58 protein-coding genes, 2 tRNA genes, 1 other RNA gene and 2 pseudogenes (2 of these 63 only partly in view) are annotated in these 57,671 nt (G+C 33.5%); 40 read left to right on the top strand and 23 right to left on the bottom strand.

Annotated elements, in window-relative coordinates:
- From GAPWK_RS07235 to GAPWK_RS14890, 11 genes are all read right to left on the bottom strand, one after another.
- A protein-coding gene (locus GAPWK_RS07235) for a polysaccharide biosynthesis/export family protein (RefSeq protein ID WP_025315579.1) crosses the window boundary here: on the bottom strand, window positions 1–721 show its 5' portion. The gene continues 422 nt to the left of window position 1, outside the view; 721 of the gene's 1,143 nt are visible here — the first part of the coding sequence; the start codon lies at window positions 719–721; its stop codon lies beyond the left edge, outside the window.
- Window positions 722–799: 78 nt separating this feature from the next.
- Window positions 800–895, bottom strand: an RNA gene (gene ffs, locus GAPWK_RS14590) — signal recognition particle sRNA small type.
- 155 nt (window positions 896–1,050) lie between these two features.
- Window positions 1,051–1,344: an integration host factor subunit alpha gene (locus GAPWK_RS07230; RefSeq protein WP_025315578.1), complete on the bottom strand. Its 294-nt coding sequence runs from the start codon at window positions 1,342–1,344 to the stop codon at window positions 1,051–1,053.
- Between the two features lie 5 nt (window positions 1,345–1,349).
- Window positions 1,350–3,737: a phenylalanine--tRNA ligase subunit beta gene (gene pheT / locus GAPWK_RS07225; protein ID WP_025315577.1), complete on the bottom strand. Its 2,388-nt coding sequence runs from the start codon at window positions 3,735–3,737 to the stop codon at window positions 1,350–1,352.
- 16 nt (window positions 3,738–3,753) lie between these two features.
- A complete protein-coding gene (pheS, locus tag GAPWK_RS07220) occupies window positions 3,754–4,737 on the bottom strand; it encodes a phenylalanine--tRNA ligase subunit alpha (protein WP_025315576.1) in 984 nt (327 codons plus the stop codon).
- A 210-nt stretch (window positions 4,738–4,947) separates the two neighbouring features.
- Window positions 4,948–5,301, bottom strand: a complete 354-nt coding sequence (gene rplT, locus GAPWK_RS07215; RefSeq protein ID WP_024496189.1) for a 50S ribosomal protein L20 — start codon at window positions 5,299–5,301, stop codon at window positions 4,948–4,950.
- Window positions 5,302–5,333: 32 nt separating this feature from the next.
- Window positions 5,334–5,531: a 50S ribosomal protein L35 gene (gene rpmI / locus GAPWK_RS07210; RefSeq protein ID WP_025315575.1), complete on the bottom strand. Its 198-nt coding sequence runs from the start codon at window positions 5,529–5,531 to the stop codon at window positions 5,334–5,336.
- A gap of 84 nt (window positions 5,532–5,615) precedes the next feature.
- Complete coding sequence (gene infC, locus GAPWK_RS07205) at window positions 5,616–6,155, bottom strand: translation initiation factor IF-3 (RefSeq protein ID WP_025315574.1); 540 nt, start codon at window positions 6,153–6,155, stop codon at window positions 5,616–5,618.
- Between the two features lie 27 nt (window positions 6,156–6,182).
- Window positions 6,183–8,108: a threonine--tRNA ligase gene (thrS, locus tag GAPWK_RS07200; RefSeq protein WP_025315573.1), complete on the bottom strand. Its 1,926-nt coding sequence runs from the start codon at window positions 8,106–8,108 to the stop codon at window positions 6,183–6,185.
- Window positions 8,109–8,395: 287 nt separating this feature from the next.
- Window positions 8,396–9,283 carry a carbohydrate kinase family protein gene (locus GAPWK_RS07195; protein ID WP_025315572.1) on the bottom strand — a complete coding sequence of 296 codons (888 nt, stop codon included), beginning with the start codon at window positions 9,281–9,283 and terminating at the stop codon, window positions 8,396–8,398.
- Window positions 9,284–9,347: 64 nt separating this feature from the next.
- A complete protein-coding gene (locus tag GAPWK_RS14890) occupies window positions 9,348–9,527 on the bottom strand; it encodes a hypothetical protein (RefSeq protein ID WP_038517333.1) in 180 nt (59 codons plus the stop codon).
- Window positions 9,528–9,697: 170 nt separating this feature from the next.
- On the opposite strand from GAPWK_RS14890, the gene GAPWK_RS07185 reads away from it, so the two are divergent.
- A complete protein-coding gene (locus GAPWK_RS07185; RefSeq protein ID WP_025315570.1) occupies window positions 9,698–9,913 on the top strand; it encodes a hypothetical protein in 216 nt (71 codons plus the stop codon).
- 159 nt (window positions 9,914–10,072) lie between these two features.
- Here the strand turns inward: GAPWK_RS07185 and recO are convergent, their stop codons facing one another.
- Window positions 10,073–10,765: a DNA repair protein RecO gene (gene recO / locus GAPWK_RS07180; RefSeq protein WP_025315569.1), complete on the bottom strand. Its 693-nt coding sequence runs from the start codon at window positions 10,763–10,765 to the stop codon at window positions 10,073–10,075.
- 153 nt (window positions 10,766–10,918) lie between these two features.
- Between recO and GAPWK_RS07175 the strand changes: the two genes are divergently transcribed.
- From GAPWK_RS07175 to GAPWK_RS07155, 5 genes are all read left to right on the top strand, one after another.
- Window positions 10,919–12,547, top strand: coding sequence for a Na+/H+ antiporter (locus tag GAPWK_RS07175; RefSeq protein WP_025315568.1), 1,629 nt, complete (start codon window positions 10,919–10,921; stop codon window positions 12,545–12,547).
- Complete coding sequence (ubiT, locus tag GAPWK_RS07170) at window positions 12,548–13,054, top strand: ubiquinone anaerobic biosynthesis accessory factor UbiT (RefSeq protein ID WP_038517330.1); 507 nt, start codon at window positions 12,548–12,550, stop codon at window positions 13,052–13,054.
- A 657-nt stretch (window positions 13,055–13,711) separates the two neighbouring features.
- Window positions 13,712–14,428: a pentapeptide repeat-containing protein gene (locus tag GAPWK_RS07165; protein ID WP_025315567.1), complete on the top strand. Its 717-nt coding sequence runs from the start codon at window positions 13,712–13,714 to the stop codon at window positions 14,426–14,428.
- A 716-nt stretch (window positions 14,429–15,144) separates the two neighbouring features.
- On the top strand, window positions 15,145–15,954 hold the full coding sequence (locus GAPWK_RS07160; RefSeq protein WP_025315566.1) for a pentapeptide repeat-containing protein: 810 nt from the start codon (window positions 15,145–15,147) through the stop codon (window positions 15,952–15,954).
- Between the two features lie 719 nt (window positions 15,955–16,673).
- Window positions 16,674–17,393, top strand: coding sequence for a pentapeptide repeat-containing protein (locus tag GAPWK_RS07155; protein WP_025315565.1), 720 nt, complete (start codon window positions 16,674–16,676; stop codon window positions 17,391–17,393).
- Between the two features lie 19 nt (window positions 17,394–17,412).
- Here GAPWK_RS07155 and GAPWK_RS15675 read toward each other — a convergent pair.
- Window positions 17,413–17,520 (bottom strand): annotated as a pseudogene (locus GAPWK_RS15675) (Arm DNA-binding domain-containing protein); the annotation flags it as partial.
- A gap of 221 nt (window positions 17,521–17,741) precedes the next feature.
- Here GAPWK_RS15675 and sbcB point away from each other — a divergent pair.
- The 12 genes from sbcB (at window position 17,742) to GAPWK_RS07095 (ending at window position 27,148) form a co-directional block, all read left to right on the top strand.
- The gene (sbcB, locus tag GAPWK_RS07150; protein WP_025315564.1) at window positions 17,742–19,175 is read left to right on the top strand and encodes an exodeoxyribonuclease I; all 1,434 of its coding nucleotides are present in this window, start codon (window positions 17,742–17,744) and stop codon (window positions 19,173–19,175) included.
- 103 nt (window positions 19,176–19,278) lie between these two features.
- The gene (locus tag GAPWK_RS07145) at window positions 19,279–19,737 is read left to right on the top strand and encodes a CidA/LrgA family protein (protein ID WP_025315563.1); all 459 of its coding nucleotides are present in this window, start codon (window positions 19,279–19,281) and stop codon (window positions 19,735–19,737) included.
- Window positions 19,734–20,423, top strand: a complete 690-nt coding sequence (locus GAPWK_RS07140; RefSeq protein ID WP_025315562.1) for a CidB/LrgB family autolysis modulator — start codon at window positions 19,734–19,736, stop codon at window positions 20,421–20,423. The genes GAPWK_RS07145 and GAPWK_RS07140 overlap by 4 nt, the downstream gene beginning before the upstream one ends.
- 1 nt (window position 20,424) lies before the next feature.
- Entirely contained in the window at window positions 20,425–21,072 is a 648-nt protein-coding gene (locus GAPWK_RS07135; RefSeq protein ID WP_025315561.1) for an ElyC/SanA/YdcF family protein, read from the top strand.
- A gap of 137 nt (window positions 21,073–21,209) precedes the next feature.
- Window positions 21,210–21,938 carry an arginine ABC transporter ATP-binding protein ArtP gene (gene artP / locus GAPWK_RS07130; protein WP_025315560.1) on the top strand — a complete coding sequence of 243 codons (729 nt, stop codon included), beginning with the start codon at window positions 21,210–21,212 and terminating at the stop codon, window positions 21,936–21,938.
- A gap of 21 nt (window positions 21,939–21,959) precedes the next feature.
- Complete coding sequence (locus GAPWK_RS07125; RefSeq protein WP_025315559.1) at window positions 21,960–22,694, top strand: transporter substrate-binding domain-containing protein; 735 nt, start codon at window positions 21,960–21,962, stop codon at window positions 22,692–22,694.
- Between the two features lie 133 nt (window positions 22,695–22,827).
- On the top strand, window positions 22,828–23,559 hold the full coding sequence (gene artQ, locus GAPWK_RS07120; RefSeq protein ID WP_025315558.1) for an arginine ABC transporter permease ArtQ: 732 nt from the start codon (window positions 22,828–22,830) through the stop codon (window positions 23,557–23,559).
- 9 nt (window positions 23,560–23,568) lie between these two features.
- A complete protein-coding gene (gene artM / locus GAPWK_RS07115) occupies window positions 23,569–24,246 on the top strand; it encodes an arginine ABC transporter permease ArtM (RefSeq protein WP_038517326.1) in 678 nt (225 codons plus the stop codon).
- A 1-nt stretch (window position 24,247) separates the two neighbouring features.
- The gene (uvrC, locus tag GAPWK_RS07110) at window positions 24,248–26,083 is read left to right on the top strand and encodes an excinuclease ABC subunit UvrC (RefSeq protein ID WP_025315556.1); all 1,836 of its coding nucleotides are present in this window, start codon (window positions 24,248–24,250) and stop codon (window positions 26,081–26,083) included.
- Between the two features lie 107 nt (window positions 26,084–26,190).
- Window positions 26,191–26,745 (top strand): CDP-diacylglycerol--glycerol-3-phosphate 3-phosphatidyltransferase, encoded by a 555-nt coding sequence (gene pgsA / locus GAPWK_RS07105; RefSeq protein ID WP_025315555.1) that lies wholly within the window; start codon window positions 26,191–26,193, stop codon window positions 26,743–26,745.
- A gap of 222 nt (window positions 26,746–26,967) precedes the next feature.
- Window positions 26,968–27,055: transfer RNA gene (locus tag GAPWK_RS07100), tRNA-Leu, on the top strand.
- Between the two features lie 17 nt (window positions 27,056–27,072).
- Window positions 27,073–27,148, top strand: a tRNA-Gly gene (locus GAPWK_RS07095).
- 353 nt (window positions 27,149–27,501) lie between these two features.
- Here the strand turns inward: GAPWK_RS07095 and GAPWK_RS07090 are convergent.
- Window positions 27,502–28,583 (bottom strand): IS3 family transposase gene (locus tag GAPWK_RS07090; protein WP_407919851.1). Its coding sequence is split into 2 segments (ribosomal slippage): window positions 27,502–28,328 and window positions 28,328–28,583, totalling 1,083 coding nucleotides; the frame shifts between segments, so codons are not numbered across the junction.
- 429 nt (window positions 28,584–29,012) lie between these two features.
- Here GAPWK_RS07090 and GAPWK_RS07075 point away from each other — a divergent pair.
- Window positions 29,013–30,088, top strand: a protein-coding gene (locus GAPWK_RS07075; protein WP_148296400.1) for an IS3 family transposase whose coding sequence is annotated in 2 segments (ribosomal slippage) — window positions 29,013–29,259 and window positions 29,259–30,088 — 1,077 coding nt in all. Because the reading frame shifts where the segments join, the coding sequence is not laid out codon by codon here.
- A gap of 624 nt (window positions 30,089–30,712) precedes the next feature.
- On the opposite strand, the pseudogene GAPWK_RS15585 reads toward GAPWK_RS07075, so the two are convergent.
- Window positions 30,713–31,706, bottom strand: a pseudogene (locus GAPWK_RS15585) (SDR family oxidoreductase).
- Window positions 31,707–31,911: 205 nt separating this feature from the next.
- Here GAPWK_RS15585 and GAPWK_RS07060 point away from each other — a divergent pair.
- On the top strand, window positions 31,912–32,517 hold the full coding sequence (locus GAPWK_RS07060) for a TetR/AcrR family transcriptional regulator (RefSeq protein ID WP_025315550.1): 606 nt from the start codon (window positions 31,912–31,914) through the stop codon (window positions 32,515–32,517).
- Between the two features lie 424 nt (window positions 32,518–32,941).
- On the opposite strand, the gene GAPWK_RS07055 is transcribed toward GAPWK_RS07060, so the two are convergent.
- The 6 genes from GAPWK_RS07055 to GAPWK_RS07035 all read right to left on the bottom strand — a co-directional run bounded on the left by GAPWK_RS07055 (window position 32,942) and on the right by GAPWK_RS07035 (window position 41,196).
- Entirely contained in the window at window positions 32,942–34,699 is a 1,758-nt protein-coding gene (locus GAPWK_RS07055) for an ABC transporter ATP-binding protein (protein WP_025315549.1), read from the bottom strand.
- Window positions 34,699–36,450 (bottom strand): ABC transporter ATP-binding protein, encoded by a 1,752-nt coding sequence (locus GAPWK_RS07050; RefSeq protein WP_025315548.1) that lies wholly within the window; start codon window positions 36,448–36,450, stop codon window positions 34,699–34,701. Before GAPWK_RS07050 ends, GAPWK_RS07055 begins: the two co-directional genes overlap by 1 nt.
- Window positions 36,451–36,619: 169 nt before the next feature.
- Window positions 36,620–37,090, bottom strand: a complete 471-nt coding sequence (locus tag GAPWK_RS07045) for a condensation domain-containing protein (protein ID WP_025315547.1) — start codon at window positions 37,088–37,090, stop codon at window positions 36,620–36,622.
- 50 nt (window positions 37,091–37,140) lie between these two features.
- Window positions 37,141–38,319 (bottom strand): TonB-dependent receptor, encoded by a 1,179-nt coding sequence (locus GAPWK_RS15110; protein ID WP_202961703.1) that lies wholly within the window; start codon window positions 38,317–38,319, stop codon window positions 37,141–37,143.
- Window positions 38,234–39,130, bottom strand: a complete 897-nt coding sequence (locus GAPWK_RS15105) for a TonB-dependent receptor plug domain-containing protein (RefSeq protein WP_202961702.1) — start codon at window positions 39,128–39,130, stop codon at window positions 38,234–38,236. Before GAPWK_RS15105 ends, GAPWK_RS15110 begins: the two co-directional genes overlap by 86 nt.
- A 701-nt stretch (window positions 39,131–39,831) precedes the next feature.
- Window positions 39,832–41,196, bottom strand: coding sequence for an MFS transporter (locus GAPWK_RS07035; protein ID WP_025315546.1), 1,365 nt, complete (start codon window positions 41,194–41,196; stop codon window positions 39,832–39,834).
- 317 nt (window positions 41,197–41,513) lie between these two features.
- Between GAPWK_RS07035 and GAPWK_RS07030 the strand changes: the two genes are divergently transcribed.
- Window positions 41,514–42,335, top strand: a complete 822-nt coding sequence (locus tag GAPWK_RS07030) for an AraC family transcriptional regulator (RefSeq protein ID WP_025315545.1) — start codon at window positions 41,514–41,516, stop codon at window positions 42,333–42,335.
- Window positions 42,336–43,322: 987 nt separating this feature from the next.
- On the top strand, window positions 43,323–44,252 hold the full coding sequence (locus GAPWK_RS07025) for a hypothetical protein (protein ID WP_025315544.1): 930 nt from the start codon (window positions 43,323–43,325) through the stop codon (window positions 44,250–44,252).
- Window positions 44,253–44,890: 638 nt separating this feature from the next.
- On the opposite strand, the gene GAPWK_RS07020 is transcribed toward GAPWK_RS07025, so the two are convergent.
- Both GAPWK_RS07020 and GAPWK_RS14230 read right to left on the bottom strand, forming a co-directional pair.
- A complete protein-coding gene (locus GAPWK_RS07020; protein WP_025315543.1) occupies window positions 44,891–45,892 on the bottom strand; it encodes a phage integrase in 1,002 nt (333 codons plus the stop codon).
- 24 nt (window positions 45,893–45,916) lie between these two features.
- On the bottom strand, window positions 45,917–46,273 hold the full coding sequence (locus GAPWK_RS14230) for a helix-turn-helix domain-containing protein (RefSeq protein ID WP_025315542.1): 357 nt from the start codon (window positions 46,271–46,273) through the stop codon (window positions 45,917–45,919).
- A gap of 142 nt (window positions 46,274–46,415) precedes the next feature.
- Here GAPWK_RS14230 and GAPWK_RS07010 point away from each other — a divergent pair, with 142 nt between their 5' ends.
- From GAPWK_RS07010 to GAPWK_RS15575, 18 genes are all read left to right on the top strand, one after another.
- Window positions 46,416–46,655 (top strand): MerR family transcriptional regulator, encoded by a 240-nt coding sequence (locus GAPWK_RS07010; protein ID WP_025315541.1) that lies wholly within the window; start codon window positions 46,416–46,418, stop codon window positions 46,653–46,655.
- 1 nt (window position 46,656) lies between these two features.
- On the top strand, window positions 46,657–46,806 hold the full coding sequence (locus GAPWK_RS14885; protein WP_158413586.1) for a hypothetical protein: 150 nt from the start codon (window positions 46,657–46,659) through the stop codon (window positions 46,804–46,806).
- An 81-nt stretch (window positions 46,807–46,887) separates the two neighbouring features.
- Window positions 46,888–47,193, top strand: a complete 306-nt coding sequence (locus tag GAPWK_RS07005; RefSeq protein ID WP_025315540.1) for a hypothetical protein — start codon at window positions 46,888–46,890, stop codon at window positions 47,191–47,193.
- Between the two features lie 18 nt (window positions 47,194–47,211).
- Entirely contained in the window at window positions 47,212–47,427 is a 216-nt protein-coding gene (locus GAPWK_RS07000) for a DUF2732 family protein (protein ID WP_025315539.1), read from the top strand.
- Window positions 47,427–47,633 (top strand): TraR/DksA family transcriptional regulator, encoded by a 207-nt coding sequence (locus GAPWK_RS06995; RefSeq protein WP_025315538.1) that lies wholly within the window; start codon window positions 47,427–47,429, stop codon window positions 47,631–47,633. Before GAPWK_RS07000 ends, GAPWK_RS06995 begins: the two co-directional genes overlap by 1 nt.
- A 16-nt stretch (window positions 47,634–47,649) precedes the next feature.
- Window positions 47,650–49,803, top strand: a complete 2,154-nt coding sequence (locus GAPWK_RS06990; protein ID WP_025315537.1) for a replication endonuclease — start codon at window positions 47,650–47,652, stop codon at window positions 49,801–49,803.
- A 219-nt stretch (window positions 49,804–50,022) separates the two neighbouring features.
- Window positions 50,023–50,205: a hypothetical protein gene (locus tag GAPWK_RS06985; protein ID WP_025315536.1), complete on the top strand. Its 183-nt coding sequence runs from the start codon at window positions 50,023–50,025 to the stop codon at window positions 50,203–50,205.
- A gap of 488 nt (window positions 50,206–50,693) precedes the next feature.
- Window positions 50,694–51,134, top strand: coding sequence for a D-Ala-D-Ala carboxypeptidase family metallohydrolase (locus tag GAPWK_RS06980; protein ID WP_025315535.1), 441 nt, complete (start codon window positions 50,694–50,696; stop codon window positions 51,132–51,134).
- Window positions 51,131–51,478: a hypothetical protein gene (locus GAPWK_RS06975; protein WP_025315534.1), complete on the top strand. Its 348-nt coding sequence runs from the start codon at window positions 51,131–51,133 to the stop codon at window positions 51,476–51,478. Before GAPWK_RS06980 ends, GAPWK_RS06975 begins: the two co-directional genes overlap by 4 nt.
- The gene (gene lysC / locus GAPWK_RS15670; RefSeq protein ID WP_425319716.1) at window positions 51,375–51,617 is read left to right on the top strand and encodes an Rz1-like lysis system protein LysC; all 243 of its coding nucleotides are present in this window, start codon (window positions 51,375–51,377) and stop codon (window positions 51,615–51,617) included. The genes GAPWK_RS06975 and lysC overlap by 104 nt, the downstream gene beginning before the upstream one ends.
- Window positions 51,618–51,883: 266 nt before the next feature.
- Window positions 51,884–52,087 (top strand): tail protein X, encoded by a 204-nt coding sequence (locus tag GAPWK_RS06970; protein ID WP_025315533.1) that lies wholly within the window; start codon window positions 51,884–51,886, stop codon window positions 52,085–52,087.
- Between the two features lie 4 nt (window positions 52,088–52,091).
- Window positions 52,092–52,466, top strand: a complete 375-nt coding sequence (locus tag GAPWK_RS06965; RefSeq protein WP_025315532.1) for a putative holin — start codon at window positions 52,092–52,094, stop codon at window positions 52,464–52,466.
- Window positions 52,466–52,753, top strand: coding sequence for a phage holin family protein (locus tag GAPWK_RS06960; RefSeq protein ID WP_025315531.1), 288 nt, complete (start codon window positions 52,466–52,468; stop codon window positions 52,751–52,753). Before GAPWK_RS06965 ends, GAPWK_RS06960 begins: the two co-directional genes overlap by 1 nt.
- Before the next feature lie 489 nt (window positions 52,754–53,242).
- Window positions 53,243–53,452: a hypothetical protein gene (locus tag GAPWK_RS06955; protein WP_025315530.1), complete on the top strand. Its 210-nt coding sequence runs from the start codon at window positions 53,243–53,245 to the stop codon at window positions 53,450–53,452.
- A gap of 22 nt (window positions 53,453–53,474) precedes the next feature.
- Window positions 53,475–54,914 (top strand): phage tail protein, encoded by a 1,440-nt coding sequence (locus GAPWK_RS06950; RefSeq protein WP_025315529.1) that lies wholly within the window; start codon window positions 53,475–53,477, stop codon window positions 54,912–54,914.
- Between the two features lie 14 nt (window positions 54,915–54,928).
- A complete protein-coding gene (locus GAPWK_RS06945; protein ID WP_038517322.1) occupies window positions 54,929–55,534 on the top strand; it encodes a tail fiber assembly protein in 606 nt (201 codons plus the stop codon).
- A 457-nt stretch (window positions 55,535–55,991) separates the two neighbouring features.
- Complete coding sequence (locus GAPWK_RS15580; protein ID WP_025315527.1) at window positions 55,992–57,401, top strand: phage tail protein; 1,410 nt, start codon at window positions 55,992–55,994, stop codon at window positions 57,399–57,401.
- A 128-nt stretch (window positions 57,402–57,529) separates the two neighbouring features.
- Window positions 57,530–57,671, top strand: the 5' portion of a protein-coding gene (locus GAPWK_RS15575; protein WP_080692531.1) for a tail fiber assembly protein. It continues 350 nt past the right edge of the window; only the first 142 of its 492 coding nucleotides appear in the window; the start codon lies at window positions 57,530–57,532; the stop codon falls past the right edge of the window.

The following is a 57,671-nucleotide window of genomic DNA, read 5'->3' as shown; positions in this document are numbered from 1 at the left end:
ATTTAGGATTTGATAGAACTAAACTTAATGGGATTTGGCTATTCTTTTTATTACGTGTAAGTTGAACTAATGTATCTTTAATATCATACATATTATTGCCTAACACGGCAACAGCATCTAATAATTGTTCGCCTTTAGCTGTTAGTGGCATTTTTCCACTAAATTTATCCCCAATAATTGTTACTGTTGAAGATCTCTTTTCTAAAACTGTAACAATTATTTGTGGTCTATTCGCTATACCTGAAAGTTTTTCGACTATCTCATTTTGTACTTGTTCAGCGGTTTTATCATCAACAATTAGATTTCCAACAAACGGTAATGAAATAAGTCCTTTTGAATCAACCGTCACGACTGGTAAATCAGTCAATCCAGTTTTTGGTGCTCCAGTATCACTTGTAGCTGTAAATAATATTGCAGGTGGAGTTTCAATAATTGAAATTTTTAGACTATCTCCTTTCCCAATTCTATCAACTTTTTGAATCTGATTATTAGTTGTTTCATTAATAAATCTTAAAGGATTTTTGGAAGAGTTAGCTTCTTTAGTGAAATCGATTGAATTATTTAAATCAACTAAATTAACTTTGCTATAAATTTCATCCTGTTTGGAATTATTTTTATTTATATTTATTATTGAAGAAAAGCTTGGTCCAGAATGTGGTAAAACCGAACAACCACTTAAAATCATGGCTAGTGTTATTGGAAGAAGGGATGGTAATTTCAAAATAAATTTCCTTATACAGCATTTCTTATTTTTCTTATAAAACAAAAACTTTAATCTAAAAATATTTTGTGGTGGAGACCCTATCAGCCACATCTCACACACATATTTTTTACTTTGGCTGCTTCCTTCCGGACCTGACCTGATGAGCAAAAAAATGTTGCAAGAGGACCCATAGAGCCTCCATAGGAAAGGGTGTATTATGCTTTAATTATAAAATTATTTCAAATATTATTTTATTATACAACATCTAATCGACCTTTCTTTAACCTCAAAGATAAAGAAAGGTCGATTTTAATAAGAGTATAGAAAATTTAATTCTACATCATAAATTATAGAGCTAAATTATTTTCTATTCGTTCTCTAAATTTAATACCTGGCCTAAATGTAACAACTCGACGAGCAGAGATATCCACACTTTCACCAGTTTTAGGATTACGACCTGGGCGTGAATTTTTATCACGTATAGCAAAATTACCAAATCCAGATAATTTCACTGGTTCCCCTTTTTCTAAAGCCACTCGAATCTCTTCAAAAAAAAGTTCAACAAGGACTTTAGCTTCTTGACGATCAATATTAAATTTTTCGGCAAGACGATCTGCAATATCAGCTTTAGTTAATGTCATAGTTATTATTCTCTTAATAGGGCTTTAAAACGATTTTGTAAAGCAGTAACACACTTGCTTACAATGTTTGTTATATCTTCTTCTTCAAGTGTACGTGATTTGTCTTGTAAAATCAAACTGATGGCAAGGCTTTTTTGATCTTCATTAATGTTATCTCCTTGATAGACATCAAATAGATTAACTTTAATAAGTTGCTCTCCTCCAGCTTGTTTACACACTGAAATAATTTCTGCTGCTGGAATTGTATTTGAAACAATAATCGCTATATCTCGTTTATTTGACGGATATTTTGAAAGGTCTTGGGCAACAGGTACCTTTTTAAAGTTAATTTTAGCTAAATTTATTTCAAAAACAAGCGTTTTACTATTTAAAGATAATTTTTTTTCGATTTCTGGATGTAAAACACCAAAATAACCGATAACCTCATCATTTAAATTGATTACTGCACTTTGTCCAGGGTGTAAAGCTGATAATTCAGATCTATTAAACTGGACTTGTTCATCACAACCTAGCAATGAAAAAATTGCTTCAAGGTCTCCTTTTAGATCATAAAAATCAACACTCTTTTTCGGTAATTGCCAATGGTCTTCGTATAAGTTACCCGTTATAATCCCAGAAAGCATGAATTCTTGACGTACACCAAACTCACATTTTTCATCTGGTATAAAACGTAAACCCGTTTCAAATAATCGTAAACGAGATTGTTGTCGATTCTGATTATAGAGTACCGCATCTAATAATCCTGACCATAATGATAAGCGCATTACAGACATTTCACTGGAAATTGGATTTGGTAGAGTGATTGCCGGTTCATTTGGATGAAGAATATGCTGAACTTTAGGATCAACAAAACTATATGTCACTGCTTCTTGATAACCTCGATCAACCAATAAATCTTTTATTCGGCGTAATGATATAATACTTTCTGGTTTTGGTTGCATTACCGATTCAATTTTCATATTTGCATTCGGAATATTGTTATATCCGTAAATGCGGGCAACTTCTTCAACCAAATCTTCTTCAATTTGTAAATCAAAACGCCAGCTAGGTGATTTGATTATCCAATTGTCGTCTTGATATTCTACTTCACAACCAAGTCGAACTAAAATGTCTGTAATTTTTTGTGTCTCAATTGTATAACCTATAATTCGATCAATTTTGTTACGGCGTAACTTTATAGTTGCTTGTGAGGGTAATTCATTTTGATTTGTAACTTCAATAACTGGTCCAACCTCCCCACCACAAATATCGACTAATAATTGCGTTGCCCTTTCCATTGCTACAAACTGTAATGCAGGGTCGACACCACGTTCATAGCGATGAGAAGCCTCAGTATGTAGACCATATTCTCGAGCTTTACCTGTTATTGCTAATGGAGCAAAAAAAGCTGCCTCAAGAAAAATATCTTTAGTTGATTGTGTTACACTTGATTTTTCACCACCCATAATACCTGCAATTGCCAAGACTTTTTTATGATCAGCAATAACCAATGTATTATCATTCAATTTTACTTCATTACCATTAAGCAATGTCATCTCTTCGTCTTGGTGAGCATAACGAACAATAATACCTTTTTCAATTTGATCTAAATCGAACGCATGCATTGGATGGCCAAGTTCAAGTAATACGTAATTAGTTATATCGACAACTGCATCAACTGAACGAATGCCTCCACGACGCAACTTTTCTTTCATCCATAATGGTGTCGTCGCATTGATATTGATATTTTTAATCACTCTTCCTAAGTAGCGAGGAGCTGCTTTTGGAGCATCTATTTGGATTGATAAGGTGTCAGAAATTGTTGCTGGTACATTTGCTATTTTAATTTCTTTCATTGGAATATTATTAACGGCTGAGATATCTCTAGCAACACCAACAATACCAAAACAATCAGCACGATTAGGTGTAACACTTATATCAATCATAACATCGTTAAGATTTAAATATTCTCGAATGTCTTTTCCCAAAGGTGCATTATCAGGTAATTCAATAATACCATTATGATCATCAGTAATACCTAATTCTGAATAAGAGCATAGCATCCCTTCTGAAGGCTCACCGCGAAGTTTTGCTGATTTAATTTTAAAATCACCAGGTAAAACTGCCCCAACAGTAGCGCAAGCAACCATTAAACCTTGTCGGCAATTTGGTGCACCACACACAATATCAAGTAATTCATCTTTACCTATGTCCACTTTAGTTACACGAAGTTTGTCTGCATTAGGATGTTGTTTACACTCAACAACTTTTCCTATCACAACACCAGTAAAATCTCCTGCAACCTTTTCCACATTATCAACTTCTAAACCAGCCATTGTTAATTGGTCGGCTAGCATTTCGCTACTAATTTCTGGATTGATCCATTCACGTAGCCAACTTTCACTAAATTTCATGTTTTGATCTCCAGAATTAATTAAATTGCTTTAAAAAACGTAAGTCGTTTTCAAAGAAAGAACGCAAATCAGTGACACCGTAACGTAACATTGTCAATCTTTCTATTCCCATACCAAAGGCAAAACCGCTATAAATTTCAGGATCAATACCAACATTACGTAATACATTAGGGTGAACCATTCCACATCCCAATACTTCTAGCCATTTACCATTTTTAGCTTTAATGTCAACTTCTGCTGAAGGCTCTGTAAATGGAAAGTAGCCAGGCCTAAATCTTATTTCCATATTATCTTCAAAAAAGCAATGAAGAAAATCATGTAATAAACCTTTCAAATGGCTGAAGCTAATGTCTTTATCAACTAATAATCCTTCCATTTGATGGAACATCGGAGTATGAGTCTGATCATAGTCATTACGGTAAGTTCTTCCAGGAGCGATGATTCTGATTGGCGGTTTTTGATTTTCCATAGTTCGAATTTGAACAGTTGAAGTTTGGGTACGTAATAAACGTTTCGCATCAAACCAGAATGTATCATGATCCGCACGAGCAGGATGGTGAGCAGGAATATTCAGTGCATCAAAGTTATGATAATCATCTTCTATTTCTGGTCCAGTTTCAACCGAAAAGCCTAGTTCTCCAAAAAAATCAACTAAACGATTGATTGTTTTTGTCACTGGATGTAACCCACCTAACTCAAGAGATTTACCTGGTAAGGTAATATCAATCGTCTCATTTGCTAGTTTTGCATCTAGGACTTGACGCTCTAAAAGATTGCGTTTTTGATTTAATATTTCAACAACTTCTTGTTTTGCATCATTGATTTTTTGACCGACTGCTGGGCGTTCTTCGGCAGGAACATCACGTAAAGAAGCCATCTGCAATGTAAAGTAGCCTTTCTTACCAAAATATTCCACTCTGATCTGTTCGATCGTATTAATGTCGTTAGCATTTTCAATAGCGGATTTGGCATTACTTACCAGTTCAACTAATTGAGACATAAAATTCTCCTGCTTATTGTTCATTACATAAAAAAAGCCTCTCCTGAGGCTTTTATAATTATTTTTCGTTTTTTCATTGCCTCACGAATGAAAATTTTTAATGAAGCTAAAAAAGAAACGAAAAACAACTAATTTCATAATTACTTTACTCTTAAATAATATTGTCAATAAAATGATAAAAGCCGAGATAACTCGGCTCTTATAAAGCTATTATAATGCAGCTTTTGCCTTTTCAACTAATGCAGCAAATGCATTTTTGTCAAATACAGCAATATCAGCAAGGATCTTACGATCGATTTCAATTGAAGCTTTCTTTAATCCATTGATAAAACGACTATAAGAAAGACCACATTGACGAGCAGCAGCATTAATACGGACAATCCATAATTGACGGAATTGACGTTTACGCTGACGACGGTCACGGTAAGCATATTGTCCAGCTTTGATTACTGCTTGGAAAGCAACACGATAAACACGTGAACGAGCTCCATAATAACCTTTTGCTTGTTTTAAAATTTTCTTGTGACGTGCACGAGCAATAACACCACGTTTAACACGAGCCATAAACTATATCCTCTAATTAATTAACCAATAAATTAAGCGTATGGAACACACGCAGTAACTAAACCTAAATCGCCTTTTGACACAGTAGTCAAACCACGTAAATGACGTTTACGCTTAGTTGATTTTTTGGTTAGGATATGACTCTTGTTAGCTTGTTTATGCTTAAAGCCACCAGAAGCTGTTTTTTTAAAGCGCTTTGCTGCGCCTCTTACAGTTTTAATTTTAGGCATTTTATAAATTTCCACTTCGCATTGTTAATAAACATAAAATAATGGTGTAATTTTCAGAAAACTAAAGATTAACTTGCAAAACCATTACTTCTTCTTCGGCGCTAACACCATTATCATTTGACGACCTTCAATCTTAGTTGGATAAGATTCAATAACCGCCAAATCAGCTAAGTCTTCTTTAATGCGATCAAGCATCTCAGTACCTAACTGTTGGTGAGCCATTTCACGTCCACGAAAACGCAACGTGACTTTAGCTTTATCGCCATCTTCTAGAAAGCGAATCAGGCTGCGGAGTTTTACCTGATAGTCGCCTTCATCTGTACCAGGTCGGAATTTAATTTCCTTAACCTGAACAACCTTTTGCTTCTTCTTCTGTTCTTTTGTTGCTTTACTCTTTTCATAGAGGAACTTGCCATAATCCATAATTCGACAAACAGGTGGCTCTGCATTAGGGCTTATTTCGACTAAATCTAAAGTTGCTTCTTCCGCTTGTTTTAAAGCTTCTTCTAAGCTTACTATACCGAGCTGTTCACCATCGACGCCGGTTAACCTCACCTCGCGAGCAGTAATCTCATCATTGATCTTATGCGCGCGTGTTGACTGAATACGTTTACTGACTTTAATATCTCATTCCTCCAAATTAATTTATCATTAATTCATTTGTTCTAATGAACGACTATGAATTTCGTTAAGCAACAATTCTATAACATGTTTCACTTCAAAGCTACCAAGATCTTTACCTTGACGAGTTCGAACTGAAATTGTTCCTGATTGCATTTCTTTGTCTCCACAAACAAACATATACGGAACACGTTTTAGAGTATGCTCTCGAATTTTAAACCCAATTTTCTCATTTCTCAAGTCTGCTTTTGCTCTAATTCCAACTTTTTGCAATTGCTCGGTTAATTGTTTGGCATATTCAGCTTGATTATCGGTAATATTTATTACTGCAACTTGCAAAGGAGCAAGCCATGTAGGGAAGAATCCAGCACAATCTTCGGTTAAAATTCCCATAAAGCGTTCCATTGAACCTAAAATTGCTCTATGGATCATAACCGGTGTATGGCGTTCGTTATCTTCACCTACATAAGTCGCATCTAAACGTTCAGGCAACATGAAATCGAGTTGTACTGTACCACATTGCCATGCTCGTCCTAAACAATCATGTAAAGTAAATTCAATTTTTGGTCCATAAAATGCGCCTTCGCCTGGTAAATATTCGAATTCAATACCATTTTCAGTTAAACATTCAGCTAAATCTTTTTCAGCTAAATCCCATGTTTCATCTTTACCAATACGTTTTTCTGGGCGAGTTGATAATTTAACGGTAATATCTGTAAAACCAAATGTGCTGTAAGTATCATAAACCATTTTAATACAGCTGTTTACTTCACCTCGAATTTGTTCTTCAGTGCAGAATATATGCGCATCATCTTGAGTAAAGCCTCGAACACGCATTAAACCATGTAATGAACCTGACGGTTCGTTACGATGACAACTACCAAATTCAGCCATACGTAAAGGCAAATCACGATAAGATTTTAGACCTTGATTAAAAATTTGTACATGACCTGGGCAGTTCATTGGTTTAATACAATATTCACGATTTTCAGACGAAGTAACAAACATTAACTCTTTATAGTTACCCCAATGACCTGTTTTTTCCCATAATACGCGATCCATCATAAATGGACCTTTTACTTCTTGATAATTGTATTCTTTTAATTTAGTACGAACAAAAACTTCTAGTTCACGAAATATAATCCAACCATCATTATGCCAAAATACCATACCGGGTGCTTCTTCTTGCATATGATAAAGATCAAGTTGTTTACCAATTTTACGGTGATCACGTTTAGCGGCTTCTTCTAAAAATTGTAAATAACTATCAAGTTGTTTTTTATCCGCCCAAGCTGTGCCATAAATACGTTGTAACATTTTATTATCACTATTACCACGCCAATAAGCACCAGCAATTTTTTGTAATTTGAAATGATGACAAAAACGCATATTAGGGACATGCGGTCCTCGGCACATATCAATATATTCTTCATGATGATAGAGTGCCGGTGTTGAATCTTTAGGAATATTTTCGTCTAAAATAGCAATTTTATACGGTTCACGACGTTCCCAAAATACTTCTCTTGCACGTTCCCAGCTAACAACTTCTTTTTTTACTTCATAATCTTTTTTTGCTAATTCGTGCATGCGTTTTTCTAAAGCATCAAGATCTTCCTGAGTTAAAGAATGATCTAAATCAATATCATAGTAGAAACCATTGTCAATAGTTGGACCAATTGCCATTTGCGTATCAGGCCATAATTGTTTAATAGCATGACCTAATAAATGAGCACAAGAATGGCGAATAATTTCTAAACCATCTTCATCTTTGGCAGTAATGATAGCTAATGTTGCATCCTCTTCAATTACATCACAAGCATCTTTACGTTGACCATTTACACGCCCAGCAATACAAGCCTTAGCAAGCCCTGCTCCAATACTTTGAGCAACTTCTAGAACAGTAACTGGTTTATCAAATTGACGTTGACTTCCGTCAGGAAGAGTAATAATTGGCATAATAAATCCTTATAACAGTGGTGCGCCACACGAAAGCGCACATGCGTACATAAATAAGCAGAGTATACTATCACTTATTATAAGGTTTTTAAATAGGATTAAACTTGATTTAAAATTAGATTTTTATCGAATTAATCATCTATGATGATTTCATGAACTTAAAAAGCTCAAAATCAATTTATTAATGGTATTTATGAATATTAGATAAGAATTATGTAACACTATAATATTATAAGTTAAATTACCTAGCTTTAGTTTTTTAACTAATCAGCTAGGCTTATAAAAAATTATAATTCTGCTAAATATATTTCAGGTATAACTGGCATTGAACCATTTTGGGTACAGACGTAAGAAGCGATACGATTTGCTTTAATATTAATTTCCTGTAATGCTTTACCTTTCAAATATAACACACTACTAATTGCCATAAATGAATCACCAGCACCAACAGTATCAATCGCTGTGATTTTTTCTGCTGGACAATAATCTTGCTCACTTTTGGTAAATAGATGACTGCCATCACTACCACAAGTATAAATTAATAACTCTAGTTGATGATGTTGGTTAAGATAATCGAAAAGTTCTTTTGGATCAGATTTGATTTTTAATAAGTCTGCAATAATTGGTAGTTCTTCATCATTTAACTTTAAGATATTGGCATGTTCAATACAAAAAAGTAGAGTTGAATGGTTATAATGATTTTGACGCAAATTAATATCAACAATAATTTTGGTTCGTGGTGAACAATGAGTAATAATTTTTTTTAGTAAGTCATGATTCTGTTGATTGCGTTGAATTAAACTACCAAAATAAATTGCATCTAAATTATCTTGCTTGATAAGGTCTAATAGCTGCTCTGTTAACTGAATATCATCCCAAGCAACAGGATTAACTATATCATAATTCGGTTTTCCGTCTGAATCTAATTTGACTAATACAGTACCTGTTGGATAATTCTTTGATATTTGAAGATGTTGTGGAATTTGCAGTTTTTCAATCAGATTACTTAAATCTTTACCATTTTCATCATCACCAATGGCAGAAACTAATATAGCGTTTGCCCCCGCAGATTTAGCATGATAACAAAAATTGGCGGCAGCCCCACCAATTTTTTTCCCATTAGGTAAACAATCCCATAAAAACTCACCTATTGCGACTACTTTTATGTCATTCATTCTCAATTATTCCTTGTTTGACATCAATGTTTTTTCCATACTGTCGGCTTACTTTTGCCAATCATCAAATTGACCATATGCTGTATATAGTCGATCCTGTTGGAAATTCAGGGTATTCATTTTCACCATTGGTTCCACAATTCATCCAACCTGAATCTTTACGTTGAACAATTTGATAACATCCAACAATATAACTCGTATACCAAACCATAGAATACCCTGATTCTGGATTAATTTCAGCCATTTTATTTGTAGCGATCGGAAATTGAGAATTATCGGTTATAAACAAGCGCTATTTGATGCGGGAATTACCAATGATTGGATAATTTAGATTCCATAAGTAAATGAAAAGTCATAAATCATTTGTTTAAATTAAATATCAAATACGTTGTTTGTGGTAACGACTTTACGGCAATGCAATTAATTTTGTTAAATCAGAGAGTCAATCCAAAACAAAAATTATTTACAATCAACCTTGATGATACCGATTGTGCATACCTCCTTTCAACACTTCTTTCGACCTATAAGCAACCTTTGGTTAGTATCGCCCTAATTGTGGTTGAAACTTTAATTCAACGAATTCATAACCCAACATTATCAATTCCTACTATCTATGTTAATGGAGAGTGAGTCGTTCGAGCGTCAAGTGAAACTTGATTTAATTTTTGACAATATTTAATGGAGATACAAGTAAAAAATATAATGATAAGTACATTTATTTGAAGTGACATTGTCACTATGTTGAGTGATATAATTGCCTATTTTTTACAATAAATTAGATTAAAATGTCTAAATTTTTAAAAATAACTCCCTACTCTTAAAAGGTTTTGAACCGATATAATTCTTTAAAGCCATTCGAGTAAAGCGTTTAGCTGCTTTTAGTGTATCAGGAGTGCTAAAATCACGCTTTCCCAAAGCCAATACTTGTTCACCTGTGAAACTGGTACTATTTCTTAATAAACTACTGATAAATCCCTTTTCGGATTGATATTGATAATACATTGATTCAACAATATCATCTCCTGTCGCACTACAATGAAAAAAATCAACGAAATACCCCATATTTTCTAATAATGATAGCTCAAAAGTACGCAGTACATTCTCAGCAGGAGCTTGCTGTGCTAGTTGTTGTAAACTTTTTAAATAATCATCAAAAAGTGTTGGCATCTCAGTATCTGCAATTAGTACTCGATGTAATAATTCATTTAAATAAAAAGCGCTATATAATGAAACCGAAACTAATGGTAAAGTGAGAGATATAGCTTCAACTTGACGCAATATTTTTATATTACCTTTACCTGAATATTGTACTATTAAAGGAGTAAAAGGTTGTAAAAGGCCTTTTAAAGAGGATTTTTTTCGTCGAGCGCCTTTAGCTAAAACGGTTATTTTGCCACCATGCTCAATAAATAGATCAACTAATAAGCTACTTTCAGTCTGAGTACGCGTATGCAAAACAAATGCTCTATGCCAATTTTCCATGCAAAACCTTTAATTAGATTATTGTTTTTTTGATTAATATTATTTTATGAACAAAAATTAAGTAATTTTATGAAATTTAACCTGAAATTAAGATAAAAATCCGATATAATCAAATAATAACAATAGGATTATAGGATAAATAAAAGACAAGCTATGGAACTTTTTTCAATAATTTTACTTCTTGTATTAATTGTATCACTTTCTGGTGTCGTTGTTAAAATGTTACCAATCCAAATACCATTACCTCTAATGCAAATATTGTTAGGTTGCATTTTGGCTGCATTTGGTGTTTATGTAAAATTCGATCCAGAACTATTTCTTGTATTATTTATTCCACCATTACTGTTTGCTGATGGTCGAAAAACATCTGTTAAAGACTTTGTATATAATTTCAGAGAGATTGTTGGATTAGCACTTGTATTGGTGGTTATCTCAATCATCGCTTTAGGTTACATTCTTCACTGGATGTTACCAAACGTTCAACTAGCAGCAGCTTTAGCTCTTGCAGCCGTCTTATCACCTACCGATGCTGTTGCCTTAAGTGGAATTGTTGGTAAAGGCCGTATAGAAAAAGAAAAGATGGAAATCATTGAAGGTGAAGCCTTAATGAATGATGCTTCAGGTCTAGTTTCTTTGAAGTTTGCAATCGCAATCGCAACTGGGTTACTAGAATTTGATTTATTGCAAATCAGTATATCTTTCTTTGTCGTAGCTGTTGGCGGTTTAGCTGTTGGAGTTTTATTTACTTGGTTATATGCTAGAATTTTACGCAAAATAAATCAACTTACTAATAATGACCCAGCAATTCAAATTGTATTATTATTCTTACTTCCATTTGCGGCTTATATCATTGCTGAAGAATGCCATTGCTCAGGTATTTTAGCAGCTGTAAGTGCAGGTATGACCGTTAATCATTCAGGAATGATGCGTAATGCGCCGTTGACAACACGTTTACAATCAGATAGTGCATGGTCAATGTTAACTTTTGTATTCAACGGATTTGTTTTTGTTCTGTTAGGCATACAATTACCTAGTATTTTAAATAATACTTTTGCTGAAAACCAAACTGATGCATCAATTGAATTATGGCAGTTATGCTTGATTGTTTTATTTGTTTTTATCGTATTAATGGGAACAAGATTTGCTTGGTTATGGGCTATGAAACACATGCCAACCATGCCTTTTGGAACAAAACGACCTCTAGCATTTAGAGCATATACAAATCGTGATCTATTAATTTCAACTTTTGCTGGTGTCCGTGGAGCAATAACATTAGCTGGTGTATTATCTATTCCAATGACTATTGCTGGACGATATCAACTTGTCTTTATCGCTACAGGAATTATCTTAATTTCATTGATTGTTGCAGTAGTTATATTACCTATTTTATTACGAGGTAGTGTAATTTTAGATAATTCAAAACAAGATAATGAAATTTTAACAGTGAAAGGACAAATGGCGGAAGAAGCTATTATTAGTCTAGAAAAAATGCAAAACAACTTACTACAAGAAACTTCTGAAGCAGGTTTGGATCAAGAAATAATTCACGAAGTTGGCTCGCGTGTTATCGGTTCATTAAGACGCAGAACAGGTCTTAAAGATTTAGAACAAAAAGCCCTTGAAGCTGAAAATCTAGAAAGACGTATGCGTTTGGTTGCAATTGGTGCAGAACGTACCGCACTATTACAAATGAAAATTCGTAATGAAGTAAGTGAAGAGACTTTTGAGCATCTAAACACTGATTTAGATATTTATGAGAAAATGATCTCTGGAGATGTGTAAATGATAGAAAGCCAGCACAATTTATTAGGAAAAATACATTCAACGTTTGTTGATAAAGCACCTCAAGTATTGGGAGTTACTTTACGATGTATTCCTTTTAATTTAAAAAAACAAGTTATTGAACAATTGTTACAATTACAATTTAAACATTCACTTGAAGATGGTGATCTTGATTTTTTGGAAAATCGCTGGCTTAAAATTGAAGTTACAGATCTACAATTAATATGGTTTGTTAGCCTAATAGAAAATAAATTAGTTGTCAGTCGTGAAGAAATTGCTGATGTAAGCTTCATTGGCAATGCTAATGATCTGATAATGATTGCAACTAGACGGCAAGACCCCGATACACTCTTTTTTCAACGTCGCTTAATTGTTGAAGGAGATACTGAGCTCGGTCTATATGTTAAAAACTTAATGGATTCAATTGAATTAGAATCTATGCCTAAACCTCTCAGAATAACTCTTGAAAAGTTAGCAGATTTAATTGAGAGTGCGCCAAAAGAGTAAAAATTGTCTATTATTCATAATTAAATAAAAAGGGAATGATATTAATCCATTCCCTTTTATTTTTACTTAAATTAAATATTCGTTTTAAATAAATTATTATTTATTATATCTTGCATATTTTTATCTGTTTCATTATTCAAGTGATCTTTTAAATAATCAATTTTTAATGTTAATCCTAATTAAGTTATAAAACATAAATCACAATAAACAAAATCTTTATTTTCGATTATAACCTACTAAAGCTAAATTAGAGTAGTAAATATCGAATATAGGTTAAACTATGGTTAACTTCAATAGAGAAATGGATTATGAAAATAAAGTTATTAATGCCATTTGAGACGATCCTCATTGGAAAAATGTGCTCTATGACAAACAACTAGAAAGTTCCAAACCATCTATAATTATTACACCATAGCAATCTATTGAAGAGATATTGCTTAGCAAAACAAAAGTTAGAGTAATACAAAAAAAGAATGTTACTTAAATCCTTTTCCTTTCATTAGCTTTTTATTGGACTAACACAGTGAATTAACTAGAATAGAAACGTGTATATTAGAATTTTCAATTGAGTCTATAAAACAACATGGATATTTAGAATATTACATTTATAATTTTATCACTAAACTAACTGATGACTTTATAAAACATGGTGGGTTGATGAACAGTAATGAAATGAATGAAATATTGGAACAACATGAAATTTGGATCTTTTCTCGCGGCAAAAACGGAGAAAAAGCAGACCTGAAAAATGCCAAATTGGGAGATGCAGAGTTAAGTGGTGTCAACCTTAGAAGTGCCAACCTTCGAGGTGCTGACTTAGGTGGTGTTGACCTTAGAGGTGCTGACCTAAATGATGCCGACCTAAGAGGAGCTAACCTTAGAGGCTCCAATCTTAGAGGTGCAGATCTGAGAGGAGCCAACCTTAGAGGAGCAAACCTAAGAGAAGCTAACTTGAGAGGTACAGATTTGAAAAGTGCATCTCTGAAAGGAGCCGATCTGAAAGGTTCAGACCTGAAAGGAGCAGATCTGGATTATACAGACCTGAGTAGTGCAGACCTAAGTAATGCAGACTTGAGAGGTGTTGATCTGAATAATGCAGATCTACAAGATATTAACCTGACTAGTACTGATTTACCTGAATCAACTTTCATTATATTTGGTGAAAAATATTTTATTTCAATATGTGGTGATAATGTCAGAGTAGGTTGTGAGGTTCATTCAGCTAGTGAATGGCGTCAATTTAGCAAACAAGACATTATTGATATGGGCGATGACTGGCTTAAATTTCACCCTCGCCTATTAGATATTATTGATTTTTATTGTGGTAAAGGTGAGCGCCCAGAATGGTTAAAGGCGCAAAACGATGATTTATGAACAATTCCAAGAACGACTATAATCCAGATTAGAGGAATTTAGTAGACCCGCTCAATATTTACAGGTTAAAAAAATATATGTTACTAAGATACGGGTTGGCGATAGGTATGTTGTGGTAGATAGTAAAAACAGTTCAGTTAAACAGCTAAATGAAGAAATACGCCACCTCCTAGTGAATTTCTTTACTAGCATTTAGTTATGGAAAAATTTTTAAAACTTTTAGATAAAAAATTTCTAACTATATATTTAAAAATAAAAGATTTATATTTTTTCAACGGTTCATAAGCTTGAAATTAAATTCTAAAAGTATTTTTATTCCTGAAAATACAGAATTTCAATATGAATTAAATTTAAGGGCGCTATCAAAATGAAATTCATTAACTAAAGATAGCCGTAATTCTAAATTTCTAGACAACTATAGCATTAACATTGGATGTAACATATTATTAATATGGAAGATGTTCTGTTATTTTCAATTGTTAGCCAAATTTTTGCTCGTTCTCTATATGATATTTCCATTTTCATCCCAATGTTTTTGGGACTCAATTTCATTAATTTACATCATTCTATAATCTGTAGGCTGATACACCACTTTATAGCTGATGTTACATGCAGTTGTATAGTCCTAAGTTGACAAAAAAACTGAACATTTAAAAAATTACATTTATAATATAATCATTGAACTAACTAATGAATAACTAAAACGTGGTGGGTTGATGAACAGTAATGAAATGAATGAAATATTGAAAAAACATAAAATTTGGCTTACCTCTAATGGCAAGAATGGATGTCAAATAGAACTTGATGATGACCTGAGTTATAGCAAAATAGTAGCTGCCGACCTAAGATGTGCTAACTTAAATAGTAGCAACCTAACACATGCTAAATTGAGTTATACCAACCTAAAAGGTGCTGACCTGAGTTTTTGCAATCTAGAATGGGCTGAACTGTGTTGTACCAATCTAGAACGTATAAACCTAGGTTTTTGCAAGCTGGAAAATGCTGATCTAAGATGTGCCAATCTCATTGACGCACATCTGTATCGTTCAATCTTGCAATCCGCAAACCTGAGAGGTGCGAACCTAAGAGATGCATTCTTGCAATCCGCAGACCTGAGAGGTGCGGACTTAAGCGATACAGATTTGAGAGGCGCAGACCTAAGTAATGCAGACTTGAGAGGTACAGACCTAAGTTATGCAGACTTGAGAGGTGTCAATCTGAGAGATGTAGATCTGAGCTGTCCAAACCTTAATCGTACTATATTACCTGAATCAACATTCATTATATTAGGTGAAAAATATATTATTTCAATATATGGTGATTATGTCAGAGCTAGTAGTTGTGCTAATACACATTATCAGAATCATTTAGCTAGTGAATGGCGTCAATTTAGCAAACAAGACATTCTTGATATGGACGGTGAGGACTCGCTTAAATTTTACCCTCGCCTATTAGATATTATTGATTTTTATTGTGGTAAAGGTGAGCGCCCAGAATGGTTAAAGGCGCAAAACAATGATTTATGAACAATTTCAAGAACGATTGTAATCCAGATTAGTGGAATTTAGTAGACCCGCTCAATATTTACAGGTTAAAAAAAATATATGTTACTAAAATACGGGTTGGCGATAGGTATGTTGTGGTAGATAGTCAAAACAGTTCAGTTAAACAGCTAAATGAAGAAATACGCCACCTCCTAGTGGATTTTTTTGCTAGCATTTAGTTATGGAAAAATTTTAAAAACTTTTAAATAAAAAATTTCTAACTATATAGTTAAAAATAAAAGATTTATATTTTTTCAACGGTTCATAAGCTCGAAATTAGATTCTGAAAGTATTTTTATTCCTGAAAATACAGAATTTCAATATGAATTAAATTTAAGGGCGCTATCAAAATGGAATTCATTAACTAAAGATAGCCGTAATTCTAAATTTCTAGCCAACTATAGCATTAACATTGGATGTAACATATTTTTAATATGGAAGATGTTCTGTAATTTTCAATTGCTAGCCAAATTTTTGCTCGTTCTCTATATGATATTTCCATTTTTATCCCAATGTTTTTAGGACTCAATTTCATTAATTCACATCATTCTATAATCTGTAGGCTAATACACCACTTTATAGCTGATGTTACATGCAGTTGTATAGTCCTAAGTTGACAAAAAAATCTGAACATTAAAAAAATTACATTTATAATATAATCATTGAACTAACTAATGAATAACTAAAACGTGGTGGATTTGATGGATATTTGTAAAATAAATAAAATATTTAAAAGGCATAAAATTTGGCTTACCTCTAATGGCAAGAATGGAGGTCAAATAGAACTTGATGCTGACCTGAGTTATAGCAAAATAGTAGCTGCCGACCTAAGATGTGCTAGCTTAAATGATAGCAACCTAACACATGCTAAACTGAGTTATACCAACCTAAAAGGTGCTGAACTGTGTTTTTGCAATCTGAAAAATGCTGATCTAAGATATGCCAACCTGAGTCACGCAAATCTGTACCGTGCAGTCTTGCAATCCGCAAACCTGAGAGGTGCAGACCTGAGAGGTGCAGACCTAAATACTGCAGACTTGAGAGGCGCAGACCTAAGTAATGCAGACTTGAGAGGCGCAGACCTAAGTAATGCAGACTTGAGAGGTGTCAATCTGAGAGATGTAGATCTGAGCTGTCCAAAGCTTCATCGTACTATATTACCTGAATCAACATTCATTATATTAGGTGAAAAATATTTTATTTCAATATATGGTGATTATGTCAGAGCTAGTAGTTGTGCTAATACACATTATCAGAATCATTTAGCTAGTGAATGGCGTCAATTTAGCAAACAAGACATTCTTGATATGGACGGTGAGGACTCGCTTAAATTTTACCCTCGCCTATTAGATATTATTGATTTTTATTGTGGTAAAGGTGAGCGTCCAGAATGGTTAAAGGCGCAAAACAATGATTTATGAACAACTCCATGAACGATTGTCTCCCAAATGACAATCGTTGTGCCTTTCCATTCCATCTATAACGAAATTGAAAGGTAATAATTCCGTTTTGTGATATTCTTACACCTAATTCATCACTGTTAGTAATTTAATATAACCAGATAAGCTTTATTTACTAATGTTGTTATTTTGATAGTTTATAGCCATTTTTATTTTATACATTCTGTACACAACTAAAAATATAATTATGTACACAATTGCAAGTTAACAATCAAAAAAGTTATAACCGTGAAAAAACAAAATTGAATAACAAATTAAATAAACTATTGAAAATATAGAAATAAAAGACAATTAAAGGCAAAAAGAATAATGAAAAACGACTTAAATCAGCCAACTTTTTACTTTCATGATTATGAAACTTTTGGTATAAACCCTGCTTTAGATCGCCCAGCACAGTTTGCAGGAGTTCGAACTGACGGTGATTTTAACATCATTGAAGATCCTTTAGTTATTTATTGTCAAATTGCTCAAGATTATTTGCCAAATCCTGAGGCTGTGCTTATTACTGGAATTACTCCTCAGAAAGCCAATCAAAACGGCATTTGTGAAGCTGAATTTACTAAACAAATCTATCAAGCTTTTAGTGAACCCAACACATGTATTTTAGGATATAATAATATCCGATTTGATGATGAAGTCACTCGTAATATTTTATATCGTAACTTTTATGATCCCTATTCCTATAGTTGGCAGAACGGTAATTCTAGGTGGGATCTTCTTGATGTTGTTAGAGCTTGTTATGCATTAAGACCAGATGGTATCAATTGGCCTATCAATGATAACGGCCTTCCTAGCTTTCGTTTGGAGCATCTAACTCAAGCAAATAATATTAAGCATGAACATGCTCACGATGCTATGTCCGATGTTTATGCAACTATTGCTATGGCTAAACTAATAAAAGAAAAACAACCCAAATTATTTAATTATTTTTTCTTATTACGTAATAAAAACAAAGTTGCTGATCTTATAGATGTTGTCAATATGACACCTATCATTCATGTATCGGGCATGCTAGGTAGTCATCGAGGTAATCTATCAGTGGTTGCTCCAATAATTTGGCATCCAATACAAAATAATGCAGCTGTTATATGTGATTTAGCGGGTGATATTGACCTCCTCATTGATTTGTCCGTTGAACAAATCAATGAGAAACTGTATACAAAAACAGAAGATCTAGAGTTAGGAGAATCGCGAATTCCTTTAAAATTAATTCATACCAATAAATGCCCTATAGTTGCTCCATTAAAAACCTTGTTACCTGAAAATGCAAAACGATTTGGGCTTGATGTTGAACAATGTTTAATTAAACTACAAAAACTACAAGAAAATCAAAATTTGCTGCAAAATAAGATGCAAGAATTGTTTAATATTGATAATAATTATCCAATTAATTCAGATGTTGATGCTCAAATTTACCAAGGTTTTTTGAATAATCAAGATAAATTACGCTGTGAAACGATTCGAACAACACCCACTCAACTGTTAGATAGCCTATCTTTAACATTTGATGATCCTCGTTTAGCTACTCTTTTTTTTAGATATAAAGCCCGAAACTATCCTCAAGCATTAACTGAACGAGAACAAACCATTTGGTACAACTATTGTCGAGACAAACTTAATACACCCAAAATACAAGATTATTTATTGAATCTTGAACTGTTGGCTGAAACCTATATTCAACAACCTGAAAAATTAACAATAATTAAACAACTTTATAACTATTGTCATAATTTAGTTGGATAATTGAATTTGACGGGCGTATGATAGAACCAATTCTATTTATATCATTGAAGCCGCAGATATAAATAATCATCATAAAGTTTAAAATATTTAGCAATATAATATTATGAAACATTTTTTAGCCAAACATGCAACGATAAAACATCGACTCTATTCTTTATACTATACGCTGTTCAGCTATGGTCGAGGATTGATTATTTTAACTCTCTGTTTATGGGCGGGAAATATAATCTCAAAAATAATACCGATAATGATTCCTGGCAGTATTATTGGTTTGTTACTTCTATTTTTCTTACTTGCTTTCCAGCTTGTTCCAACTTGTTGGATCAAAAATAGTTGTAATATATTTATGCGTTATATGACGGTTCTTTTTATCCCAGCAGCAATGGGTATAATGGATAATTATTCACTTTTATTAGAAAATTGGATCCCTATAATTTTTAGCACTGTAGGCGGGTCGCTTATTGTGTTAATTTTTACCGCTTTTCTAACCGAAAACTTCCAAAAAAAAATTATGTCGCCAAAAAGAACAATTCTATCTAAAGATCAGGAGAAGCAACCATGATATGGATGCTACCACTTACAGTTTGTGTTTTTCTCATTATTCGTAGAATTTCATTCAAATTAAAAAGTCCCCTATTTAATCCTTTAGTCATATCGGTTATTGTTTTAATTCCAATTTTATTAATAACTAAAACCAGTTATGAGCAATATGTAGCAAATGTACAAATTATTAATGATTTATTGCCTTATTCAGTTGTAGCCCTTGCCTATCCATTATACGAACTTATTCCTCAAATCAAAGCTCGTTGGAAATCAATCATATTTATTACCTTTACTGCTTCAATTGCCTCAATGATAACTGGCGTATGCATTGCATTTTGGTTGGGAGGTAATAATGCTATTGCAGCGTCTGTTTTACCGAAATCAGTGACTACTGCTATTGCAGTAACTATTGCTGCTGATCAAGGTGGCGTCCCATCAATAGCGGCATTATGTGTAATATTAGTTGGTACATTAGGCGGAATTTTTGGGCATCAAATATTAAATCTTGTTAAAATAAAATCAGCTTCTGCTAGAGGACTTTCTATTGGAGCTGTTTCACATGCAGTTGGAACAGCACGTTGCATTGAGGTTGATTATAACGAAGGAGCCTATAGTTCCTTGTCGCTTGTTTTATGTGGTATTATGACATCATTGACAGCACCTTTTTTATTTCCAATAATGGTATTTATTTTTGATTGGTTTTAGCATGAATTTAAAAAAGCTAATAGCTTGTTTTATTGGTTTGTGCTTGATTGCAATATCTACGATTCTTATCCTTGACTATTGGATCAGCTATAAAACAGCACCTTATATCTATCACGATGAGAACAAACTTCCTTATCGTGCTGTTGGTGTAGTACTTGGCACATCTAAATATGTACGAGGTGGCGGACTAAATGGTTTTTATCGAAACCGCATTGATGGAGCGATCGACCTTTATTGGCAAGGTAAAGTAGATTATCTTTTACTTAGCGGAGATAATGCCTTATTAAGCTATAATGAACCAATCACTATGCAAAAAGATTTAATCAAAGCAGGCATTCCAAGAAAAGCGATAGTTCTTGATTACGCAGGTTTCAGAACGTTTGATTCAATTGTTCGTGCCAATAAAGTCTTTGATGCAAATGATTTCACAATTATCACTCAAGAGTTTCATTGCGAACGTGCAATTTTTATTGCTATTGCTCAAGGAATACAGGCACAATGTTTTGCTGTACCATCGCCTAAAAGTATGAAATTAGTTCGTATCCGTGAAATGTTCGCTCGTGTCAGTGCCTTTATTGATCTTTATATTCTAAGTAAAGAACCAAAGTATCTTGGCCCTGTAATACCAATCATATCCAACAATGAATAATTTTTTGTAAAAAAGTTTGAGGTTATGGGTACGTTTCAGTAAAAAAATAGGCAGAAAGCTATTGTCTAATAAATTAGATTGCATTTTTATGCAAAAAAAAGTAATATTTAGTCAATTTAAATTTAAGAAAACGAAGAATGAATATTGAACTAAACCATATTAATTGCTTTTATGGTTCTCATCAGGCATTAAATGATGTTTCATTATGCTATCCACTTGGTGAAACGATTGTTTTACTTGGTCAAAGTGGTGCAGGAAAGAGCTCTTTATTAAAAGTATTTAATTTACTTGAAATTCCAACGTCTGGAGAAATGACGATTGCTGACTCACATTTTGATTTTTCAAAAAAAATCAGTGAATCAACAATTCGACTGCTTCGAAAAAATGTTGGTATGGTTTTTCAAAATTATAATTTATGGCCACATTTAACTGTACTTGAAAATCTAATTGAAGCACCTTGTCAAGTATTAAAAATGTCTAAAAAAGAAGCCATTGACAAAGCAATGTCGATTTTAAAACGTTTACGGATAGATGATATGGCACACCGTTACCCTCTTCACCTTTCAGGAGGACAACAACAACGTGTGGCTATAGCAAGAGCATTAATGATGGAACCTCAAATTTTATTATTTGATGAGCCAACAGCGGCTTTAGATCCAGCTATAACATCGCAAATAGCAGAGATCATTAATGAATTATCACAAACAGGGATTACACAAATTATTGTCACACATGAAGTTGATTTTGCCCGTAAAGTTGCTTCGCAAGTGATTTATATGGAACACGGTAAAATTATTGAGCAAGGGCAATTAGAATGCTTTGCTCATCCTAAAACCAAAGAATTTAAAGCTTATTTATCACATTAAATAATATAATTGGGTGAAAATATGAAGAAAACATTATTAGCTGTTTTATTAGCGGGAACAGCATTTGTTGCACAAGCAGCAGAAAACCTTATCATCGGTACTGAAGCAACTTACGCGCCTTTTGAATTTACTAATGATAAAAATGAAATTGTCGGTTTTGATATTGATATGATCAACAAAATTTGTGAAGAAATGAAAGTTTCTTGCAAAATTGTTAATCAATCATTTGATGGTTTAATTCCCAGTTTAAAAACTCGTAGAATCGATGCTGCAATTGCAGGTATAGATGTAACAGCTGAAAGACAAAAACAAGTTGATTTTACAAAAATTTATTATGATGATAGTTCAATTCAATTCATCACATTAAAAGACTCTCTAACTAGTTTAGATCAACTTAAAGGCAAACGTGTCGGTATTCAAAAAGGTACGACTTATTTAAAATATTTGAATGAAAAATTTCCGGATGTGAAACCGGTTAGTTACGATAGTTATCAATTTGCATTTCTTGATTTAAAAGCTAAACGTATTGATGCTATTGTTTCAAGTTCATTCGTAGCCGGTGACTGGTTAGGTAAAGATGCCGAAATCGTACCATTAGGTGATAAAATCACTGATCATGAATTTTTTGGTGAAGGTTTAGGTATTGCTTTACGTAAAGGTAATGATGAGCTTCGTGAAAAATTTAACCAAGCAATCGATAAGCTAAAAGCAAATGGAGAATTAGACGCTATTTATAAAAAATGGTTTAATAACTAGTCGTTAAAATTTAATTCTTAACTTGATTTATGATCTCGCCGCATACATTGCGGCGAGTTTATTTTTTTAATTTAAATACGGTTTTTTTATGTCAGACTTTCTATCCAACGGAACAAACTGGATTCTATCTTCGATGGACGGATATATCTTGCCATTAGCGCAAGCAACGTCAATCACATTATCATTAGCTTTTGTATCATTAATTGTAGGCATGATATTTGCTTTTATTTTTACACTGCTAGAATCTGCACCTTTCAAACCCGTTGCATGGTTAATGTCCTTATTTAATTTGACTATCCGCGCCCTACCCGAATTATTAATTGTGGTAGCAATTTATACTGGACTACCTTTGTTATTGATGTCATTAGATGATGGAATAGCAATTTCGCTTGGATTTACCTCCTTTACATTGCAAATCGACATAGCAAACACAAAACCCGATCCATTTTTATGTGGTGTAACTGCCCTTTCATTACTTTATGCGGTTTATGCATCTCAAACATTACGAGGTGCTTTTAAAGCAATTTCAAACGGTCAAAAGCAAGCGGCACAAGTACTTGGATTGAGCAAATCACGAACGTTCTTTCGAATTATCATGCCACAAATGTGGCGTCATGCCTTACCTGGATTGAGTAATCAATGGCTAATACTATTAAAAGATACCGCGTTAGTTTCGGCAATCGCTATTGATGATTTGATGATGCAAACAAAAACCATAATTGCTCGAACTAATCAACCTTTTCTATGGTATTTCATTGCGATGCTTATTTATTTAATTATCTCTATTTTAAGTCAAAAGGTTATTACACGAATCGAAAAGCGTTCAACCTATTTTGAACAACCAAAATCAGCCAATAGTTTGTAAGGTCACGTTATGTTTGATAATTTTATTTACTATCTTAAAGTCATTTTACAAGGACTTCCTGATACCTTAAGTTTAGGCATTTTAGGCATTATTTCAGCAGGTCTATTGGCTGTTGTTTTATCTTGCTTATTATCGCTAAATTCTTGTGTGATAACTAAAATTATACGCACTTATATTATTATATTTACCGGTTCACCGCTATTAGTTCAGCTATTTTTAATCTACTATGGGCCATCACAATTTGGCGATGTTTTAAATAAAGTACCGACATTTTATGAGATTATCTCTTCACCTTGGTTCTGTGCTTATCTTGCATTAACACTTAATAGTGCAGCCTATACTACGCAAATATTTTATGGCGCTTTAAAATCCGTACCACAAGGTCAATGGCAAGCGTGTGAGGCTTTAGGTATGAATAAAAGACAAACATTAAAAATTGTCATGCCATATGCAATAAAACGAGCACTTTCGACTTATTCTAATGAAGTGGTTTTTGTAGTAAAAGGTACCGCTTTAGCTTCAATGATTCCTGTTATGGATATTATGGGATATAGTAATCAATTAAATGGAGATTATTACGATTTTTCAATTTTTGTGGTTGCTGGGCTAGTCTACCTCTTGATAAATGGGCTTTTAAGCACCATTATGAGGATAATAGAGAAAAAAGCCCTCACTTTTGAAAACTAATATGAGCCAATTCAATTCAGCATCATTTTTAAAAACAGTCCCACATAAACCGGGCATTTATCAAATGTTCAATGATAAACAGACCATTATTTATGTGGGAAAAGCCAAAGATCTCAATAACCGATTAAAAAGCTATTTTAACAGTAGTAAAAAAACACTTAAAACAGACAGGCTAGTCAGCCATATTCATCATGTTGAATTTACAATTACCAACACCGAAACTGAAGCTTTACTACTAGAACAGACTTACATCAAAAAATATCAGCCTCGTTATAATGTATTATTAAAAGATGATAAGAGCTATCCATTTATAAAGCTTAGTAAAGAACGCCATCCACAATTATCACTTTATCGTGGCGCAATTAATCGAAAAAAAGATGAGTTTTTTGGTCCTTATCCGAGTGGATATGCAGTTAAACAGATTTTAGCCCTACTACAAAAAACCTTTCCGATTAGACAATGTTTGGATAGTACTTATCGCAATCGTACTCGTCCATGTTTGCAATACCAAATTAAACGTTGTTTAGGTCCATGTGTACCAGGATTAGTTAGCGATGAAGATTATAATGAACAAGTTAATTATGTTAGATTATTTTTGTCTGGACGATCAGAGCAGATTATCCAAAAAATAACTGAAGATATGCATAAAGCAAGTAGCGAGCTTAACTTTGAAAAAGCCGCAGCATTACGTGATCAGTTACAAGCCATAAAACATATTAATGAAAAACAAGCTATATATAATAATAATGATAATCTTGATGTCATTGGATTCCATTATGAGTCGGGTTTAGCTTGTATTTATGTTTTGTTTATCCGCAATGGGCAAACTTTTGGTCACCGCTCTTATTTCCCTAAAGTGCCTTCAAATACTGAGCTCGAAGAAGTTATTGAAACCTTTTTAGGTCAATTTTATCTGCAAGGTAATCAAAATAGAAATATTCCTCAAAAGATTTTATTAAATTTTTCATTATCAGATAAACAAGCAATGGAAGAAACTTTATCTATCATTGCAGAGCATCAAGTTAAATTAGTTGATGAACCTAAAGGCGATAATCTAAAATTACTTAATATTGCTACTGTTAATGCACAAACAGCAGTCAAAAATAAGCTATTAGAAAATTCAACCATAAAACAACGATATGATGCGCTTAAGGCATTTTTAGGGATTGATAAAATCAATCGCATGGAATGCTTTGATATCAGTCATTTTATGGGTAAAAATACAATAGCGTCTTGTGTAGTATTTGATGAAAATGGTCCAGTCAAATCTGAATTTCGTCGCTATAATATAACAGACATTACTCCGGGTGATGATTATGCTGCGATGGAGCAAGTATTGAGGCGTCGTTACAATAAAAAAGATCTAGCAGATGAAAAAGTTCCTGATATTATCTTCATTGATGGTGGTAAAGGTCAACTTAATCAAGCATTACAAGTATTTGAGCAGTTAGATGTAAATTGGAATAAAAATCATCCAATTTTAATCGGTGTGGCTAAAGGCGCAGAAAGAAAAGAAGGTCTTGAAACACTATTTTTTGAAGCACATGGTACAGGTCATTATCTTGATGATCGCTCCCCAGCTCTATTACTTATTCAACAAATACGTAATGCATCTCATGATCATGCTATTGTGGGACAACGTAAAAAAGGGACAAAACAGCTTACGGATAGTGCATTAGAGCATATTAATGGTGTGGGGGCAAAAAGAAGAAAAGCACTTTTAAATCATTTTGGTGGATTAAGAGAGTTAAAAAATGCCAGTATTGATGAAATAGCCCAAGTACAAGGTATTTCTAAACCATTAGCTGAAAAAATTTATCTAAATTTACAACAATAACGCATTGAAAAAATAACACATTTCAGGCAACATAAGCATTAAAAGAACACTATTTTTTATTATCACTAATGCTTTGATTAATAAGACAAAAAAAGAGCTTATTTCACATGAAAATCAACCTACCAACACTTTTAACTTTATTTCGAGTCATTCTAATCCCTTTTTTGGTATTAGCATTTTATCTTCTACCCCACGAATGGTCTGGTTTTTTTTCAGCATTAATTTTTGTAATTGCAGCAATAACGGATATTTTTGATGGCTATCTTGCTCGTCGTTTAGGACAAACGACTAAGTTTGGTGCTTTTTTGGATCCGGTTGCTGATAAAATTATGGTAACAATTGCACTGGTGTTAATTACCCAATATTACCAAGCATGGTGGATATCCGTTCCAGCAATTATAATTGTCTCACGTGAAATTATAATCTCCGCTTTACGTGAATGGATGGCTGAAATTGGCAAACGTAGTAATGTTGCCGTGTCATCCATTGGCAAAATCAAAACTATTGCCCAAATGACTGCATTAACTTGGTTACTTTGGCGTCCTTGCGACATTGTTATTAATGCAGGCTTAGTTACCCTATTACTTGCTACAATTTTAACTTTATTGTCCATGTTGCAATATTTATGGGTAGCGCATAATGATCTATTAGATGAAGAATAATACCTTACTTCCAAATTTATAAGTGTAATTTTATTGTATAACTTTAATTTAATAAAATTACACAAATCTATTTTAGATTAACAATAAGAATATCTTTAAATCATTAACGAGTTAAACATTAAGCAATCAATCGATTTATCTAAAATTTTTATTGACTGAAAAAATGATATAGGTAAAATGCACAGCATTCAAAGCGAATTACTTTTTGATAATTAGTTTTGAGCCCGGGTGGTGAAATCGGTAGACACAAGGGATTTAAAATCCCTCGGCCTTTTTGGCCGTGCGAGTTCAAGTCTCGCCCCGGGCACCATTTAAAACACTTCTCATGCGGGAATAGCTCAGTTGGTAGAGCGCAACCTTGCCAAGGTTGAGGTCGCGAGTTCGAACCTCGTTTCCCGCTCCAAACATTCATCTAATGAGCCTCATAGACGTTCACCAAGCAATCAAAACTATGTCTAAATCAACACGTTTTTGTGTATTGGTTATATGTAGAAATATACTAATATTTACCCTCTGCCACACGAAAACAGTACATTCTATGGTTCATTGAAATCCATAAGTGGTACATTCATATTTTTGAATTACATTTGATTTTGCATTCCCATAATAGAAATCTCCTTACTTTCTTCTTAGGAGAACGCTTATGGCACTCACTGATGCAGCGGAACGAAACCGCAAACCTTAAGCAAAACCCTATACTCTGAAGGATATTCTAGTGTAAATACCCCATTGTTAGCACACAAATCAAGTAGAAAATCATGCTATTTGCTTCATGTTTCTATATTCAATTGGTGTCATATTATTTAATGCTTCATGCGGTCTTTCTGTGTTATACATTTCTAACCACTCTTCGGTTATTTTTCTTACTTGTTCCAGATTTTTAAATAAATACAGATCTAATACCTCCGTTCGATATGTGCGGTTAAATCGTTCTATATAGCCGTTTTGATAAGGACTACCTGGTTTAATATAATCTAGGGTTATTCCATGTGATTTTGCCCAACTTGTAAATCTGTTTGAGGTAAATTCTGTGCCATTATCAACGCGTATTTTTAATGGATAACCGTGATATTGAGCCAGTCTGTCTAAATAACGGGTAATTCTACCTGCCGATAAACTGACCGCAATATCAATGCCTAATGCCTCTCGATTAAAGTCATCAATAACATTAAAGGTTCTAAATCGGCGGTGATTTTGAGAACTATCACTCATAAAATCCATTGACCAACATTCTCCCAAACGACTTGGTACTGATAATGGCTCTGGATAACGTTGGGGCAATCGTTTATTGCGTTTAGAACGAATATTGAGTTTTAACTGACAATAAACTCGATAAATCCGTTTATGATTCCACGTATATCCCAGTTTCCTGATTCGATGAAAACACTTAGGAAATCCCCAACGTAAATGCTTGTCTGTTATTGACTTAAGTAATGAAATAATCATAGTGTCATCTGCCGATTTAGGTTGATAGTAGTAAGCACAGCGACTTAAATTCACAATAGTGCAACTCATTTTAATTGTTATACAGTATTGTGACTGTAGTGTTTGTGCCCAACTCTTACGAACTGCCGTCGGCACTATAGCTTTTTTATTATTTCTTGCTGGAGCTGAGAAGTTAAACTTAATTCAGCATACATCTGTTTAAGTTTACGATTTTCAGCTTCCAGCTGTTTTAACCGCGTAATGTCCGATGATTGCATACCGCCATATTTATCTCGCCATTTATAAAAAGTAGAAACGGCCATACCATATTTACGGCAAAGCTCTTTAATAGGGATACCAACTTCAGCTTCTTTTAAAATGGAGACAATTTGGTGTTCCGATAATTTTTTCATATTGAAATTCTCCTTAAAAATATTATAGAGAATTTTCTACTTTTTTATGTACTATTTTAGGGGATAGTTACACTAGGATTATCCTTATTATTTTATAAGACGATTATACTTAATCCCAAAAACTAGGTGTGCTTTACCAGACGCTTACTATGGACTTAGGGCAAGTGGATGGACAACGAAGGTATATAGCAACAATTTATAAAAAATATTAGTATTTTTGTAAACTGTTATAGCTAACTTAACCTTAATTCATCAATTGAAAAATAGCTTCGTTACTTCATGAAAAAACAATATAAGACTAGCCTATAATATTTTTTAATTGCACTCATAAAAAAACTAACTCCATCATTTTGGATAGGCTACACTAATTAGTACCAATTTTATAAGGTCATTGTTATGATAAACCAACAATAAAAAAAGGTAACAATAATGACAATCAATTTAACCCGAAGAGAAAAACGCAGCTTTACTAACGAGTTCAAAAAACAGATGGTAATGCTGTATCAAAATGGTAAAAAACGTGCTGATATCGTCGCTCAGTATGACCTCACCAAATCAGCATTAGATAATTGGATAACTCAGTATCAAACCACGGGGTCATTTACCGCTAAAGATAATCGCAGTGCGGAGGAGAACGATATCCTAAAGCAAGCTGCGTTGATAATGGGGCGAAAATCGAGCTAATTTTACACAATAAGCACCGATACACTTTGCGAGGATTATGTCGTTGCTTAAAAGTAACAAGAAATCGTTTTTATTATCAACGGCAATTGTCCCAACAACCGCAAGATGTTGTGCTCAGTGAAAGAGTCGGTAGAGTTTTTAATGATAATTACCGCGCTTATGGTACAAGGCGCCTGCAGGCAGAACTGAGAAAGCAAGGCATGATTTTATCTCGACGACGAATTGGTCGAATTATGGCAAAAAATGGCTGGGTCTCAAAATACACCTGTAAAAAATATCGTATTCACGTTGGAAAAAGTAATGAATCGAGTGTGGGGAATGAACTTAATCGAGAGTTTGAGATAGGTCAACCACGAAAAATATTGGTGACTGATTTAACCTATGTGAGGGTTAAAGAGCGGTGGCACTACCTTTGTGTGATTGTTGATGTCAGTAATCGAGAGATAGTTGGACGAAGTGCTGGCAGGCATAAAACAGCAGGGTTAGTTATGCAAGCAATCAGTCAAATTCCAATGAATTTACAGTCTATTGAGTTTTTTCACTCAGATAGAGGAAAAGAGTTCGATAATCATCTAATTGATGAGTGTTTAACCGAGTTTAGCATTAAACGTTCATTAAGCCGTAAAGGCTGCCCGTATGATAATGCAGTTGCGGAAGCAACATTTAAAGCGGTGAAAACAGAATTTGTATCGAATACTATTTTTGATTCACTGGAGCAGCTTAGGTTGGAATTTAATCATTATGTCGATTGGTTTAACTGCAACCGACTTCATTCAACATTAAATTATCAGTCACCGATTGAATACAAAAGAAATCGATGACTTTATCTTTTTGGTACTAAAAAGTGTGGACATACCAAGGATTTAATAATAACTCTATTTTTTTACTCATGGTTTATTCTTATAGATAGTGTTAACTTATATTTTTTTGCCACTAAGATCAACTAATACCCTTTCATTTAGTAAGTGTACATCTATACCTACATACAACTATACTGATACTTTTCAGGCAAATACTTTATTTGCTTCTGGAGAAAAGAAAATCTGGTTTCCACCACCTTTATACCATAATCCATCATCATATTTTTGGCTAGTAGCGGAGGTTTTCTATTCCTTATAACCTTCTGACGTGCATCAAATGTAGCACTATCAGTGACCAATAATAGAAATACTTAACCAACTCACGTTCCATCAACTTATGATTAAGTAATACAGGAATAAACTCATCGCCTAACGAAGCAATATAAAAACTCACAATTTCTTTACCGTTTGGCAAACAAAGAGCTACATAACCACCTTTTTAAATGCGTAATGACTTCAAAATATAGCATTTTCTTTCAGCAAGCTTCATCAGCTCGCTGCAGGTTAATATATCATCGGTATCTAAATTGTTTGATGAATTAAGCCACCTGAAATAATATCCGTCATAACAGTACCTAATGATTATTAGGAAATGTAATTATTTTCTTTGTACCAAGTGACAACATCTCTAAACGTTTCATCTAAAGGTCTAAATTTACAGCCTAATTCCCTTGCACTCTTTTCATGACTAAAATGTGTACGCTTATATTCATTTCCGATCAACTTCACGGACGAATAACTTAATAAAATAGGTTTACGTGTAAATACGTGATAAATTTCCTGCCCCATTGCAATACCCTTTAATAACCATAAAGGGATACGCTTAGTTGGCATTTTTTCAAGTAATTTAAAAATATCCTTCATTTCCATATAACGCCCTGCTGCAAGATACTTTTCACCACCCTACCTTTTTCTAAAGAAGCAATATGATGTTCTGCAACATCCCTAGCATCAACGACTGAAAAACTTGCAGGTAATATACCAGGCATTTTTCCAGCAATATAATCCAATACTAATTGCCCAGATGAAGTTGGCCCCATATCAAAAGGACCGTACATCCAACCAGGTAATACAATGGTTATAAACATATCAGGATGATTACTTAAAAACTCTTTAACTTTTTCTTCTGCTAAAATTTTACTTTTATAATAATTATCACTACCCTATACAGGGCGTTGCATGGTTTCATCAATTAACTCCCTTTCTTTACCACACAAAGTTGCAATAGATGAGGTATAAACTGCCTTACGGATTCCTGCTGCATAGGCAGCTTCTAATATTTGTTCTGTACCCTTTACGTTCGTATTAAAAAGTTCATCCCAATGCTTGCCACCTTTATAATTATCTCTAAAAAAAGCCGCACAATGAAATAACGCATCACATCCTTTTAAATGCGCAGTAAAGCCTTTTATGTTTAATATATCGCCCTCAATTATCTCAACTAAAGGACTATAAAATTGCTTTTTAGCTTTTTCTACCGACCTGCCAATACTTTTACTTTAATATTGCGATCAATCAAAATTCTTACAATACTACTGCCTAATAATCCTGTTGCACCTGTTACAAACACTACGTTCATTTCTAAAATCCTTATTAAATAGCCCTAGTTCGGCACAAGTAAAATACCGCACAGAATTCAAATACCAATTGGTATCACAAAAAATATATGTTATTCTAGTCTTTTAGAAATGGCAATATTTATTAATCAAATAATTTATCGTTTTTAAAACAGTTTTAAAGTGTATAAATATTGGGAATACATGAAGTAGCGAAGTACATAAAGTATGCAAAGAAAAACGAGAGCACAGCAACAGCAAGAAACTAAAGAAATGTTATTTGCAGCTGCAATAGAACAAATTATTAAATTTGGTTTTGACAAAACAAGCATCAACTCGATAAGTGAAGGCGCAGGTTTTTCAAAAGGTGCTTTCTTCTCAAATTTTAAAAATAAATACGATTTATTACTACAACTCACAGAAAAACTTAAATCAGAAGAAAGATTAAACTTAAAATCAGCGCTTGCTATTGATAGTGAAAATAATACCATCTCGATAAATGGATTAAACAGCTATGTTGATCAAATAAAAAATAATACCATTTGTGTTATTTTAAACATAGAAATGCAGCTTATTGCCAGCAGAGATCAAAACTTCAAACAGTACTACAACCAACTGCAACGAGAAAACAATAAATCGCTAGGTGAAATCATATGCGCTGTTTTCAAATCAGAAGGAGTACAACCCTCTTTACCTAATGAATCTTTAGCTCAAATATTTATAGCCCTCACCGAAGGACTGATCTTACAAAATGCCAGCAATCCTGGTGAACAAATTAAGCATGTACTTTACTCACTAATCGAAAAAGAAAAATATGCTATTAAAACTCTCTAATATAGACACTAAAAGAGTATCGATATTCCGTTGATATTTCTTTAAAGCATGTCATATTAAAATCTTCACTACCATAGTGCCTTCAGTTACTCTGCGAATGGATAAGGTAAACTCACCATCAATTCAATATGCGCATGGAATTTTAGCCGTAGATAGTTTTTTGATCGTCGTGAGCTCTTACCTCGACGTTAATAAAAGAAGGAATACTCGGATAGATAAAAAATAAACCAATCTGATCTGAAAAACCATTATCAACAAACAAATAAACGATAAAGACAATGTCCTCTTTTGCATATCAAACTTACCATAAGGAATTTTCTAAAAATTTACTAGCCACTTTCAAAGTCACTGAGCGAACGACTAAGAATATTGCAAAACATTAAGTTGTCTAAACTTCATAATTTGCAGAAGGTAGCAGATGAGGTTAATTATGCTGAAGATGCCAAAACTCCTTATAAATCCCATTATGTTGCAATAACTGCTGGTGAGTACCACTTTCCACTATTTCGCCTTTATCAATAACCACAATTTGCTTAGCTCCGATGATAGTTGAAAGTCGATGGGCGATAACTAATACCGTTTTTCCTTGCACGAGTTTATTAATCACCTTTTGCACTGCCAGTTCATTCTCAGTATCGAGTGCAGCAGTTGGCTCATCGAGGATAAGAATAGGCGCGTTTTTCAAAATAGCTCTGGCAATAGAGATACGTTGCCTTTCACCACCAGAGAGACTTTTGCCAATATCATTTAGTCGTGTTTGATAACCGTCGCGGAAATTCTGGATAAATTCGTGGCAATTTGCCTGTTTACAAACTTCGATGACTTCCTCATCACTAGCGGATAATTTTGCCATTCTGATATTATTAATAATGGTGTCCTGAAACAAATAGACATCCTGAAATACTACAGAAACTAGACTCATTAACTGACTCTGAGACATATCTCGAATATCAATACCACCAATTTTAATACTGCCTGATTTTACATCAGCAAACCGAAGAATAAGCTTGGTTATTGTAGTCTTACCGCAACCACTGGCACCGACCAAAGCGGTTAATGCATTTTCTGGGATCTGAAGGGATATATCCTTAAGTACATATTTGTCTTGCCCTTGGTACGAAAAGTTAACTCGTTCAAATTCAATATTATAGTGATCAGGCATAATCTCTGCCTTTTTTTCAGGTAATGATGGTGCATTCAACAGTTCCTGCAATTTTTCATACCCTATAACCAATGATTCAAGCATCGATGACATTTGTACAAAATAGTTTAATACATCCGTGGAACGAGCAACGATTAATAACACGCTAGCTAATAAGAGGTAGGAAATGGTTCCAGCATTCACCAAATACGCACCTAACGAGATGATAAGGATCAAACCAATCTGGATCACGATAGTTATAATTAAGTTAGGTTTTTCCCCTTTTTTCGTGCCAATACGCAGTATATTCGCCACATCTGTTGTTACCTTAATAAACTCTGTCATCTTCTCTTCGGTTTGGCCGGTGGATTTCAGTACATCAAGTCCTTGTACAAACTCGACAGCTTCACCTTTTAATTTTGCATTGGCCTCAGTCAGAATACTAAAACCTCTGCGATAGGCTTTCCTACGCCACAGGTAGAGTGGAATTGCCATTGGAAAGACCAAAAGCATCATCAAAGAAAGTTGCCAACTGTAAAATAACAAGGCGATTGCAGCTGATAGTGGTATAACAACGCCGGTAATGATGATATTGAGTAGCATAAATGTAAATACTGCCGCTTCATTTACGCTTTGCATCATAAGGTAATTTATTTCCCCAGATCTAAACTGACTTAAATAATCTAAGGAAATATTACGTAACTTGTTGCCTAATTTTTCCCTTAGTTCGGTAACTGCTAAAGTTGAATAACCATCCGCATCATAGCGTTCACAAAGCACCTTAAAAATAAAGCTACCCACCATTAGAACAATGACAATAATTAAATGAGTAACTGTTGCTGTAACACTTTTGGCTTCTAGCGATGCAAATAAGGGATATAGTAAAACCAACGAAACGCCAAATAAACAAGAGGATATCACAGTATAAATCAGACTGCGGATCAATATTTTCTTTTGCTCACCAGCCGCATTAATTAAGCCAATATATGTTTTCAGCAATGATTTTGTTGTGCATGTTTGTGTATTAATATACTCTTTCATCACTTTTCTCCATCAGCCAAATTATTGACTGGAATCGACCAATCTTTTGCTTTGTTATACTCTTGCCATAACAATTTATAATCACTTGAATTTTCGATTAAATCATTATGAGTCCCATGAGTTTTAATCATCCCTTTATCCAATAATATTATTTGGTCAGCATTGACAATCGTCGATAAGCGATGGGTTACCATAATGACAGTTTTATTTCTATCAATTAAACGGTTAAAGGCTTTTAATAACAAGGCCTCATTTCGAGCATCAGAAAAAGCCGTCGGTTCATCTAAAATAACGATCGGTCGATTTTGTAAAAAAACTCGGGCAATGGTGATCCTCTGTTTTTGACCACCGGATAATAGCTGCCCTCTTTCTCCTGCCAGAGTGTTATACTGTTCAGGAAGTGTCATAATGAAGTCGTGTATTTCAGCTTTTTTGGCAGCTTCAATGACTTCATCATCAGAGACAGCATTTAACCCATAGCGTATGTTATCTGCGATCGAACATGAGAATAAAAAGTTATCCTGAAAAACAAATGAAATTCTCGACATAAGTTCAGCGTATTCAATATCTTTTATATTAACTCCACCTAAAGTTATCGTTCCAGAGGTTGCATCAAGAAATCGTGGAATAAGATTTGTCAGAGTTGTCTTACCAGAACCAGATGTACCAATAAGAGCAGTAAATGAATTTTCAGGAATTTTGATATTGATATCGGATAAAACAGTGCTAGAATTCTGATAAGAAAACCCAACGTTTTTGAAAATTATCTCATTATTGTCAGGTAATAGCCGATTGGAAGAAGTTTTTAAAATTGGCAGGTTCTCAACTTCAAATATCCTTTCTATTGCTGCCTTTGACTTTTGTAATATCTGAAACAGACTCATCACCGGATGAACACTTTCTGCTATACCGATCGCCAGCAATAAAAAACAGAACGTCGTAATAAATGAGATTTGATCATTTAGTTGGGCTAAACTCAATCCAATAACTAATATGATACTCATCGGCATAGCGGAAAAAAGGCTGCGAGCAATTTTTGTAGACAATCGCATAGATTGCAACCAATGAAAGACCACCTGGCTATAGTTTTCCAATGCTTTTCGATATTGACCGAATGCTCCCTCCCCGGCATCAAATGTTCTTACCGCACTCATTCCCTGAATATATTCAATTATTTTACTGTTGATTTGAATAGTTGCATTATTATAGCTTTCCTTTAAAAGCTTAGCTTTTTTCATGATAAAACTCAGCAGCAGGAAAGTAACTAAAGTGATGGCAAATACAATGCTTGCAAAGACCCAATTAAAGATAAATAAAACGAGTAAGGTAAAAATTGGTGTAACGAATGCCTCGGCTTTTAAGGGCGGAGCATCAGCTACAAAAGCATGTAATTCTTTAATATCATCAATTAATGTTTTAACAAGATTCCCGTTGCCCATGTTTCTAACCGTTTCAATAGGCAATTGATTGATTTTTTTGATAAGTATAGTTCGTAATATTTTTTCTAGTTCAAATGCCGCATAGTGAGACTTATCGTGAGCATAAGTTCTCAGCATATAAAAAAGAATGCTCAAAACAAGTAGAGAGACAATCGGCAATCCCGGGAAGACACTGGTATCCAACATCAATTGGTGTAAAACCCAGATCAACATTAGCCAGATACTCAGTTTAAGCACCTGAGCAATTGATGCCCAAAATATAGAATGAGATACTTTATTCTTTACTGGCAGAAATATATCCTTGTGATTCATAATTAAGTGTCTCCTTAGCCTATATCTATCATGCAATAAAAAAGTCCAATCACTATTACAGTTGACCATTTATAAATAACCTACATGTATCAACTATCTTTTCCAGTAAAGCCTGACGAATATTTTTATCATTTAAGTAAAAATATCCACCTAAAAATAACATTAATAATCAACTAAATACCAAAGGTATAGTATTAACGCTTGGCGCATCTATCGCCCACATATTTAAATTCAATATGAATTTTGTAGCAGCGGTATCATGTAGCGAATGGAAATCGAGCTGGGGTAATTCGCTACAGTTAAATTTGCGATGTGATAACTTATCTTGGATCGCATCATAAATTTCTTGTTTTTTAGTTTGTTCTAATTCTCTGAGGTCGGTGTAAACAAGTAAGTCATGTTCCAGATGATCGAGTATCTGCTGTTTACCACCATCTAACGCAACTGTTCTCAGCATATCATGTCGATTTACAACTTTGTTCCAAGCGATCTTAAATTTATCTAAATCAAACTCAGACAACTCATATTCACAGTAATATTGTATTCTTGAACTATTTTCTAAAATACCATCAGTTATATTAATCCAATATGCCTTTTGCATATCAGACATAGGGAATCCAGTATTATTTGAATTGTTCATATACTTTACCTTATTAAATCACATTGATAATAATACAGTAACTATCATTATTAGAATCTCAACTCTGTAGAAAGCCCTACCATACGAGGCTGTTGATAAGTTGTATATCCACCGTCGATAATTTTAGTTTTTTCATTAGAGTTGAACGCATTTTCTGTATAAAGCGTTATACTGCCATGTTTGAAGTTATAGGTTATATACGCGTTTGCCTGCGAGTATCCGTTTGTTTTCGAGTCTTTACTATTGGATACGGATGAGTAATAAGAGTCGGTATAATTTACGTTAGCACCGATTTCAAAGCCCACTGGCAATGTATAATAACTTCCTATATTGAATGTATAACCGGGAGAACGGCTGAGTTTATTATTTTTATAACTCGGATTGTTCGTATATTCTTTAATTTTAGTTTTTAGTAACCCAACACCGGCAAAAAGATTTAAATCATCTGTTGCTTGCCAATTAAGATTAAACTCTACACCATAAGTAACAGCTTTATCCGCATTATCAATTACCGGACTACCAAAAATATTATAATAAGGAAGCTGTAAATTTTTATAGTCATTATAAAAGAGATTGGTACTTAGTTTCAGGCGGTTGTTTGGTGAAATCCAACGATGATACAATTCATAACTCCACACATACTCATTATCATATGTTGTAAAGGGCAGAATAAATGAGATTCCGGCACCTCCTGGGTTATAACCACGCGCTACCTTAACACCAATTCGATGAGCGTCGTTAAAAAGATAAGCTATGTCAAGTTTAGGCAGGAATTCTTTTTCTTTGCTTTTGTAGTGCACAACAAAGAGATTACCTCCGTTGCGTTTATGATCCTCCTGCTCATATCGAGCAGACATATTTACTTCAATATATTCTAGCGGGTTAAATGTTACTTCGCCATATATCGCTTTAGTTTCAGTTTTATCGTGATAATCGTTTTTATTTATTAACAACACTGTTTCATCTTGCGGTGAGGTGTAGTAAAACAAGCCAAATAAACCGCGATAGTCTCCAGTATTGAATCTCAATATCGGTTCAACTTGAACTTCATGGCCTTCTACCCGAGCGGGACCACCTGAGGGAAACGCATAGCGATCCTGAATATAATTAGAATATATAACTTTATTTTCAAATTCTAAAACATCATTTATTTGATAACCTATTGCTCGCTGAACGTACTTGGAATACTGCACGGTAAGTTTCAGACTTGTTGCGTGGCTTAAACTCACCCTGTGGCGCCCTCGAGTCAATATGAGAAAACGTATAGCGACTATAGAAATCAGGAAGTGTTGATGGTAACCAATAAAGTTTTCCTCTCACTGTAGTCGCTTCAAATTTACGCGAGTTACCAGCAGGATAATAATTAGTAAGATGTTCATATGACTGTCGCTCTTGTCGATCCATACTTAGGCGTAATAACAATTCATCTTTGAATATAGGCCCCGAAAGCATCGCTGCGTACTGGCGACGGTTTTGATTACCGTAATCAAACTTTACTGCACTTTCGTATTCATTTACTGGGTCGTTACTTTGCATAACCACAGATCCGGCAATAGCATTACGGCCCTGCGCATAGCTTTGCGGACCACGATACACTTCAATCTGTTTGATATCCCATAGTGATTTAATACCATACGCAAGTTCGTTATAGTTTGAGGTACGTCCATCGATTGAAATGTTAAAGCGGGGACGCGCACCAGTAAAGAACGCCATAGTACCGAGTGAACTCGATCCCTCAATACCACGGATTGTAGGTAATTCATTTCCCAACCCTATATCTATGATATTGGGTGTTTCCTTCAATACCTGAGTTAAAGAATGGAGATCTGGACGACGCTCCAGATCTTTATTGGTAATAATGTTCACACTTGAACCGGTTTCAACCTCGCTGCGACCAACTCTTTCGCCAACAACAATGATCATATCGTCAACTTGTTGCGTTTCTGTTTTATTACTGATCTCATTTGCCATACTAACTGCGCTGTAGCCACTAATCATGCACAAACTAAATAAACTTAATTTAGACTTCAAACTTTTCATGTACAAATCCTATTGTTATTATGTTATTCACATATTGCTGCATATTAATGACCAGCTAGTACCAAACCTAAAATTCCGATTTCTAGTTTGTTAGTGTGTTCGTTTCATTGAGTAAAAACAGAACAACCGTAGATTCCAATCAGTCGAAAATAAGTGTGAAACTCCCGCTGAAATATGTTAGACAATTCTGAATTGTTACCAACGCCCCAAAAACATCATCCTCAACGTTTTGATTTGTCGTTTTTTATGCAATAACATTCTGTTAAACAATTATTATTTTACTTTTTAAACAGAATTATATTTGTCCTTATATAGATAAAATTGATCATTAATGATATTGATAATCATTATCAATATTGTTTTTTATCATATTGCAAACTTATTGTCAAACCGATCGATTGCTTACTTTGTGATCACATCAAATTCATTTAAAATATTGATTTTAAATGAATTTATTTAAATAATATTTATATCAAGAATTTTTTAAAAGATATGCATTCCCTTTATTATCAAAGGGTAAGGTCGTTTTTTGTGCTTAGTTGAATTATTAATGGAAAAACTAAATTTTTTGATTTTAATCACTTTTTGCAGTTAAAACTGCAAAAACTAAAAATAAGCAATATTCACTAAAAGATGAAAGTGGACTCTTTCTCTTTATTCATTCAATTGTTAAAAATATTGGATTTTTCGTTTTTTACATACTAAATATTTGTATCTACTCGACCAAAGAAAATATAGACAATAACCGCTAGAAAACCAAAAACAAGAGACATAAAAAACATTATCTGATAAGCAAAGTTTACTGACATTATTTGATCTTGAGTAAGGTTGATTAATATCCCTGATAATACGCCTCCAAATGCACCACCAATTTGCTGTATAACACGCGTGATAGCACTCGTATCTTTAATTTGATTTTTATTACAAAACTCATATGGAGAAGAGAGAACAGCAATTGTAGCAACGCCTAATCCGGAACCTCGAACAGTAAAACCGATGATTTCAGAGGTGTTCCCACCAACTTGAATTATTAATATACTTATTGCTGATATTATTAATCCTACACCAATAATCAAAAATGAATTTATCTCACTTAAAGATTTATAAATAAATTTTCTAGCCAACCAGGCACCAACACCTTGTAGGGCAAGTAGCATACCAATATATGTAATAGATATATTATTATTCATTGCTTGTATTAAAGGGAAAAAAATCATGAAACCAAAAAAGATAAGTGAAGTCAAAAATCCCATAATTATTGCAAACGAGTATTGAATACAACTAAATGCACTTAAATCGATCAGTTTACTGTCTGACTTGTTATTAGTAATAAGCGAAACCATCATAAAACCGATACCTAAAACTAGCATAATAATGTTAAAACTATCAAAAAAATGCCCAGAAGTGATATTTTTAATAGAGATGAAAAATAGTATTAAAGCAATTAAAAATGTCATAAATACATAAATATTCATATTGTATTTAGAGCTTTTATTATCAGGTATTGTCGTCCTACCAAATAAAAAAGCCATAAGCACTAAAGGTAAATTGATAAAAAAAGCTATTCTCCAATTTAACTGTTCAGATATGACTGCTCCAAAAATTGGTCCTAGTGCAGGTGCAAAAACTGACGGAATAGCAATCAATGCCATAATCGTCTTTAGTCTTTCCTTACCAAAATAAGTCGCTACTGTAGATTGAGTAATAGGAATTAATATACCTGCACCAAAACCTTGTAGACATCTAAACAAGATTAAAGAAACCAAATTGTATGATAATCCAACTAATATAGAACCAACAAGGAAAGTAAAAATTGAACATATCCATGATTTTTTGAGTCCAAAATTTTCATGTGCATAAGGTGATATTAATATGCCAGCTGCGCAAGAAAGCATATATATGGTAATAGCCCATTGTATATAAGCATAAGAGGCATTAATATCATTAGAAATTAAGGGTAAAATAACATTAACAATACTGCTATCTAATAATGGCAATATACTTGATAGCGTCATTGCAAACACTAACTTTCTTTCTGAGGTTGTCAGATCAACGGATTGTGTCATGTCAAACTCTCTCTAGACGGTATTTAGTTACACTTTGTCTATATATACTATCCAATGTTGGGTACGTCACATTTTTATAATTTCTATGTTTTCCTTTCATGCATTTTTTCCTTCTCAAAAACAATTTATTAAGTAATTAATAAATTTTAAAATTACCAATTAATTTGTATAAAAAACTATTATTTTACTCATTTACAACTTATTTATTTATTGCTAACTTGTTATCTTCAATTTAACTAAGAGGCCTTTAGGATAGCCAGTAGAATAGCGTTTTACTAGCCAATTTAAGCCACAAAATATTACTTAGAGGCATATAAATGAATATCTCACTCATCTCTCCAGAGGTTGCTTCTTCTGATAACGAACCGATGATTATATCGGCAGCACTCAAATCTTCATCTGCGAAAGTAACAGAACTCCATCATCATTCTAGAGGGCAACTAGCTGGTACATTACAAGGTTTGATGTCAATTGAAGTGGAAAGCTATCAATGGATAGTACCCGCAACTCATGGTATATGGATACCTCCAGATACAAAGCATTCTCTTCTCAGATCGCATGGACCATTTCATGGATGGAGTATCTATATACAAAAAAGCGTATGTAATAATCTACCGATTAAACCCTGCATTCTAGAATTATCGAGTTTATTGCGCGAAGCAATTACCCGAAGCATGACATGGCATAATACAGAACTGCAACCCGAGCATAAGCGATTAATGGCAGTAATTCTCGATGAGATTAGTATAATCCCTCAAGTTAAGATAGCACTTCCAATGCCAAAAGATATTCGTTTGTTAAAAATTGCTTTAGCTTTGTCTGATAATCCTAGTGATGATAGAAACATTAATGAATGGAGCGTTTGGGCTGGAATTTCTCGACGCTCATTAACTCGTCGATTTACCAATGAAACTGGATTTAATTTCACTGAATGGCGACAGAAACTGCGTATGTTAAAAGCTTTAGAATTGCTTGTTGCGGGCAAGCCTATTACAGAAGTTTCCTTAAATTTAGGTTATGATAATATAAGTAGGTTTATTGCTATTTTCCGTCAAAATTTCGGGGTAACACCAGGATACTATCAAAAAGCGATGAGAAATAACCACCCTTGGCGAAACTTTACCAACACTATAATTTAAAATAATAATCATATTAACGATAAATTAATAAAAATAAAACTTTTCCAAGTCTTATAACTTAATTAACAATAAAAATAGCTTTAAGTAAATATAACATTTCTAGATAAATAGAATTTTTTTAATAGAAATAAAAAACTTCTTCTTTTTAGTAAATTTAAGATGAATTATATGCCATTTAAACAATTTGACGCCTAAACTTAACTCTAATCCTTACGCTACCGGAATTACCGAGATTTGAGAAAAATCTGCTAAATCCCAATTTAGCGGCGGAAAATCAATTTATCATCAAAGATGGCATTATTGAGCCTTCCTCAGTTGACAATTCAGGATTCCAATACCATTTCACATTAACGATAAATCCACCAAGTTATTTCTACACTTTTAACGATTTAATCGCCCACATAATCAATTGAATGCAGAACAATCAACCAGCTGCATTGATTCGCTCCCAGAACAACCAATAAGCAATTAGGTTTAATGTTAACTTTATCACTGACAACCAATGTGATTTAACCATTGAATAAAGATTATCGGAACGAATCAAACCAACACAAAAACAAGAAAAAAACGAATTTAACTTATTAACTGACCGAATAATATTACAGGAACCATTAGAAAAGTATGGCTATTAAAAACTATAACTTTGCATAGTCAATAAAATGCTGACATTAACATTAATTCTTTAAATATATTAGCAATATATGTTGATTTTAGTGGCTTAAAAACTTCCTTTCCTTAAATTTTTTTATAATACAAATCCAATTTACTTCTATTAATATAGAATGTGCACAAAAAAATCACTTTTCAAACCTATCGAAATTGTGTATCTTGCGTAAAAAAAATTAATGCCAGAATAAATATTTTTTACATTGAAGATGATAAAAACAATACCGCATTATTTTTATTTACTAATAACAATAATTGACCAAATTATATAAATAATAATTATTACTTAATTTTATTGATTAAATTAAACTAGGAAAGATGATGAAAAACTTAAAAGTGATAGGACTTGTATTAATAGCCGGATTAGGTTTGGCTGGATGTGAAAAAAAAAATCAAGAGTATTATTTAAAAAATATTGATTCTGCTAAAGAAAAATTAAAAGAATGCCGTAATGATTTAGATAAAGCTTTTAGCCAAAAAGATGAAAAATTATTCGAAAAAATAAAAAATGATACCGAATGCCAAGCTGCAGAAAATGCTATTAAAGAAGATCGAATACTACAAGCTAAATTAGAAAAAGAACGTAAAGAAGCAGAGGAAAAACAAGCTTTAGAAACAGAAATGGCAGCCATTAGAGACCAAATAGCAGGCAAATCATGGCAAAAGTCAATCAATGAATATATGAAAGTTGAAGAGTGTAATAAATTTTACACAACATCTTCACCTAAATGTAAAGCTTGGAAAATTGTTTATGATGAAAAAGTGGACGAAGGTAAAAAAGAATTAAAACAACTACCATACGAAGATATTAAAGAGCAAATGATTTCTATATGTAAATTAGATCAACGTCAAGGTTCAAATTGTGCCGTTGCTCAATCGGCTTTAGAGGAAAAAGCCACTGAAGATCTGGCTAACGATGATATCCAAACAATTGAATCCAAAAAACCACTTTATTGTGCTGAAGATACCTACACTTTAAACGCCTGTAGAAAAAGTTGGGAAAAAGCTTTTGATAGAGAAAGTGATAAACATGTAAAACTCTTTACTGACAATGATGATGAATTTATTACAACATTTAACTCATGTGTCGATAAAATGGAAGCCATTGAAAAACAAAATTTAAAATGGGACGAACAAAATTCTTTAGAACGTAAAATAAAAGAAACCTATCCTTGTTATCAAGCGAAAGAAGCTTACATTAAAAGAGGAATGGGTTATTCCGTCAATTTTAAAAATAAAATTGAAAAATAATTGAAATTATAGATGCACATTTTAGGATGTAGTGCTTGTCAGTTAAACTCATGATAAGTAAATTTGATTATAAGACCGAGACAGATAACAACTCGGTCTTTTTTACAAAATGACGATAATAATTAAATCGTCATACTTTTGATCCTGTCAGTTTTATTAATAAATATAGCCCAATCTCATCTTGTACAGTGTATTTTTTATCTTTTGGTTTAGCCGCTTTAATTTAAATATTACATAAAAGAACAGTTTTTCTGACCATAGTTATATCATGTTAGTTATACGGATTTTAGTTATATTACCGCCGTATAACTGAATATTTTAAATCTTAGTGAATTTCGTTGATGTTGTATGAAGTAGAAAACTATATCAATCTTTGCAAATAAAGATTTATTAGGCTAGGCGAGGTTTCTTGATTTTCGTTATGGTGCCACAACTTAACTTGAACCAGTGACCAATCGATTATGAGTTCTTTAAAGCTGTATTTAAAATCAATAAGTTATTTATAAATCAATTGGTTAATTATGCATATAAAAACATATTAAGCACTATAAAATCATTTTCGATCGCCAATTTACCGCCATTTTTTATTTAATTTAGTTTATTCTTATTGAAATAATAATTTGTAAATTTCTCTTTATTTAATCATGTTCTAACGGATTTAATCTCACCGCATCCTCAAAATGATCGGGGGCAAAATGGGCGTAGCGCATGGTCATTTTAATATCGGTATGGCCTAAGATTTTTTGCAGGACTAATATATTACCACCATTCATCATAAAGTGGCTTGCAAAAGTGTGGCGTAATACATGTGTTAATTGTCGATCGGGCAGCTCAATACCGGTTCTATCTAATGCTGAGCGAAATGCCGAATAACAAGAAGTAAAAAGCTGGCCATTTTTATTGGGAATTTGTTGAAATAACTCATCACTAATTGGAATTGTGCGATTACGTTTACCTTTAGTATTAATGTAGGTGATTTTTCCGTCTTTAACCTGAGCGCCTTTTAAGCTTTCAGCTTCACTCCATCTGGCGCCAGTTGCTAAACAAATTTTAACAATAATGGTCAAATCGGTTGCGCTACTTTGTTGACAAGAATGGAGTAAAGATTGAATTTGCTCTTTGGATAAATAAGCCATCTCTTGTTCATCGGTTTTAAACGAACGAACAAGTTCTAAAGGATTTTTATGTTGCCACTCCCCTAATCGAATTAACTCGTTAAACATCGCTTTAAAGTAGGTTAATTCAAGGTTCATTGTTCTAGGAGCAACAGTTTTAATGCGATCAGTTCGATATATTTCACCATCAATCCGCTTTTGACGATAAGTAGTAAATTGTTTCGCAGTGAAATTTGTTGCTAATGGATTGTCCATACAATCACTGGCAAAAAGCATTGCTTTTAATCGAGTTTGACCATCTTTTAAGGTTTGACCATGCAACGAATACCAGCTTTGAATTAATTCAGATAAACGGCGCTTATCAATTTTTTCATTAATCCATGGTTTTTGATTTGCTTGTTCTTCAAGATAATTTTCATATGCTAATGCCTCCCCTTTGGTAGCAAAGTTCTTACGGATCCGACGACCACCAGGGAGATATTTTTCAAATAACCATTTTCCATTAGGTTGTTTCCTTACTGACATAAGTTCAATTTATCCTTTACTAATCTAAATTAATTGTCCTTTTAATTCACTGAACTCTTGTTCGGTAATGGCTCCTTTATCTCTTAGGTTCGCCAACCGTTCAAGTTTAACTAAAGTTTCATCGGAAATAACCGTTTCTTTAGATTGTTCAACTGGTTTAAATTGTCCTTCACCTGTCGCTAACCATTGTAATGATGCACCAGTTTCATCCATACATTTGACAACAAGATCTGAGGGAAAGAGATCTCGTCGATAACGAATTGATAAACTTGCTGCCGATGTCCCTAAATAATTGCTGTATTCAACTTTGGATTTAAATCCATAAGCCTCAATGATTCGGTCCAATACTTTGGCACCACCAGAATTAAAATTAATGCTCATCTTTAATTAATCCTAGGTTAATTTTAGAATAAAAATACGATTGACATTAAGCTTAGCTTAATGATAAATTATATTTAGTTTAATTTTACATATAAATACACATAATTACATATAAACATATTTATGTTAGGAATAATGCACTATGATGACAACAATTTCAATCACTATTTCTGCGCCTTACGTCACTGTTGATGAATTTGCTCGAGTTTCGGGCATGAATCCTCGTACTGTTAAAAAATATGTACATGAAGGATTGCTCCCAACGCGAAAAAAAAGAATTACAGGCAAGCATGACCGCTCAACAACGTTAATTAATATGACCGCCCTTACACTTGAAGGGGCGAAAGCATTTAATCCAGAATTAAATTTAATGGAGCAATAATATGAGTCGGGCTATCTATCTAAGTCAAAAATCGACTACCCAACCTTTAGTTATTTTTATTCAAACCAATAAACATAATCCAAATGGTTGGATTGAAAAAAGTAATGGTAAAACCATTAAATTAAAGCAAGTTAAACATCGCCAAAACTAACTCAAACCATTTGATAAAGCCTTTGCCTTTTTCGAAAGACATGGCTCTTTTTTGATTCAAACTACTATATAAGGAAGAGCGATGAATAATATTGAACAATCTCGTCAACTTGAACATATAAGACGTCTATATCAATTAATTCATGGACATCGCAGCTTAGTACGTAGCAATTTTAATCGATTAAAACCAGGACAAAAAAGACTTTTATTAGCAGCTGCGGGCATAACACAATTAAATACAAGATTGCCATATTCTGAAAGTAATATGAGTTTTGATCTCCTTAACGATAATGAAATAGATAATTTAGAGATAGGACTTCGCCGTTTAAAAGCCATCGTGGATGTTTTTGCACATTGTGAAGCACAAGATTTTACCAAACATAATTAATAATATGAGGAAAAACATATGAACTCAAACAATATTACCCAATCTAAACTACAGAATATATCGGGAAAGATTAAACAAGAAACCGAACAACGACTTTGTGATCTTTATATAAATCGCTTAATGCAAATAAGCGATCATATTTTAGATCAGAATTTAACCGCTAACGAAGTAAATGAACTCCTTTATCAAGAGGCAGAAAAAATTCGTCATCAAAGCTATGAGAATAATGCCTAATGAAAGATATTATAGACCAAGCAAATGATTTGGCACAGCTTGAACTCGATAATCTACTTGCTAATCGCCAAACCTTTATCGGCGAATCAGTAATAGATTGTATCGAATGTGGCGAACCAATCCCTGAAAAACGTCGACGATTAATAAAAGGTTGTCACCTTTGTATCGATTGTCAAAGTCTAAAAGAACTGCGTACAAAACGATAACTGCTAACGAGAATTTATGACCAGCCAATCTTTCTCTTTACCTTTTATTCCAGCTAAAAATAAACATTCACTATTATTAACTCTGTGTGATTACTATGAAAATATAGGGCAATATTTACCTAATAAAAAATTAGAAAGAACGCCAATAGCCCAGTTTAATTATGGGAAAAAAATACCACAATCTATCAGCTATAACGAAATTAAATTGTGGCAAGTTGATCAAGAAGACCACTCATTTCGTGCTCAATTTTTTAGTGATTTACCTGATTTTTTAGCTGGTTATTTTGCTGATAAATATATTAATATTTTTCAAGTTGAAGGAAGAAAAGAAGCCAATAGCTTTTTACGCCAAACTTTAGGTGGCAATATTCAGGTAAGAATATCGCAAGTCAAAGCACGTTATCAAGTAGGAACGCCCAGTGCCTTATCGATTAATTTTGCTGATGAATTTGCCCGATTGGTAACATTGAGTACAAAAAAGTTAGAAAAATTAAGTATTGACATAGTCAATTATTTAAATAAACACATACAAACATGTCTTGCAGATCAGTCTTTTTGCTTGACAGCTAATCATATTGAAAACAATAGTTTGGAGAAAAAACTTTATCGTACAGTTTTAAAAGAATTAATTGGTATCAACATTATACCTCCCTATTTTAATGATTTTAAAAATAACAAATTAACCAATGATAATTGTATTAAAGCATTAGCTAAAATAACCAATCATGAATGGTGGCAACGTAAATTAAAAACTCGTCGAGATTTTGAACATGAACATTTTGCAATTGCCGTAGGTCAAGTGCAAAAAAAGGCATCGCCTTATGCTAGCCGTAGCTGCCAAATGCAATGGCAAGAACAAAAACGTCGCAATCAAAAATATCTTGAAAAGATGGCTATAGAAAATCAAGAAACCGGTGAACAATTACCATTAGAGTTACAAGTTTATAAATCGGTAGCTAATCCAGCAATAAGACGTGTAGAGCTTATGACACGCATGCGCGGCTTTGAAGATTTAGCAGATCAACTTGGTTATCAAGGTGCTTTTATAACCTTGACAGCTCCAGCTAAATATCACAGTACTCACGCTAAAGGCGGCTTTGTTGAAAACTGGCAAGGTAACACTCCACGAGAGACACAAGCCTACTTATGCAAAGTTTGGTCACGAATTCGAGCTAAATTAAATCGGGAAAATATTCAATTTTTTGGTTTTCGAGTTGCCGAACCGCATCATGACGGCACACCTCACTGGCATATTTTGATCTTTATGCGACCAGAAGATATTCAAAAAGCTTTTTATAGTATGTGGATATATGCCATGGATGAAGATGGGGATGAAAAAGGTGCAGCCATCAATCGCTTTGAATTTAAAGATATTGATAAACAAAAAGGATCTGCAACTGGCTACATTGCAAAATATATCGCCAAAAATATTGATGGATATGCGCTTGAAAACGAAATTGATACACAAACAGGCGAAAACTTAAAGCTGTCATCTAAAGCAATTACTGCTTGGGCCAGCCGCTGGAAAATCCGCCAATTTCAACAGCTAGGCGGGGCTCCTGTCAGCGTATGGCGAGAACTACGTCGTTTAAAAAATAAAAAAGTAACCAATGATATTATCGATCCAGTATTAGCATCAGCCGATATTGGTGATTGGGCGGCATATACTACTCATCAAGGTGGACCATTAGTCAAACGCAAAGATATTAAAGTTCGCCTTGCTTATGAGGATAAAGTTAATCAGTATGAAGAAATCATCAAAAAAATTAAAGGTGTCTATGCACCAATTCATGGTTTTGCATCTTTTATTTGCACAAGATTAATTAAATGGAAGCTAGTTCCTAAAAATAGCAGTAATGGCGTGAAAACTAATGATAGATTTTTATTGCGGGCGGAACGCACGCCTTGGAGTTCTGTCAATAACTGTACTCATACAGATTATTCAAAACAGCAACGTCAAGATATTAAGCAACAACTGAAAATTATCGGTCTACCAGATAATGATTTAAATGTAAATCAACTCTATTTAAGACGAAGTATCAGACTAAATGCTCATCAGCATCTTATTTTATCTGATTCTCTAAATGGGTTTCATCTAATAGTGAATAATCATTATATTGAACCAAAAAAAAGATCATCTAAAAACTATATTAGTGCCAAATTTTACTAAAGCAAAAAAACATTATTGGTGTTTTTTACTTAGTGAATAGTGTAAGATATTAGGTGAAAAACATAAAAATACTAAATATTTTAACAAGAAAAAAAGATAAACATACTAAATATATTAAAAATTATTGACTACTTTGTTTTAAGTCATTTTAAAATGACTTGATCGAAAAGGTAATTATTATATACTGTATGGATAAACAGCATCTAAGGAGAACTTGAAATGAATGAGTTGGAAAAAATAAAAACAATCGAACGAGCGGAATTGCTTTCACGAATCATTACAGAACATATTCATTTGCGGGAACCAGATAAAGACATAATAATGTTCTGGTTTCGGGATTTACTTGAGCCGTTAAAAGAACAAATGGTCACTAAACATCCAGATAACCCCAATAATTCATAATCATTTTAGGATAGTTGAAAATAGTTCATACCCACTTAACTACAATCATCAACTATCCATTTTCATTTTAATAATAAAAAACTAAAATTTCTGGAAAAGTTTTTTAATATCCTGATAACACAAATTTATTCAATATTTACCAATAATTATTAAAAATAATTCATATTAGCAATGATTATTTATATAAATTAAACCTATTACATAGATTTTTAAATAACCACTAAAACGTCCAAATCTAATCTAATATATTTTAGTCAAAATAAAAGGGTTAATTGTCTAATCAGTTACTACAAACCATTGTCTATTATAATAATTAATTTATTGATTAATAATAACTCCAAAGATTCATTTTTATTAAATTGGCTATTATCAATTAGGTGATTTGAACTTACCAGCGATATAGCTGATCTAATGAGTTTGTCAGGAACCACCTTAATTAAAATTGTGGAAAAAAGATGAGTTATAAATATCAAAGGAGATGAAGATTCATGAAATTAACCGAACACTTCACATTAGAAGAATTTACTCGTTCAACAACAGCAACTCGACTAAAAATAGATAATCATGTGCCAGATGACTTAATGGTAAATATTCATCTGACAGCTAATAAATTAGAATCAGTTAGAGAAGCTTTAACTAATCCAATCATTATTTCATCGGGATACCGCTGCCCTGCTTTAAATAATAAGGTGGGAGGGTCGCAAAACAGCGCTCATACCAAAGGTTTAGCCGTTGATTTCCACTGTGCCTACGGTAATCCAAAACAAATTTGCCAACGATTAATTATGGCTGGCGTTGAATTTGACAAAATTATCCAAGAGTATAATCAATGGGTTCATATTGAATTTAGTCACACAAACCAACGCAAACGTGTTCTTACAGCAGTAAAACAAAACGGCAAAACTATTTATTTACCAGGATTAATATGAACAAAACCAACGTCACTATTGCTTTAGCATTTATGTTATTGTTTTTTATTATTAACGATTTACTGCAAGCTAAACAATTAGCACAAAATGAAACCAGTCAATTGACGCAAAAATTAGGTCAATTACAACAAACGATTATCAAAAATAATCAAACTATCGCTGACAATGAAAAAAATAAACAGTATTTAGAACAGCAATCGCTACAAAATCAGGAACAGATTAATGGTCAACTCAAAGAGAATTATTGCGCTAACCAGCTGGTGCCTCTGCCTATTTCTGGTAGCTTGTACAACCGAGCGAAAAATCTTCGTCAGTCAACCAATACCCGAGAATTTACTCACTAGTTGTCAGCCGAACTTGCCTCCTCAACCAATGACCTTTGGCGATAGTCTTAAATACAACGAACATCTATTGCATGTCATTGAAAAATGTAATGCTGATAAACAAGCTATTCGAGAGATTAATAACTTTGATAGCAACTGATTTTTGTTAATTGATCGACAATACTTTATCGTAATCCTTCAACGTATTGTATTTCAAGTTGCCACAATTTCACTTAATTGCTTAAAAATGATTTAACAACGACCATAATATTAAATAACTATTTATAACAATTAACCCTCGCACCTCGGCGACGTAATGGTTTTAATAGATCGACACCTTTGTTTTCCGCCAAGCTTTATTTGTTGTAACACCAGCAATGTCGCGGTTAAAAAATAAGTCTAAATTAGCTATGGAGTAATTGAAGAATGATTGTCTATACCATACCAAATGAAACTATTGATGCATTAGTCTATCAAGTTTTGGGTAAAACAGTGGGTATTGTAGAAATAGTTTATCAAAACAGCCAAGATCTATATAAATTGCCAGTGATATTACCTATAGGTAAAGAAGTAAATTTACTGGAATCGGTATATGAAAAAAATTTTAATTTTATTAATTTATGGGACTAACCTAATGACAGAGCCCACTAGTCTAACTTTTACCTCAATTATCAGAGCTTTTTCATTATCTATGATTTATCCTAACACTGAAAATGGTGTTATTTTAGGCGCTCTTTGTGGTTCGATTTTATTAGTGATTAGTGAGCAATATATTTCTCCTTTTCGTCGCATCGTCCTATTTTTTATCTCATTTGCTATAGGTTTGCTCTTAGCTGAAATGACACAGTATTTACTCATCCCAATTTTTCCGGCCAATATTCAAACTAAGATACCACCAGGATTAGGTGCATTAGTTGCATCAGCTATTAGCGTTAAATTATTACTATGGCTAATCAAAAAATTCGATGATCCAACTGACCTTTTCAATAACTTTAGGGGTAAAAAATAATGATAACGATACTCAATGCTATTTTTTGTTTAATGATTGCAGTGCGATTATTTACTTTCGATCGCAATAATTGCCGCCACAAAGTTAAATACAGTTGGTTAGCTTGGTTAATGATAGTATCAAGTGCTGCTGTTAGCTTATTTTCATTTTTTAATCTACCTCATCGAGCTAATTTAGCTCAAGTATTGATGAATACATCATTGTTGATCTGTTTATTAAAAAGTAAAGGCAATATAAGCACACTTTGCCGTTCAGAAAAATCGGCTAACAACACCAATTCACAATAATGCAATGAAATGATTGCAATAAATTAAAAGAAGAGTTTATTGCTTTTTTAACTTCTTGCTCTAATAAAGCATTGATACTTTCATTGGCATTTATTTCGTCTGCACTATTATCATTTTTTACTTACAATAAAAGGACTTTCAAAAGAGTTTGAAATTTCATCAGCATCTCTAACCTTCATAAACGACAGTGAATATAAAAAATATTTACTATAAACACTGTTAACAAAAGGCAAAACGTAGTTTTCTTTTTAAAGCATATTTTTAATATTCAATTAACCAAGTGATTTTAAGTTAAAAAATGGTTGGATAGAAAGTTAATAATTAAATTATGCCAATAAACCTAAATCCAACGTGGCTGATTGAAAATTTGTAAAACAAATCTCTACAACCAAGCTTGCTTTATTTCTATCTCATAAAATTTCATCATAGTCATTATGAAAAATTATTATCTCGCCGACTTAGTCGACATTCAAGAGTAACAAAAACAAAGTGATTGAAGTTAGAGAACAAGTTACCGCTAAAACAGGTAAAAAAATTCAACTAGATACCCCATTGGTTAAATGTAGTGAGCATATAACTATAGGAGCATTAACCATTGGAACCAGTAGCAATAAAAGCAATACTTTACTTATCTATCCTGGTATTGCTGAAAAAGTAACAACACAATCTAAACGCCATTTTGGCACAACTATTCATTAATCGATATTATGAGGATAAAACTATGAATCAAACATACTATACAATTTTAACTCAAAAAGGAGCAGCATTGTTAGATAGTGCTACGTCACAGGGCTTTCAACTTAAAATAACTCAAATGGCTGTGGGTGATGGCAACGGTAATATTACTACACCTGATGCAACCCAAACCGAATTAGTTAATGAAGTTAGACGTGCAGCTATCGACAAATTATTCGTCGACAATGAAAACCCTTGTCAAATTATTGCAGAACAAGTTATACCTGAAACGGATGGTGGCTGGTTTATTCAAGAAATTGGCTTATTTGATGATGAAAATAATCTGATCGCCGTAGGTAACTACCCTGCAACTTATAAGCCCAATTGTCTTGAAGACAGTAGTCGAACACAAGTGATTAGAATGGAGTTCATTGTCGATAACACAGAAGCTATTGAGCTGAAAAACGAAACAATCGAAGTGTTTGCTGCGCGGAAATACATTGAACCAAGAGCCGACGCTACTCAAACGACTGCAACTCAAAAATATGTTAATGATACAATTACAGCAAAAATCACTGCTCATGAAAAATCAACCAATCACCCAAATGCCACAACTAGAGCCAAAGGTTTTGTGCAACTGAATTCAGCAATTAATTCTAATCTCGAAACTCAAGCCGCAACGCCATTAGCGGTCAAAAAAGTGTATGATGTGGCAAACGGAGCAGTAAAACGTGCTGGTGACACAATGACAGGTCAATTGACATTATCAAGTAACGGATTGAAAATAAAAAATTCTAACAATGATTCAATGACATTGATGACTTCTGGCGATAGTTATTCACATGCGTTTTATAATGCTAAAACTAAAAGATCGGAAAGCAAATTAGACTACGATTCAACCGAAAACATTTGGCGTTTTCAAAATGTAAAAGATGTAACTATTAACGATAAGTCAGTTCTAAAAGCAGGTGATTATGGAATTGGTGCAAAAGCCGGTGCTCCATTGAGTAATCCAGAAAAACGATTGTTAACCGGTTTCTATGGCACAAGTATCGATAAATTTTCCTCAAATCTCCCAAAGTTCATATATAATAATTGTAGTGCAGCGTTGGCAGTTTATGCTGCGGAGAGCGATTACGGTCCTCACATTGAGCAATTATACGTTCCTGACTATGATTCACCAAAACTTTTTAGCCGTTGTGGATTTTACACTGAAAAAAAGGCTTGGGTTGAGACCGTCACAGAAGCAAATATAGATCGTTTTATAACGCCAGTCGGCGTCCCACTACCGTGGCCTAAATCTAAACCACCTGTAGGATATTTGGAGTGTAATGGAGCTAACATTGATACGGAAAAATACCCGAAACTAGCTTATGCATATTGGGATAACAAATTACCAGATTTACGAAATTGGGATAATTCTAGAAATAAAGATCGCCCTGATGGTAAAGATGTTACATTTATGTATATAGTTAAAGCTGAATAATCAGGAGGATATTGATGAAATACCAATTACAACCTGAATCAGCTGTATTAGATAATAGCGGTTTAACAATTTCAGCTGGTTGGACCGTTATTTATCACGTTGACGCTAAAGGTGAATTTTTACAAGCAACCTATCAATATTTACCAATTGGTGTTGGCTTACCGGCTAATGCTTATTTAGAAGCACCACAAAGCGTTAAAGATAATCAGGCAATCATTCATAATGGTCAACAATGGACTTATCCTAAAGATTTACGTGGCACTAAGATTTACTCAATTGAAACGGGTGGAGAAACTATCCTTCAAGAGGTGGGTGAAATTCCTGATGGTTTTACTGAATTAAAACCAGCCAGTGAATTTGATAGCTGGGATGGGAAAAAATGGCAATTTGATAAAAATAAACAACATCAATATGAAGTCAATCAAGCTTTAACTAAGAAAAATCAATTTCTTGCTGAAGCAGCTTCACAACTCAGTTATCTACAAGATGCTGTTGATTCACAAATTGCTAGTGAGCAAGAAGCACAATTACTCGTTGAATGGAAAAAATATCGAGTGCTAATAAATCGCATTGATATCGAACTAGCGCCAAATATTGAATGGCCAAACCAACCAAAATAAAGTAACTAAAAAGCAAAAACCTTAGTAATTGAAGTGTCCAACTTTATGGGGCACTTCAATTTAACTAAGGTTTTTTATTTACATCTTATATTTATAACGTTTTTTTATCTCAGCTGTTTGTAATAATTTTTCTTACAAATCCATCCATTAACTAACTTTTTTATACTGTGTCATTATCTTTAGCAAGCCATTTTATAAAATGCAAATCTAATGCATTTTATAAGGTATTCGTAATCTAGACATTTAAAATAAACACAATCAGCTCATTCGCTCGCCCTATAGGCGATTTGAATTTAGTTTATAGAGTAAAAATATGAGTCAAAAATTTTATACGTTAATTACCCAACAAGGGCAGTATTACTAGCCAATGCTACCGCTTTAGGTATTCCACTCAAATTAAATACGAAAACCATTTTGGCACAACTATCCATTTAATCGATACTATGAGAATAATACTATGAATCAAGCATACAATACAATTTTAACACAAAAAGGAGTAGCATTGTTAGATAGTGCTACGTCACAGGGCTTTCAACTTAAAATAACTCAAATGGCTGTGGGTGATGGCAACGGTAATATTACTACACCTGATGCAACCCAAACCGAATTAGTTCATGAAGTTAGACGTGCAGCTATCGACAAATTATTTATCGACAATGAAAACCCTTGTCAAATTATTGCAGAACAAGTTATACCTGAAACTGATGGTGGCTGGTTTATTCATGAAATTGGCTTATTTGATGATAAAGATAATCTGATCGCCGTAGGTAACTACCCTGCTACTTATAAGCCCAACTGCCTTGAAGACAGTAGTCGAACACAAATGATTAGAATGGAGATCATTGTCGATAACACAGAAGCTATTGAGCTGAAAAACGAAACAATCGAAGTATTTGCTGCACAGAAATACATTGAGCCAAGAGCCGACGCTACTCAAACGGCTGCAACTCAAAAATATGTTAATGATACAATTACAGCAAAAATCACTGTTCATGAAAAATCAACCAATCACCCAGATGCCACCACTAGTGCCAAAGGTTTTGTGCAACTGAATTCAGCAATTAATTCTAAGCTCGAAACTCAAGCCGCAACACCACGAGCGGTCAAAAAAGTGTATGATAAGACAGTAAAACGTGCTGGTGACACAATGACGGGTCAATTAACATTATCAAATAAAGGATTGAAAATAAACAATGATAACAATGATTCAATGACATTGATGACTTCTGGCGATAGTTATTCACATGCGTTTTATAATGCTAAAACTAAAAGATCGGAAAGCAAATTAGACTACGATTCAACCAAAAACATTTGGCAATTTAATAATGTAAATGATGTAACTATTAACGATAAGTCAGTTCTAAAAGCAGGTGATTATGGGATTGGTTCAGAAATTGGTGCTCGATTGGATGATCCAGAAAAACGCTTGTTAAGCGGTTTCTATGGCATACACACAACTGATCACGAAAGTTTGCCTAATCTAACACCACTTAATAGTCCTGGAACGCTGGCAGTGTATGGTAGTCGAAATAAATACGATGGTTACATTGAGCAATTATACGTTGCTGGATTTAATTCACCAAGACTTTTCAGCCGCTGTAAATACTGGGTTAGTCCTACAACGGCTTGGTATGAGACTGTCACAGAAGCTAATATAGATCGTTTTTTAACAACGCCAGTCGGGGTGCCACTACCGTGGCCAGAATCCTATGCACCAACTGGGTATTTGAATTGTAATGGATCTAAGTTTGATAAAAAAAAATACCCTAAACTAGCTTCTGCATATCCGGTAGGAAAATTACCAAATTTACAAAAGTGGGATGCTAGTAAAGATATTCAATTTATCTATATAGTTAAAGCTGAATAATCAGGAGAATATTGATGAAATACCAATTAGAGCCTGAATCAGCTGTATTAGATAATAGCGGCTTAACAATTTCATCCGGCTAGGTCGTTGTTTATAATGTTGACTCTAAAGGTGAATTTTTACAAGCAATCTATCAATATTTACCAATTGGTGTTGGCTTACCTGCTAATGCTTATTTAGAAGCACCACAAAGCGTTAAAGATAATCAGGCAATCATTCATAATGGTCAACAATGGACTTATCCTAAAGATTTACGTGGCACTAAGATTT

The organism is Gilliamella apicola, from assembly GCF_000599985.1.
In the GTDB taxonomy this organism is placed as follows: Bacteria; Pseudomonadota; Gammaproteobacteria; order Enterobacterales; family Orbaceae; genus Gilliamella; species Gilliamella apicola.
The sequence above is the reverse complement of the archived record's forward strand: the minus strand, read 5'-3'. Positions and strand labels throughout refer to the sequence as shown.

Bases quoted from the DNA above. Each gene is read 5' to 3' on its own strand.
- GAPWK_RS07230 (WP_025315578.1), bottom strand. From the start codon at position 1,344: ATGACATTAACTAAAGCTGATATTGCAGATCGTCTTGCCGAAAAATTT.
- pheT (WP_025315577.1), bottom strand. From the start codon at position 3,737: ATGAAATTTAGTGAAAGTTGGCTACGTGAATGGATCAATCCAGAAATT.
- pheS (WP_025315576.1), bottom strand. From the start codon at position 4,737: ATGTCTCAATTAGTTGAACTGGTAAGTAATGCCAAATCCGCTATTGAA.
- rplT (WP_024496189.1), bottom strand. From the start codon at position 5,301: ATGGCTCGTGTTAAACGTGGTGTTATTGCTCGTGCACGTCACAAGAAA.
- rpmI (WP_025315575.1), bottom strand. From the start codon at position 5,531: ATGCCTAAAATTAAAACTGTAAGAGGCGCAGCAAAGCGCTTTAAAAAA.
- thrS (WP_025315573.1), bottom strand. From the start codon at position 8,108: ATGCCAATTATTACTCTTCCTGACGGAAGTCAACGTCAATTTGATAAA.
- GAPWK_RS07195 (WP_025315572.1), bottom strand. From the start codon at position 9,283: ATGAATGACATAAAAGTAGTCGCAATAGGTGAGTTTTTATGGGATTGT.
- GAPWK_RS14890 (WP_038517333.1), bottom strand. From the start codon at position 9,527: ATGGCTGAAATTAATCCAGAATCAGGGTATTCTATGGTTTGGTATACG.
- GAPWK_RS07185 (WP_025315570.1), top strand. From the start codon at position 9,698: ATGCAATTAATTTTGTTAAATCAGAGAGTCAATCCAAAACAAAAATTA.
- recO (WP_025315569.1), bottom strand. From the start codon at position 10,765: ATGGAAAATTGGCATAGAGCATTTGTTTTGCATACGCGTACTCAGACT.
- GAPWK_RS07175 (WP_025315568.1), top strand. From the start codon at position 10,919: ATGGAACTTTTTTCAATAATTTTACTTCTTGTATTAATTGTATCACTT.
- ubiT (WP_038517330.1), top strand. From the start codon at position 12,548: ATGATAGAAAGCCAGCACAATTTATTAGGAAAAATACATTCAACGTTT.
- GAPWK_RS07165 (WP_025315567.1), top strand. From the start codon at position 13,712: ATGAACAGTAATGAAATGAATGAAATATTGGAACAACATGAAATTTGG.
- GAPWK_RS07160 (WP_025315566.1), top strand. From the start codon at position 15,145: ATGAACAGTAATGAAATGAATGAAATATTGAAAAAACATAAAATTTGG.
- GAPWK_RS07155 (WP_025315565.1), top strand. From the start codon at position 16,674: ATGGATATTTGTAAAATAAATAAAATATTTAAAAGGCATAAAATTTGG.
- sbcB (WP_025315564.1), top strand. From the start codon at position 17,742: ATGAAAAACGACTTAAATCAGCCAACTTTTTACTTTCATGATTATGAA.
- GAPWK_RS07145 (WP_025315563.1), top strand. From the start codon at position 19,279: ATGAAACATTTTTTAGCCAAACATGCAACGATAAAACATCGACTCTAT.
- GAPWK_RS07140 (WP_025315562.1), top strand. From the start codon at position 19,734: ATGATATGGATGCTACCACTTACAGTTTGTGTTTTTCTCATTATTCGT.
- GAPWK_RS07135 (WP_025315561.1), top strand. From the start codon at position 20,425: ATGAATTTAAAAAAGCTAATAGCTTGTTTTATTGGTTTGTGCTTGATT.
- artP (WP_025315560.1), top strand. From the start codon at position 21,210: ATGAATATTGAACTAAACCATATTAATTGCTTTTATGGTTCTCATCAG.
- GAPWK_RS07125 (WP_025315559.1), top strand. From the start codon at position 21,960: ATGAAGAAAACATTATTAGCTGTTTTATTAGCGGGAACAGCATTTGTT.
- artQ (WP_025315558.1), top strand. From the start codon at position 22,828: ATGGACGGATATATCTTGCCATTAGCGCAAGCAACGTCAATCACATTA.
- artM (WP_038517326.1), top strand. From the start codon at position 23,569: ATGTTTGATAATTTTATTTACTATCTTAAAGTCATTTTACAAGGACTT.
- uvrC (WP_025315556.1), top strand. From the start codon at position 24,248: ATGAGCCAATTCAATTCAGCATCATTTTTAAAAACAGTCCCACATAAA.
- pgsA (WP_025315555.1), top strand. From the start codon at position 26,191: ATGAAAATCAACCTACCAACACTTTTAACTTTATTTCGAGTCATTCTA.
- GAPWK_RS07060 (WP_025315550.1), top strand. From the start codon at position 31,912: ATGCAAAGAAAAACGAGAGCACAGCAACAGCAAGAAACTAAAGAAATG.
- GAPWK_RS07055 (WP_025315549.1), bottom strand. From the start codon at position 34,699: ATGAAAGAGTATATTAATACACAAACATGCACAACAAAATCATTGCTG.
- GAPWK_RS07050 (WP_025315548.1), bottom strand. From the start codon at position 36,450: ATGAATCACAAGGATATATTTCTGCCAGTAAAGAATAAAGTATCTCAT.
- GAPWK_RS07045 (WP_025315547.1), bottom strand. From the start codon at position 37,090: ATGAACAATTCAAATAATACTGGATTCCCTATGTCTGATATGCAAAAG.
- GAPWK_RS15105 (WP_202961702.1), bottom strand. From the start codon at position 39,130: ATGAAAAGTTTGAAGTCTAAATTAAGTTTATTTAGTTTGTGCATGATT.
- GAPWK_RS07035 (WP_025315546.1), bottom strand. From the start codon at position 41,196: ATGACACAATCCGTTGATCTGACAACCTCAGAAAGAAAGTTAGTGTTT.
- GAPWK_RS07030 (WP_025315545.1), top strand. From the start codon at position 41,514: ATGAATATCTCACTCATCTCTCCAGAGGTTGCTTCTTCTGATAACGAA.
- GAPWK_RS07025 (WP_025315544.1), top strand. From the start codon at position 43,323: ATGAAAAACTTAAAAGTGATAGGACTTGTATTAATAGCCGGATTAGGT.
- GAPWK_RS07020 (WP_025315543.1), bottom strand. From the start codon at position 45,892: ATGTCAGTAAGGAAACAACCTAATGGAAAATGGTTATTTGAAAAATAT.
- GAPWK_RS14230 (WP_025315542.1), bottom strand. From the start codon at position 46,273: ATGAGCATTAATTTTAATTCTGGTGGTGCCAAAGTATTGGACCGAATC.
- GAPWK_RS07010 (WP_025315541.1), top strand. From the start codon at position 46,416: ATGATGACAACAATTTCAATCACTATTTCTGCGCCTTACGTCACTGTT.
- GAPWK_RS14885 (WP_158413586.1), top strand. From the start codon at position 46,657: ATGAGTCGGGCTATCTATCTAAGTCAAAAATCGACTACCCAACCTTTA.
- GAPWK_RS07005 (WP_025315540.1), top strand. From the start codon at position 46,888: ATGAATAATATTGAACAATCTCGTCAACTTGAACATATAAGACGTCTA.
- GAPWK_RS07000 (WP_025315539.1), top strand. From the start codon at position 47,212: ATGAACTCAAACAATATTACCCAATCTAAACTACAGAATATATCGGGA.
- GAPWK_RS06995 (WP_025315538.1), top strand. From the start codon at position 47,427: ATGAAAGATATTATAGACCAAGCAAATGATTTGGCACAGCTTGAACTC.
- GAPWK_RS06990 (WP_025315537.1), top strand. From the start codon at position 47,650: ATGACCAGCCAATCTTTCTCTTTACCTTTTATTCCAGCTAAAAATAAA.
- GAPWK_RS06985 (WP_025315536.1), top strand. From the start codon at position 50,023: ATGAATGAGTTGGAAAAAATAAAAACAATCGAACGAGCGGAATTGCTT.
- GAPWK_RS06980 (WP_025315535.1), top strand. From the start codon at position 50,694: ATGAAATTAACCGAACACTTCACATTAGAAGAATTTACTCGTTCAACA.
- GAPWK_RS06975 (WP_025315534.1), top strand. From the start codon at position 51,131: ATGAACAAAACCAACGTCACTATTGCTTTAGCATTTATGTTATTGTTT.
- GAPWK_RS06970 (WP_025315533.1), top strand. From the start codon at position 51,884: ATGATTGTCTATACCATACCAAATGAAACTATTGATGCATTAGTCTAT.
- GAPWK_RS06965 (WP_025315532.1), top strand. From the start codon at position 52,092: ATGACAGAGCCCACTAGTCTAACTTTTACCTCAATTATCAGAGCTTTT.
- GAPWK_RS06960 (WP_025315531.1), top strand. From the start codon at position 52,466: ATGATAACGATACTCAATGCTATTTTTTGTTTAATGATTGCAGTGCGA.
- GAPWK_RS06950 (WP_025315529.1), top strand. From the start codon at position 53,475: ATGAATCAAACATACTATACAATTTTAACTCAAAAAGGAGCAGCATTG.
- GAPWK_RS06945 (WP_038517322.1), top strand. From the start codon at position 54,929: ATGAAATACCAATTACAACCTGAATCAGCTGTATTAGATAATAGCGGT.
- GAPWK_RS15580 (WP_025315527.1), top strand. From the start codon at position 55,992: ATGAATCAAGCATACAATACAATTTTAACACAAAAAGGAGTAGCATTG.